The sequence below is a fragment of the Serratia sp. root2 genome (assembly GCF_031931805.1).
Taxonomy (GTDB): Bacteria; Pseudomonadota; Gammaproteobacteria; order Enterobacterales; family Enterobacteriaceae; genus Serratia; species Serratia inhibens.
Genome location: NZ_JAUJXB010000001.1, coordinates 284997 through 342667 on the forward strand (window position 1 = coordinate 284997; position 57671 = coordinate 342667).

At 56.4% G+C, this 57671-nt stretch carries 51 protein-coding genes, 1 tRNA gene and 1 pseudogene (2 of these 53 cut by a window edge); 32 read left to right on the plus strand and 21 right to left on the minus strand.

All coding sequences use genetic code 11. From position 1 onward, the window contains the following. Window positions 1-1228: the 3' portion of an amino acid permease gene (locus QZQ97_RS01310; protein ID WP_013813770.1), read on the plus strand. The gene continues 251 nt to the left of window position 1, outside the view; only the last 1228 of its 1479 coding nucleotides appear in the window; its start codon lies beyond the left edge, outside the window; its stop codon occupies window positions 1226-1228. Window positions 1229-1319: 91 nt separating this feature from the next. Here the strand turns inward: QZQ97_RS01310 and QZQ97_RS01315 are convergent, their stop codons facing one another. After that, on the minus strand, window positions 1320-2417 hold the full coding sequence (locus QZQ97_RS01315; protein ID WP_311991898.1) for a GGDEF domain-containing protein: 1098 nt from the start codon (window positions 2415-2417) through the stop codon (window positions 1320-1322). 357 nt (window positions 2418-2774) lie between these two features. Here QZQ97_RS01315 and QZQ97_RS01320 point away from each other — a divergent pair, with 357 nt between their 5' ends. Next, entirely contained in the window at window positions 2775-3857 is a 1083-nt protein-coding gene (locus QZQ97_RS01320; protein WP_006318069.1) for a FecCD family ABC transporter permease, read from the plus strand. Beyond that, entirely contained in the window at window positions 3854-4642 is a 789-nt protein-coding gene (locus QZQ97_RS01325) for an ABC transporter ATP-binding protein (protein ID WP_311991899.1), read from the plus strand. The genes QZQ97_RS01320 and QZQ97_RS01325 overlap by 4 nt, the downstream gene beginning before the upstream one ends. A 116-nt stretch (window positions 4643-4758) precedes the next feature. Here the strand turns inward: QZQ97_RS01325 and QZQ97_RS01330 are convergent, their stop codons facing one another. From QZQ97_RS01330 to puuR, 5 genes are all read right to left on the minus strand, one after another. Further along, complete coding sequence (locus QZQ97_RS01330) at window positions 4759-6750, minus strand: ligand-gated channel protein (RefSeq protein WP_311991900.1); 1992 nt, start codon at window positions 6748-6750, stop codon at window positions 4759-4761. Window positions 6751-7002: 252 nt separating this feature from the next. Beyond that, the gene (locus QZQ97_RS01335) at window positions 7003-7998 is read right to left on the minus strand and encodes an ABC transporter permease (RefSeq protein WP_311991901.1); all 996 of its coding nucleotides are present in this window, start codon (window positions 7996-7998) and stop codon (window positions 7003-7005) included. Beyond that, complete coding sequence (locus QZQ97_RS01340) at window positions 7995-9506, minus strand: sugar ABC transporter ATP-binding protein (protein WP_311991902.1); 1512 nt, start codon at window positions 9504-9506, stop codon at window positions 7995-7997. The genes QZQ97_RS01335 and QZQ97_RS01340 overlap by 4 nt, the downstream gene beginning before the upstream one ends. 135 nt (window positions 9507-9641) lie before the next feature. Beyond that, window positions 9642-10922 (minus strand): NAD(P)/FAD-dependent oxidoreductase, encoded by a 1281-nt coding sequence (locus QZQ97_RS01345; protein ID WP_311991903.1) that lies wholly within the window; start codon window positions 10920-10922, stop codon window positions 9642-9644. Between the two features lie 34 nt (window positions 10923-10956). Continuing rightward, a complete protein-coding gene (puuR, locus tag QZQ97_RS01350; protein WP_004946995.1) occupies window positions 10957-11514 on the minus strand; it encodes an HTH-type transcriptional regulator PuuR in 558 nt (185 codons plus the stop codon). 394 nt (window positions 11515-11908) lie between these two features. Here puuR and QZQ97_RS01355 point away from each other — a divergent pair, with 394 nt between their 5' ends. Both QZQ97_RS01355 and QZQ97_RS01360 read left to right on the plus strand, forming a co-directional pair. Further along, window positions 11909-13327, plus strand: coding sequence for a glutamine synthetase family protein (locus QZQ97_RS01355; protein ID WP_311991904.1), 1419 nt, complete (start codon window positions 11909-11911; stop codon window positions 13325-13327). Between the two features lie 533 nt (window positions 13328-13860). Then, window positions 13861-15228 carry an APC family permease gene (locus QZQ97_RS01360; RefSeq protein WP_311991905.1) on the plus strand — a complete coding sequence of 456 codons (1368 nt, stop codon included), beginning with the start codon at window positions 13861-13863 and terminating at the stop codon, window positions 15226-15228. A gap of 52 nt (window positions 15229-15280) precedes the next feature. On the opposite strand, the gene sbcB is transcribed toward QZQ97_RS01360, so the two are convergent. The 3 genes from sbcB to QZQ97_RS01375 form a co-directional block, all read right to left on the minus strand. Next, window positions 15281-16708 carry an exodeoxyribonuclease I gene (gene sbcB, locus QZQ97_RS01365; protein WP_311991906.1) on the minus strand — a complete coding sequence of 476 codons (1428 nt, stop codon included), beginning with the start codon at window positions 16706-16708 and terminating at the stop codon, window positions 15281-15283. A gap of 101 nt (window positions 16709-16809) precedes the next feature. After that, window positions 16810-16998, minus strand: a complete 189-nt coding sequence (locus QZQ97_RS01370) for a DNA polymerase III subunit theta (protein WP_311991907.1) — start codon at window positions 16996-16998, stop codon at window positions 16810-16812. Window positions 16999-17074: 76 nt separating this feature from the next. Next, window positions 17075-17284: a hypothetical protein gene (locus QZQ97_RS01375; protein WP_311991908.1), complete on the minus strand. Its 210-nt coding sequence runs from the start codon at window positions 17282-17284 to the stop codon at window positions 17075-17077. Window positions 17285-17541: 257 nt separating this feature from the next. Here QZQ97_RS01375 and QZQ97_RS01380 point away from each other — a divergent pair, with 257 nt between their 5' ends. Then, window positions 17542-18651: an SDR family oxidoreductase gene (locus tag QZQ97_RS01380; protein WP_311991909.1), complete on the plus strand. Its 1110-nt coding sequence runs from the start codon at window positions 17542-17544 to the stop codon at window positions 18649-18651. A gap of 58 nt (window positions 18652-18709) precedes the next feature. Here QZQ97_RS01380 and QZQ97_RS01385 read toward each other — a convergent pair whose 3' ends face one another. Continuing rightward, window positions 18710-19456, minus strand: coding sequence for a S24 family peptidase (locus tag QZQ97_RS01385; RefSeq protein WP_006326620.1), 747 nt, complete (start codon window positions 19454-19456; stop codon window positions 18710-18712). A gap of 221 nt (window positions 19457-19677) precedes the next feature. On the opposite strand from QZQ97_RS01385, the gene QZQ97_RS01390 reads away from it, so the two are divergent. The 3 genes from QZQ97_RS01390 (at window position 19678) to tmaR (ending at window position 22091) form a co-directional block, all read left to right on the plus strand. Next, window positions 19678-20445, plus strand: a complete 768-nt coding sequence (locus tag QZQ97_RS01390; protein WP_311991911.1) for an N-acetylmuramoyl-L-alanine amidase — start codon at window positions 19678-19680, stop codon at window positions 20443-20445. 99 nt (window positions 20446-20544) lie between these two features. Further along, the gene (locus QZQ97_RS01395) at window positions 20545-21612 is read left to right on the plus strand and encodes an FUSC family protein (RefSeq protein ID WP_311991912.1); all 1068 of its coding nucleotides are present in this window, start codon (window positions 20545-20547) and stop codon (window positions 21610-21612) included. Between the two features lie 161 nt (window positions 21613-21773). Next, window positions 21774-22091, plus strand: coding sequence for a PTS system regulator TmaR (gene tmaR / locus QZQ97_RS01400; RefSeq protein ID WP_006318052.1), 318 nt, complete (start codon window positions 21774-21776; stop codon window positions 22089-22091). A 97-nt stretch (window positions 22092-22188) separates the two neighbouring features. Here the strand turns inward: tmaR and QZQ97_RS01405 are convergent, their stop codons facing one another. Both QZQ97_RS01405 and QZQ97_RS01410 read right to left on the minus strand, forming a co-directional pair. Next, complete coding sequence (locus QZQ97_RS01405) at window positions 22189-22977, minus strand: ABC transporter substrate-binding protein (RefSeq protein ID WP_311991913.1); 789 nt, start codon at window positions 22975-22977, stop codon at window positions 22189-22191. A 38-nt stretch (window positions 22978-23015) separates the two neighbouring features. Next, window positions 23016-24185, minus strand: coding sequence for a M20 aminoacylase family protein (locus QZQ97_RS01410; RefSeq protein ID WP_311991914.1), 1170 nt, complete (start codon window positions 24183-24185; stop codon window positions 23016-23018). A 139-nt stretch (window positions 24186-24324) separates the two neighbouring features. On the opposite strand from QZQ97_RS01410, the gene QZQ97_RS01415 reads away from it, so the two are divergent. Next, on the plus strand, window positions 24325-25278 hold the full coding sequence (locus tag QZQ97_RS01415; protein WP_311991915.1) for a LysR family transcriptional regulator: 954 nt from the start codon (window positions 24325-24327) through the stop codon (window positions 25276-25278). 22 nt (window positions 25279-25300) lie between these two features. On the opposite strand, the gene QZQ97_RS01420 is transcribed toward QZQ97_RS01415, so the two are convergent. Continuing rightward, window positions 25301-26104, minus strand: coding sequence for an NADPH-dependent F420 reductase (locus QZQ97_RS01420; protein ID WP_311991916.1), 804 nt, complete (start codon window positions 26102-26104; stop codon window positions 25301-25303). Between the two features lie 52 nt (window positions 26105-26156). Here QZQ97_RS01420 and QZQ97_RS01425 point away from each other — a divergent pair, with 52 nt between their 5' ends. Continuing rightward, a complete protein-coding gene (locus QZQ97_RS01425; protein WP_311991917.1) occupies window positions 26157-26537 on the plus strand; it encodes a winged helix-turn-helix transcriptional regulator in 381 nt (126 codons plus the stop codon). 59 nt (window positions 26538-26596) lie between these two features. On the opposite strand, the gene QZQ97_RS01430 is transcribed toward QZQ97_RS01425, so the two are convergent. Further along, window positions 26597-27373, minus strand: a complete 777-nt coding sequence (locus QZQ97_RS01430; RefSeq protein ID WP_311991918.1) for a pyrroline-5-carboxylate reductase — start codon at window positions 27371-27373, stop codon at window positions 26597-26599. Between the two features lie 106 nt (window positions 27374-27479). Beyond that, on the minus strand, window positions 27480-28937 hold the full coding sequence (locus tag QZQ97_RS01435; RefSeq protein WP_311991919.1) for an efflux transporter outer membrane subunit: 1458 nt from the start codon (window positions 28935-28937) through the stop codon (window positions 27480-27482). A gap of 89 nt (window positions 28938-29026) precedes the next feature. Between QZQ97_RS01435 and QZQ97_RS01440 the strand changes: the two genes are divergently transcribed. From QZQ97_RS01440 to QZQ97_RS01480, 9 genes are all read left to right on the plus strand, one after another. Further along, entirely contained in the window at window positions 29027-29641 is a 615-nt protein-coding gene (locus QZQ97_RS01440) for a TetR/AcrR family transcriptional regulator (protein ID WP_004946948.1), read from the plus strand. 76 nt (window positions 29642-29717) lie between these two features. Further along, window positions 29718-30827 (plus strand): efflux RND transporter periplasmic adaptor subunit, encoded by a 1110-nt coding sequence (locus tag QZQ97_RS01445; protein WP_311991920.1) that lies wholly within the window; start codon window positions 29718-29720, stop codon window positions 30825-30827. Continuing rightward, window positions 30824-33919 (plus strand): efflux RND transporter permease subunit, encoded by a 3096-nt coding sequence (locus QZQ97_RS01450; RefSeq protein WP_311991921.1) that lies wholly within the window; start codon window positions 30824-30826, stop codon window positions 33917-33919. The genes QZQ97_RS01445 and QZQ97_RS01450 overlap by 4 nt, the downstream gene beginning before the upstream one ends. Before the next feature lie 155 nt (window positions 33920-34074). Continuing rightward, window positions 34075-35316 carry a multidrug effflux MFS transporter gene (locus tag QZQ97_RS01455; protein ID WP_311991922.1) on the plus strand — a complete coding sequence of 414 codons (1242 nt, stop codon included), beginning with the start codon at window positions 34075-34077 and terminating at the stop codon, window positions 35314-35316. Window positions 35317-35626: 310 nt separating this feature from the next. Then, window positions 35627-36721, plus strand: coding sequence for an ABC transporter ATP-binding protein (locus tag QZQ97_RS01460; protein WP_311991923.1), 1095 nt, complete (start codon window positions 35627-35629; stop codon window positions 36719-36721). A gap of 4 nt (window positions 36722-36725) precedes the next feature. Next, entirely contained in the window at window positions 36726-37376 is a 651-nt protein-coding gene (locus QZQ97_RS01465; protein ID WP_311991924.1) for an ABC transporter permease, read from the plus strand. Then, window positions 37373-38080: an ABC transporter permease gene (locus QZQ97_RS01470; protein WP_311991925.1), complete on the plus strand. Its 708-nt coding sequence runs from the start codon at window positions 37373-37375 to the stop codon at window positions 38078-38080. Before QZQ97_RS01465 ends, QZQ97_RS01470 begins: the two co-directional genes overlap by 4 nt. A 35-nt stretch (window positions 38081-38115) precedes the next feature. Beyond that, window positions 38116-39000: an ABC transporter substrate-binding protein gene (locus QZQ97_RS01475; protein ID WP_311991926.1), complete on the plus strand. Its 885-nt coding sequence runs from the start codon at window positions 38116-38118 to the stop codon at window positions 38998-39000. Further along, a complete protein-coding gene (locus tag QZQ97_RS01480) occupies window positions 38997-40541 on the plus strand; it encodes an HAL/PAL/TAL family ammonia-lyase (protein ID WP_311991927.1) in 1545 nt (514 codons plus the stop codon). Before QZQ97_RS01475 ends, QZQ97_RS01480 begins: the two co-directional genes overlap by 4 nt. A 321-nt stretch (window positions 40542-40862) precedes the next feature. Here QZQ97_RS01480 and QZQ97_RS01485 read toward each other — a convergent pair whose 3' ends face one another. After that, window positions 40863-41765: a LysR family transcriptional regulator gene (locus QZQ97_RS01485; RefSeq protein ID WP_311993855.1), complete on the minus strand. Its 903-nt coding sequence runs from the start codon at window positions 41763-41765 to the stop codon at window positions 40863-40865. Window positions 41766-42010: 245 nt separating this feature from the next. On the opposite strand from QZQ97_RS01485, the gene QZQ97_RS01490 reads away from it, so the two are divergent. Then, complete coding sequence (locus QZQ97_RS01490; RefSeq protein WP_311991928.1) at window positions 42011-43201, plus strand: MFS transporter; 1191 nt, start codon at window positions 42011-42013, stop codon at window positions 43199-43201. 114 nt (window positions 43202-43315) lie between these two features. Here QZQ97_RS01490 and QZQ97_RS01495 read toward each other — a convergent pair whose 3' ends face one another. Next, window positions 43316-43708, minus strand: coding sequence for a carboxymuconolactone decarboxylase family protein (locus QZQ97_RS01495; RefSeq protein WP_311991929.1), 393 nt, complete (start codon window positions 43706-43708; stop codon window positions 43316-43318). A 99-nt stretch (window positions 43709-43807) separates the two neighbouring features. Between QZQ97_RS01495 and QZQ97_RS01500 the strand changes: the two genes are divergently transcribed. Together QZQ97_RS01500 and QZQ97_RS01505 are read left to right on the plus strand one after the other, a co-directional pair. Beyond that, on the plus strand, window positions 43808-44716 hold the full coding sequence (locus QZQ97_RS01500; RefSeq protein WP_311991930.1) for a LysR family transcriptional regulator: 909 nt from the start codon (window positions 43808-43810) through the stop codon (window positions 44714-44716). 838 nt (window positions 44717-45554) lie between these two features. Then, on the plus strand, window positions 45555-45905 hold the full coding sequence (locus tag QZQ97_RS01505) for a hypothetical protein (RefSeq protein ID WP_020453904.1): 351 nt from the start codon (window positions 45555-45557) through the stop codon (window positions 45903-45905). A gap of 323 nt (window positions 45906-46228) precedes the next feature. On the opposite strand, the gene QZQ97_RS01510 is transcribed toward QZQ97_RS01505, so the two are convergent. Beyond that, window positions 46229-46450 (minus strand): CPBP family intramembrane glutamic endopeptidase, encoded by a 222-nt coding sequence (locus tag QZQ97_RS01510; RefSeq protein WP_311993856.1) that lies wholly within the window; start codon window positions 46448-46450, stop codon window positions 46229-46231. A gap of 56 nt (window positions 46451-46506) precedes the next feature. On the opposite strand from QZQ97_RS01510, the gene QZQ97_RS01515 reads away from it, so the two are divergent. After that, on the plus strand, window positions 46507-46818 hold the full coding sequence (locus tag QZQ97_RS01515; RefSeq protein WP_311991931.1) for a hypothetical protein: 312 nt from the start codon (window positions 46507-46509) through the stop codon (window positions 46816-46818). A 252-nt stretch (window positions 46819-47070) separates the two neighbouring features. Continuing rightward, window positions 47071-47301 (plus strand): annotated as a pseudogene (locus QZQ97_RS01520) (zincin-like metallopeptidase domain-containing protein); the annotation flags it as partial. A gap of 65 nt (window positions 47302-47366) precedes the next feature. On the opposite strand, the gene QZQ97_RS01525 reads toward QZQ97_RS01520, so the two are convergent. Continuing rightward, window positions 47367-47442, minus strand: a tRNA-Asn gene (locus QZQ97_RS01525). 487 nt (window positions 47443-47929) lie between these two features. Here QZQ97_RS01525 and QZQ97_RS01530 point away from each other — a divergent pair. The 5 genes from QZQ97_RS01530 to QZQ97_RS01550 all read left to right on the plus strand — a co-directional run bounded on the left by QZQ97_RS01530 (window position 47930) and on the right by QZQ97_RS01550 (window position 53005). Further along, window positions 47930-49048, plus strand: a complete 1119-nt coding sequence (locus QZQ97_RS01530) for a branched-chain amino acid ABC transporter substrate-binding protein (protein WP_311991932.1) — start codon at window positions 47930-47932, stop codon at window positions 49046-49048. A 160-nt stretch (window positions 49049-49208) separates the two neighbouring features. Next, on the plus strand, window positions 49209-50123 hold the full coding sequence (locus tag QZQ97_RS01535) for an ABC transporter permease subunit (protein WP_004946913.1): 915 nt from the start codon (window positions 49209-49211) through the stop codon (window positions 50121-50123). A 10-nt stretch (window positions 50124-50133) separates the two neighbouring features. Beyond that, entirely contained in the window at window positions 50134-51420 is a 1287-nt protein-coding gene (gene livM / locus QZQ97_RS01540; RefSeq protein ID WP_311991933.1) for a high-affinity branched-chain amino acid ABC transporter permease LivM, read from the plus strand. Beyond that, window positions 51417-52292 (plus strand): ABC transporter ATP-binding protein, encoded by an 876-nt coding sequence (locus QZQ97_RS01545; RefSeq protein WP_311991934.1) that lies wholly within the window; start codon window positions 51417-51419, stop codon window positions 52290-52292. Before livM ends, QZQ97_RS01545 begins: the two co-directional genes overlap by 4 nt. After that, window positions 52289-53005: an ABC transporter ATP-binding protein gene (locus QZQ97_RS01550; protein WP_311991935.1), complete on the plus strand. Its 717-nt coding sequence runs from the start codon at window positions 52289-52291 to the stop codon at window positions 53003-53005. Before QZQ97_RS01545 ends, QZQ97_RS01550 begins: the two co-directional genes overlap by 4 nt. Window positions 53006-53043: 38 nt before the next feature. On the opposite strand, the gene QZQ97_RS01555 is transcribed toward QZQ97_RS01550, so the two are convergent. Continuing rightward, entirely contained in the window at window positions 53044-53730 is a 687-nt protein-coding gene (locus QZQ97_RS01555) for an aspartyl/asparaginyl beta-hydroxylase domain-containing protein (protein ID WP_311991936.1), read from the minus strand. 316 nt (window positions 53731-54046) lie between these two features. On the opposite strand from QZQ97_RS01555, the gene QZQ97_RS01560 reads away from it, so the two are divergent. Further along, window positions 54047-55234, plus strand: coding sequence for a sugar transporter (locus QZQ97_RS01560; protein WP_311991937.1), 1188 nt, complete (start codon window positions 54047-54049; stop codon window positions 55232-55234). Between the two features lie 9 nt (window positions 55235-55243). Here QZQ97_RS01560 and QZQ97_RS01565 read toward each other — a convergent pair whose 3' ends face one another. After that, window positions 55244-56779: an MFS transporter gene (locus tag QZQ97_RS01565; RefSeq protein WP_311991938.1), complete on the minus strand. Its 1536-nt coding sequence runs from the start codon at window positions 56777-56779 to the stop codon at window positions 55244-55246. Window positions 56780-56932: 153 nt separating this feature from the next. Between QZQ97_RS01565 and QZQ97_RS01570 the strand changes: the two genes are divergently transcribed. Next, on the plus strand, window positions 56933-57671 hold the 5' portion of the coding sequence (locus QZQ97_RS01570; protein ID WP_311991939.1) for a LysR family transcriptional regulator. Its footprint extends 188 nt past the window's final position; 739 of the gene's 927 nt are visible here — the first part of the coding sequence; its start codon is at window positions 56933-56935; the stop codon falls past the right edge of the window.

Below are 57671 nucleotides of genomic sequence, written 5' to 3' on the forward strand. Positions count from 1 at the left end.
GTTCTCCACCTACGGCGCCAAATACGTAGAAGAAGGTTTTGGTTTCGCGCTGGGCTGGAACTATTGGTACAACTGGGCGGTGACTATCGCCGTTGACCTGGTTGCCTCGCAACTGGTAATGACCTACTGGTTCCCGGATGCGCCGGGCTGGATCTGGAGCGCGCTGTTCCTCGGCCTGATGTTCCTGTTGAACTACATTTCGGTCAAAGGATTCGGCGAAGCGGAATACTGGTTCTCCCTGATCAAAGTCACCACCGTCATTATCTTTATCGGCATTGGCGTGCTGATGATCTTCGGCATCCTCAAAGGTGGCGAACACGCGGGTTGGCAGAACTGGACCATCGGTGATGCGCCGTTTGCCGGCGGTTTCTCGGCGATGATAGGCGTGGCGATGATCGTCGGCTTCTCGTTCCAGGGGACCGAGCTTATCGGCATCGCGGCCGGCGAATCGGAAAACCCGGGTAAAAACATCCCGCGCGCAGTGCGCCAGGTGTTCTGGCGTATTCTGCTGTTCTATATCTTCGCGATCCTGATTATCAGCCTGATCATTCCTTATACCGATCCAAGCCTGCTGCGTAACGATGTGAAAGACATCAGCGTCAGCCCGTTCACGCTGGTATTCCAGCATGCCGGCCTGTTGTCGGCGGCGGCGGTAATGAACGCGGTGATCCTGACGGCGGTGTTGTCCGCCGGTAACTCCGGAATGTACGCGTCCACCCGCATGTTGTTTACTCTGGCATCGGAAGGCAAAGCGCCGCGCATTTTCGCCAAACTGTCGAAGGGTGGGGTACCGCGCAATGCGCTGTACGCGACCACCGTGGTGGCGGGCCTGTGCTTCCTGAGTTCGATGTTCGGTAACCAATCGGTTTATCTGTGGCTGCTGAACACCTCGGGCATGACCGGCTTTATCGCCTGGTTGGGGATTGCCATCAGCCACTACCGGTTCCGCCGCGGCTATATGATTCAGGGGCGCGACCTCAACGATCTGCCTTACCGTTCCGGCTTCTTCCCACTGGGCCCGATCTTTGCGTTTGTCCTGTGCCTGATCATTACGCTGGGGCAGAACTACCAGGCGTTCCTGCAAGATCGGATCGACTGGTACGGCGTGACCGCCACCTATATCGGCCTTCCGTTGTTCCTGGTGATCTGGTTCGGCTACAAGCTGACGCGTGGCACCCGTGTCGTGAAGTACAGCGAGATGGAATTCCCGAAAATGGACGTGAAGTAACGCCTGCCGATACCTTGCGAATGTCCGGCTGCAGTCAACATGCTGCAACCGGACAGGCTGTGGGGATGAAACGCGGCGCATTCTTGCCGCGTTATTCTTTCGTATTTATCGCCAGCGCTTGTTGGGCCGCGACCATCAGGCTGTCTACCGTTTGAAAATCCTGGGTTAATGCCAGCGCCCCGGCGTTCAATTGCAGCGCCACCTCACCGAATACGCCAAAGACATACGGCGCCTCCAGCGGCGGCATGATGCGCGCCAGAAACTCCCCTTCGGAACCGTAAGGCAAATCGTGCACCAGGATCAGAAACTGGCCGCCGGTGTAACGGCAGACAAAATCGCTTGGACGGATCAGCATTTTCAGGCGCTCGCCGATGGTACGCAGCACGTCATCGCCGATCAGCACGCCGTGGCTTTGATACAGCGCCGCCAGCGGGGTGAATTCAAGAATAAACAGGTGCGAAAGCGGGTGTACCGTCGCCGAGGGCCGGCAAATCTCTTGCATCACGGTTTCGCCGCCTGTGCGGTTGAGAAAACCGGTCAGATGATCGCGATGAGCCGCCTTTTGTTTTTCTCCCGCCAGCGTGACGTATTGCACCAATTGGCGATGGTAGAACGTGATCAGCCCATACGCCAGCAGCAGCCACAGCGGGATGATATTTGCCAGTAAAAACAGATTTTGCACGCGCGACAGCGGCGCGGCCAGCAGGAAGGGCAGCGTCAGCAGCATGATTTCCAGCAGGGCGAAGCGCGGTGCCGCGGCGTGGCGCTGCATCAGCCAGAAGGCCAGCGCAGTAATCAGCAGACCGGCGAACAGGATCAACACCATTCGGCCAGAGAGCATGGCCAGCAGCGCAATAGCGCCGACCAGCCCAGACCACAGCAGCACCGTTACCAGCATGGCGTTGGGCCAGACGGGCGGCGTGACGCGAGCCAGCCACCAACGCATGCCGGTCAGCGCCAACAGCAACCCCAGAAGAGCGATGCCGATCGCCATATTGCTCAACCAGGCGTAGGCCAGCAGCAGCACTGCCACACCGGCGGCGTTCAGCCAAGGGGTTCGGGGAGAAGGAACAAGCGTAAGCCGGAGATGACGTTGAAACTGGGCGTCATCAGCCTGTTGTGGACCTTGCACCAGCCAGTGGAGCAGGGCGGGTCTTTTAGGCGTTAACGTGGATGGTCGACTTCTCATGGCTGCCTCTTCAATAAGAGCCTAAACAGTAGGCCCCAAATATCCGGCCACGCGTGGTTGGCGCGCCGTTTGCCGGTCAGGATTTGGATTCTAGGTGGTTTTGTCGCAATTTGTCACAGTGCTGCATGGAGCGACGAAACTTTCGGAATTATTAACCCTGTTCGGCAGACGGAGGTTATGAGGCGTGTTTGGCGAATAACCTTTAAAAATAAAGTGTTACATCTCAACATGGCAGGTAATAGCTATTGATATGATTGATAAGTATTATCGTTTGCTTTATTGTTGGCGGCTGCTTGCCAGGGTAGCGCGGCCGTTTGCATGCCGCTATGATCATCGTCGTAACAGGTATCCGAAATAATGAGCGTATCCACCGATCCTATGTCTGACGCCAAGGGGCAACCCGACGTCAACGTCATGGGGCGTTATCAACATATTCTTCGCCACCGTTTATTGATGATGGGGGTGTTGGCACTGGCGATTATTGGTTCGCTGCTGCTGGATTTTACCATGGGGCCATCCGGGCTCTCTCTGTCCTCCCTGTGGCAAACGCTGATTGACCCTGCGGCGGCAGATGCCGGAACGCGGGTGATCGTGTGGGATATCCGTCTGCCTTACGCGCTGATGGCGGTGGTGGTGGGGTTTGCGCTTGGTTTGGCCGGCGCAGAAATGCAGACCATCCTGAATAACCCGCTTGCCAGCCCGTTCACCCTCGGCGTTTCTTCCGCAGCGGCTTTCGGCGCGGCGTTGGCCATCGTGCTGGGCATTGGCGTACCGGGTATCCCGGACCAGTGGTTTATTTCCGCCAACGCCTTTATTTTCGCCCTGTTTGCCGCACTGATGCTCGACGGCATCACGCGCTGGACACGGGTTGCCACCTCCGGCGTCGTGCTGTTCGGCATTGCACTGGTGTTCACCTTTAATGCGCTGGTTTCAATGATGCAGTTTATCGCCAGCGAAGACACGTTACAGGGGCTGGTGTTCTGGACCATGGGCAGCCTGGCGCGCGCTTCATGGGACAAGTTGGGCATCCTGCTCGGCGTGTTCGCCGTGCTGTTGCCGCTGTCGATGATGAGCTCCTGGAAGTTGACCGCGCTGCGGTTGGGTGAGGATCGGGCGGTGAGCTTCGGTATCGACGTGCGTCGTCTGCGCCTGACGACCCTGTTGCGTATCAGTATTCTTTCCGCGCTGGCGGTGGCGTTTGTCGGCCCTATCGGTTTTATCGGTCTGGTGGCGCCGCACATCGCCCGCATGATTTTCGGTGAGGATCACCGCTTCTATCTGCCGGCCAGCGCCTTGATTGGCGCGCTGGTGCTGTCGATGGCTTCAGTCGCCTCGAAAAACCTGATCCCGGGCATTATCATTCCGGTCGGCATAGTGACGTCACTGGTAGGCGTGCCGTTCTTCCTGAGCATTATTCTGCGTCATCGGGGGAATGTATGAGTCAGGGCCTGCGAATTGAACATTTTTCCGCCGGTTATCCGAAACGCCAGGTTATCCGCGATCTTGCCGTGCCGATGTTGCCGCGCGGGCAAATCACCGTGCTGCTGGGGCCGAACGGCAGCGGTAAATCGACGTTGCTGCGCTCGCTGGCCGGGCTGAACCCGGCGCAGGGGCAACTGTGGCTGGATGACATCGATTTGATGCAGATGCCCTTTGCCCGTCGTGCGGAAAAGGTGGTGTATCTGCCACAGTCGCTACCTGCGGGGGTGCATTTGCACGTGCTGGAGTCGATCATCGTCGCGCAACGCGCTTCGGGCGGTCGCAGCAACGCCGGCAGCGAGGCGGAAGTTATGGCCCTGCTGGCGCAGCTCGGCATCGCCCATTTGGCGTTGAGCTATCTCGATCAACTTTCCGGCGGCCAGAAACAGCTGGTGGGGTTGGCGCAATCGCTGATCCGCCAGCCTTCGCTGTTGCTGCTGGACGAACCGCTGAGTGCGCTCGATCTCAACTACCAGTTCCACGTGATGGATTTGGTGCGTAAAGAGACGCGTAAACGCAATATCATCACGGTGGTGGTGGTGCATGACATCAATATTGCTCTGCGGCATGGCGACCACGTGCTGATGTTGCAGGACGGCGAATTGATTGCCGACGGTACGCCGGAAGAGGTGATCACGCCGCAGAGCCTGGCACGGGTCTATGGCGTGCGTGGGCGCATCGAGCGCTGTTCGCAGGGAACGCCGCAGGTGCTGATCGACGGTTTGGTTACCCAGCCGGCGATCTGACAGATTACTGCATTTTGAAAGTAAGGCATTTTGAAAACAAAAAGGCCCGGTGTCATACAGATACCGGGCCTTTCTGTTTTAGCGTTTTGAGCGCGCAGTGCGCGCCCCTGTTGGCATCAGAAGTTGTACGTCATGCCGACGGTGTAGCGGCGGCCGTCCAGCGTGGTGTTGTAGTTGTCGTAATCGACGGTTTTGTCGAGAATGTTGTAAATCCCGCCGGTGACCGTCAGGTCTTTATTCGCCTGGTAGCTGAGGCCTGCGTCAACAAAGGTATACGAAGGCGTACTCTTGGCCATTGAGGTGCGGCTCAGGTATTCCGATGTCTTGCTGCGGAAGTTGACGCGTGACCACAGGCTGACGTCATGGGTAGCCTGCCAGTCCAGTACGGTATTGAGCATGTGCTTCGGCATCTGGTTCAGCGGCTTGCCCTGGTTATCGCCGCTTTTCTGTTCGGATGAAGTAAAGGTGTAGTTGGTGTTCCACTTCCAGTCTTTGCTGATCTGCCAGCCGAAAGTGGCTTCTACACCGCGCATATTGGCTTTATCGACGTTGATGCGATCGCTGATAAAGTAATAGGCCGTGTTGCCAATCATGCATTGCGCGTCGCCATCCCCGCTGTCGCAGCGGCGCACTTCGGTGATCTTGTCTTTGAAATCGGTGTTGAACAAGGTCACGCCGGCGTTCAGGTTTTTCTGGTTATCCCACATCACGCCGATCTCTTCGCTCAGGCTCTTCTCCGGCTGCAGATCCGGATTGCCTATGATGATCGATTTGCGCCCGCCACCGGTAATTTGCCCCCAGTTGGCGGAAGATTGGCGCAGATCCGGCGAGCGGTAGCCGGCGGATACGCCGCCTTTCAGCGTCCACTGTTCGGTCAGGTGCCAGACGCCGTACATGCGTGGCGTCCAGTGATTGCCGTAGTTCTGATCCTGGTCCATACGGATGCCGCTGGTCAGGCTGAAATCATTGGTCAGCGCCCATTCGTCTTCGGCAAACAGCGCCCAGCTCCAGCGGGTCAATTTGTTCAAACCGTCGGCCGCATCCAACTGGTTGCCCAGGTCGTTCAGTTTTTCGTAACGGTACTGGCCCCCCAGGCTCAGCATATGAGCACCGAGGTCAAACTGGGTCTGGGTATTGAAGATGGTGTTATACATCTTCATGTCACGGCCCGCATTATTCGTCTCTTCGCGCTGAATATAGCTGGTGGTATTGCCGAAATCGTAATAACCGTTGTGCGTCACGGCGTAGTTGGTGCGGGTGTAGAGGCTATCGCTGGCGCTGTTTTGCGTGCATTTGCCGTTGCGGCAGTTCTCGGTCGCCATGGATTTGCCCGGCGTGCTGTTGCGGTCTTGCAAGGAGCGGCCGATTTCGAAATCAAAATCATTCTGCTCGTTCGGCGTCAGGCTGAACACGGCGGTGCCGCTGCGCATGCGTTGCTCACCATAGCCGTTAAGGATTTGGTCCTCGGCGCGGCGCGACAGCAGGCCGTTGACCCGCAGGCCGAGCAGGCCTTCAATCAGCGGGCCGGAGGCATAGGCGTTGGTCTGGAAAATATCGCCGGAATCGCTGCGTTCCTGGAAGGTGGCGTCGCCGTGCAGCGAGCCTTTCCACTCGGTTCTGGAGGTTTTGCGGGTGATGACGTTGATGACGCCGCCCATGGCGTCGGAGCCGTACAGCGAAGACATCGGCCCACGCACCACTTCTATGCGTTCAATTGCTTCCAGCGGCGGCAACCAGCCTTGTTCGATGCCTGAGTTGTCGCTGTTCGGGCGGGTGCCGCGGGTGTCTACGCGTTTGCCATCCACCAGAATCAGGGTGTATTTGGAGGACATGCCCCGGATGCTGATATCGCTGCTGCTGGCACCGCCGGTGACCACCACGCCCGGCACGTCTTTCAGGGCGTCGGTGATGTCTCGATAGGCTTTATCTTCGATCTGCTGGCGTGGGATCACTGAAATAGAGGCGGCGGAATCCTGAATTTTTTGCTGGAAACCGGAGGCGGTCACCACCATGGTGTCCTGGATATCCTCTTGCGCCGCCAGTGCGCCGGTGCTGGCGAGTGAGGCGATAATCAGTGCGGTGAGCTTGTTATAGCGTGGTTTGTCCATGGGCAACCTTTCCTGGTCTGCTGTAAATCGACAAGGCGTCGATTTAACGGGTTGAAGAATAGGTAGAAACGGTTCCCTGTCGTAGCAGGGGACATCATTTCGGCAGTATTTCGTCAGGCCATTGTAAGGATTTAAAACTGAATGTAAACGCAAATGATAATTCGTATCATTTGTATGCTTAAAAAGAGGTAGAGAGAGGTAACCGGATGAATTAAAGGGAAAACCGGCGCGGCAGGGCGCGCCGGGGGAAAGTCAGCGTTTCTGGATGTAGGTGATAGCCAGCGCCAGAGCTAGTACCAGCCCTTTGATAATATCCATCGCATAGTAGGGGACTGAAAGCATCACCAGCCCATTTTGTAAGACGCCGAGGATCACCGCACCGACCAGCGTGCCGAGCGCGTTGGGTTTGCCGGAGCCGGCCAGAGAGAAACCGATGTAGGCGGCGGCGACGGCATCCATCAGATAACCGCCGCCGGCGTTAACCTGTGAAGAGCCGATACGTGACGCCAGCAATATGCCGCCAAGCGAGGCCAGCAGCGAGGAAATCACATACGCGGCGACCTTGTAACGTACCGTGCGGATCCCCGAAAGGCGCGCCGCCTCCGGGTTGCCGCCGATGGCGTACATGCGGCGGCCGTGTTTGGTCAGCGACAGGAACAATTGCACCACAATCGTGACCGCCAGCATAATCAGCACAATCACCGGCACCTGGCCCAGTGCGGAGAAAATGTCCGGGATGATCCCCTCGGCCATATCGCCATTCGGCAACAGCATATTTTGGGTGATCGACCCGCCGTAGCTGTAAGTCATGGCAACGCCCTGGATCACAAACAGGCTGGCCAGCGTCGCCAGCATGTCAGGGATCTTCAGTACTACAATCAGGAAGGCGTTGAACAGGCCAACCAGCGTACAAATCAGCAGCGTCAGTACAATCGCGCCGGTGGTGCCGAAGCCGTACCAAACGAACAGCGAAACCACCAGCGCGTTAGCCAGTGAGGCGGTGGAGCCGACGGAAAGATCGAAACCGCCCACCGACAGCGAGATAGACACCCCGATGGCGATGACCGTAACGATGGCGATGGAACGTAGAATGTTGATGATATTGTTGGGATCGAGGAAGTTGTCCGACGCCAGCCCGAACAGGGCGATCAGCGCGACAACGGTGAGTAACATCCCCCATTTGTAGAGAAACTCAAACAGCTGATGACGCCAGGGCTGTGCATTGGGCAGGGATAATTCTTTACTCACGCAGGGGTTCCTCCGGTGGAATACAATAATAGGGTTTCTTCATCAATATCGGCGGCGTTCAGCTCCGCCACCACTCGCCCGTCCCACAGGACGCAGATGCGATCGCACAGGCCGAGCAGCTCCGAGAATTCGCCGGAGGCGTAGATAATGCCTTTACCGTCGCGCGCCAGGCCATCGATCAGGGTGAACAGTTCCTGTTTGGCCTTGATGTCCACGCCTTTGGTCGGCTCATCGAAAATCAGCACGTCGGCATCGCCGCGCAGCCATTTGCCGATGGCCACCTTTTGCTGGTTGCCGCCGGAAAGCCTTTTTAGCCGCTGCTGCGGGCCGGAGGCGCGAATGTTCAGACGCTGCATGATATCGCGCGCCCAGCGCAGTTCCTGTCGGCGGCTGAACAGGCTCCAGCGCGAAAAACTGTCGTCGGCGCTGACGCTCAGGTTCATCGGGATGGCTTCGTCAATAAATATGCCTTCTTTGCGGCGCTCTTCCGGCACCAGCGCCAGCCCCTGTTCAACGGACAGATGCGGCGCACGCGGTGCCCAGGGCTTACCGCGCAGTTCGCCGCGTTCCACCCGGGCCGGTGAGGCTCCGAACAGCGCCTTGCACAGTTCGGTTTTGCCCGCGCCGGCCAGCCCGGCGATACCCAAAATCTCACCCTGATGCAGCCGCAGGGAGACGTCGCGCAGTTTGTGACGATCGTGCAGGCCTTCTACCTGCAGCAACGGGCGTGAGCCGTGCGGTGGCCGCGGCGGCGGGAAGATATCGTCCAGCCGGTGGCCAAGCATTTTCTCGACAATCTGCTCGCCGACCAGCCCCTGCATGGCATCTTCGCTGACGTGGCGGCCATCGCGCAGCACCGTCAGTCGATCGCAAATTTCACTCAATTCGTGAATGCGGTGGGAGATAAACACAATGCCGATGCCTTCGGACTGCAAGCGGCGAACTACGCGAAACAGGCGCTCGCTTTCAGCGCGATCGAGCGGGGCGGTGGGTTCATCGAGTACCAGGAAACGGCAGCGATGCGACAGCGCGCGAGCCAGCAGCACCTGTTGTTTCTCCGCCAGCGTGCATTCTGCCAGGCGTTGGCGCAGATTGAGGGGTAAATCCAGTTGCTGAAGCAATTGCGCGGCCTGGCGGTACATCTGCGCCCAGTTGAGCAGATGGCCCGGTTCGTTCAGCCAGTCCAGCATGATGTTTTCCGCCACCGACAGCGTGGGGATCAACGCCACGTCCACCTCCTGCTGCACCACATGAATGCCGTGTCGGCGGGCCTGCAGCGGCGAATGAATATCGACTTTTTGGCCGTCGATAAAAATCTCGCCGCGGTAATGATCATGTGCGCCGGAGAGGATCGCCATCAGCGTTGATTTTCCCGCGCCGTTGGCACCGACCAGTGCATGCGTGGAGCCGCCCTGCAGGGTGAAATCGACGTTTTGCAGCGCGTTGAAACCGGTAAAGGCGATCGAGATATTGCGCATCTCGAGGCGTGAGGGCGTTGCGGTTGGCATAGTGTGATTAAAAGACGTTTAGGTGTTTAGATGGCTAAAGTACTTCTTTTGTAACACAGATTGCGATTTTGGCAACAAACTAAATGGCATAACTGAGACGAAAAAATTCCTGGCGGGCCAAAGGGCGGAATGCCTTTAGAAACCTAACCGATCGCGCAAAGCGTAGTACGCCGCGCCAAGGGCGGTGAAGGGAACGCGGAACTGACGTCCGCCGAAAAAGGGCAGGTGCGGCAGCCGGGCGAAGGCGTCAAAACGCTCGGCATCGCCGCGCAGCACTTCGGCGATCAGCTTGCCCGCCAGATGGGTGCAGGTGACGCCATGGCCGCTGTCGCCCTGCATGTAATAGACGTTATTCTCCAGCCGGCCGAACTGCGGCATGCGCGACAGCGTCAGCAGGAAATTGCCGCTCCAGCGGTAATCGATATGCACCTGTTTCAATTGCGGAAAGGTTTTTAATAGCTTGGGCAGGATCAAGGGATCGATATCGGCCGGATCGCGCGCGCCGTAAACCACGCCACCGCCGTACAGCAGCCGGTTATCGGCGGTCAGGCGAAAGTAATCGAGCAGGTAATTGCAGTCTTCGACGCAAAAATTATTGGGCAGCAACGACAGCGCCATGTCTTTTGACAGCGGTTCGGTGGTGAGAATTTGCGAGCCGCACGGCATGCTCAGCCGGCTGAGACGCGGCTCCAGTTTGTCGCCCAGATAGGCATTACCGGCAATAATCACGAAACCGGCGGTAACCGAACCCTGTGCCGTGTGTACTCGGGCCGGTTGGCGATAGTCAATGCGCGTGGCCGCCGACTGTTCGTACAATCGCCCGCCGTGACGGCGTATCGCGTCGGCTTCGCCCAATGCCAGATTGAGCGGGTGCAAGTGGCCCCCGTTACGGTCCAACAAACCGCCCAGGTAGCGATCGCTGGCTATCTCGCGTCGGATGGCCTGTTGGTCCAGCAGTTCCAGCTGTGCATTGCCATAGCGCCGCCAGTTGGCTTGCTGGTGCTCCAACGTACGCAGTTGTTTAGGGTTCAGCGCGGCGAAGATGCCGCCGGGACGGTAGTCGCAGGCGATGGCGTATTGTTCGATGCGGCTGCGGATAATCTCTGCGCCTTCGAACATCATGCCGCCAAGCATGGCGGCGGTATCGGCGCCGTAACGCGCCTCGATCACATCGATATCGCGACTGTAGGAGTTGACCACCTGGCCGCCGTTGCGGCCGCTGGCGCCCCAACCGACGCGAGCGGCCTCCAGCACCACCACATCAAAACCGGCCTCAACCAGATGCAACGCCGACGACAGGCCGGTAAAACCGCCGCCAACGATGCAGACGTCGCAGCGGATATCTTCGTTCAGCGCCGGGTAGGGCGCGAACGGATTGGCGGTGGCGGCATAATAGCTGGCAACATGTTCCGTCATAACTTATCCGTCATAACTTCTCCGCCAAAATCGGTCAGAAGGTGGTGGGCGTATGCGCGCTGACGATTCGGCAGACGCGCGCCGACGTATTGCTGAAGCTGTGGGGAATGCCGGTGTTGATGGCGTAACTCTGGCCGGCGGTCAGGCAGTAAGTCTGACCATTGATGGTCAGCATTATTTCGCCTTCCAGCAGCGTGCCGATCTCCTCGCCCTGATGTTTGATCTTCTCACCGGTGGTGGTGCCGGGTTGATAGGTTTCCAGCATCATTGCCAGATTGCGCGCCGGATTACCGTTGTGCACCAGCTTCATCGACACGCCCTGGCTACCGATTTCGATCAGATCCTCCGCCTCGATCACCACTTTGGGCTCGTCGGCGGCTTCCGGTTCGGCAAAAAAGGCGGACAGCGACAGCCCATACACCTTCAGCAGCTTTTGCAGCGTACTGATGGCCGGACTGACCTTGTCCTGTTCGATGGTGCTGATTGCGCTGTGGGTTAACCCGGACAGTTCGGCGACCCGGCGCTGCGACAAACCCAATTGCAGACGGATCTGTGACAGGCGCTTACCCGGCGCCAAGCTGACTTCGCTCATAGCGGTACTTCCTTCTGGTAGGGGCGACAGGCAGAAATGGACGGTAGAGTCGGGCGCCTGTCTGGGGGATATCGGCACAGCATGATATCGGTAGTTAAGGTGGCTTTGGAAAATATATTGCCCATCGTCTCCCCCGTTCTGGCGGACGAAATTCTGTATGTTAAAAGGCAGCTAACGCCTTTTCGGTCAATATTTTATCAATTTAGCAGCCGGTGGCGAATAATCAAACGGGATTGTAACATTTGCAAACCATTTGTGTTAAGGCTATGTTTCATATTATGGATGTTATTTTGAGCGCCAGTCAGGGCGCAGTCTACAGAGAAATCAGACCATGTGTTGAACCGATCGGCAGGCGGATGCGCAAGCGTCCTTAGAGCATAATGGCGGGTGATGTATGCAAACCAATATCGCAGCAGTTGAAAATTTTGCACAGCATAATGAAGAGAGGCGAAGTAGCGCGTTCCAACGTGAGGTTGCTCACTATCTGGAACGCCACCCCTCAACGCAGTATATCGATATTCTTCTCACAGACCTGAATGGTTCCTTCCGCGGTAAACGTATTCCCGTCTCCGGACTGAAAAAATTGGAAAAAGGCTGTTATTTCCCCGCCTCGGTATTTGCTATGGATATTTTGGGCAATGTGGTGGAAGAGGCGGGCCTGGGTCAGGAACTGGGTGAGCCGGATCGCGTGTGCATGCCGGTAGCCGGATCGCTGACTCCGTCGGCGGCGGACCCGGACAATATCGGTCAGGTATTGCTGACCATGTTGGATGAAGATGGTACTCCCTTTGACGTTGAACCCCGTAATGTCCTGAATCGAGTGTGGCAGGCGTTGCGCCAGCGCGGCATGTTCCCGGTGGTAGCGGTAGAGTTGGAGTTCTATCTCATTGATCGACAGCGAGACTCTGAAGGTTATTTGCAGCCCCCTTGTTCGCCCGGCACCCAGGAGCGAAACATGCAAAGCCAGGTCTACTCGCTGGATAACCTGAATCATTTCGCGGAGGTGCTGAACGATATCGACACCCTGGCGCAGATGCAGGGGTTGCCGGCGGACGGCGCGGTGGCGGAGGCGTCACCCGGCCAGTTCGAGGTGAACCTGAACCATACCGATAACGTGCTGCTGGCCTGCGATCACGCGTTGTCGTTGAAACGCCTGGTGCGGCTGGTGGCGGAAAATCATCATCTGCACGCGACCTTTATGGCGAAACCCTATGAGGAATACGCCGGTAGCGGCATGCACGTGCATATCAGCATGCTGGACGGCGACGGCAAGAATCTGTTCACGGATGAGGATGGCGAAGACTCGCCGCTGTTGCACCGTGCGCTGGCGGGAATGATCACCCTAATGCCGGCCTCCATGGCGTTGCTGGCACCCAATATTAACGCTTTCCGCCGTTTCCAACCGGGGATGTATGTACCTACGCAGGCTTCCTGGGGGCACAATAACCGCACCGTCGCGCTGCGCATTCCCTGCAGCGAGCCGGAGAATCATCGGGTGGAATACCGCGTCGCCGGTGCCGATGCCAATCCCTATCTGGTGGTGGCGGCGATCCTGGCCGGGATTTTGTATGGGTTGGACAACGAACTGCCGCTGCCTGAGCCGGTGACCGGCAACGGGCTGGAGCAGGAAGGGCTGCCGTTCCCGATCCGCCAAAGCGATGCGTTGTATGAATTTGAACATCAGCATGAGCTGACGCAGTATCTGGGCGAGCGCTTTGCGCAGGTTTACCATGCTTGCAAGATGGATGAGCTGATGCAGTTTGAGCGGCTGGTGACGGAAACCGAGATTGACTGGATGTTGAAAAACGCCTGAGGCTGGGTAAACTGAATGTTAATCTTCTGCCGATAAGCGGATTGATAGCGGAATAATTCGCCTTGCAGGCGGGTTTTCCGCATGATCGCCAAAAGAATTTGTTTAAGAAGGTTTCAGGATCTTGTCATCCGGCTGCTTTCTGGTGCAAAATATAGTTAATGCAGATAGCCGACGTTTTAAAGCGTCGGTTATTTTTTTTGCATTTGTGTTCTAACAACTGTGCGTTTCATACACCAAGCGAGGCCGGACACCGATCCGGATAGATAAATAGTTTCGTGCGCGATCAAACAAAACTTTATGGTCGTGACTCATGAGGATAAGAAAGATGGGGCAATTTTTCACTTTAGCGCCGGTGCCCGCCGGTTTCCGCTGCGGTCGCAGCGATTATGGAGCAGTCAAGGCCACCTTGACCCGTTATCCAGCTTCCAATCCCCTTCTTTTTGAATTCAGTCGCACGTTGCGAAGTTTCCCCGCAACCTTAAGTCTTGGCGTGTCTACGCTCCGCAAGGCAGAAGGTAAGGGGGGGCTGCGTCATGTCCGATAACATCATCAGCGCTGCTCCAGCCCAACGCGCGCAACTGCGTAAAACCCTGACTTTAGTTCCGGTAGTGATGATGGGGCTGGCTTACCTGCAGCCAATGACCATCTTCGATACCTTCGGCATCGTATCCGGCCTGACCGATGGTCACGTCGCCACTGCGTACGCCTTTGCTCTTCTGGCGGTCCTGTTTACCGCATTGAGCTACGGCAAACTGGTGCGGAAATTCCCGTCTGCCGGTTCTGCCTATACCTATGCCCAAAAAGCCATCAGCCCGCACGTCGGCTTTATGGTGGGTTGGTCGTCGTTGCTGGACTACCTGTTCATGCCGATGATCAACATTCTGCTGGCCAAAATTTACCTGGAAGCCATCTTCCCGGGCGTGCCTTCATGGATTTTCGTGGCGGCGCTGGTCGCGCTGATGACCCTTTTCAACCTGCGCGGCATTAAGCTGGTAGCGAACCTGAACTCCATCATCGTGGTCGTGCAGGTGGCGATCATGATCGTGTTCCTTTGCCTGGTGGTGAACGGTATTTCCCACGGTGAAGGCGCGGGCACGTTGATCAGCAGCCGTCCGTTCTGGTCTGAGAATGCGCACGTGGTGCCGATGATTACCGGTGCGACCATTCTGTGCTTCTCGTTCCTCGGGTTTGACGGCATCAGCTCGCTGTCTGAAGAAACCAAAGACGCAGAGAAAGTGATCCCGAAAGCCATCTTCCTGACGGCGTTGATCGGCGGCATCATCTTCATTGTGGTGTCTTACTTCGTGCAGCTGTATTTCCCGGATATCTCGCGTTTCAAAGATCCTGACGCGTCGCAGCCGGAAATCATGCTGTACGTGGCCGGCAAGTTCTTCCAGTCCGTGATCCTGGTGTTCTCCTGCGTGACCGTACTGGCTTCAGGCATGGCGTCGCACGCCGGTGTTTCACGCCTGATGTATGTGATGGGCCGCGACGGCGTATTCCCGGAGCGTTTCTTCGGTTATGTACACCCGAAATGGCGTACCCCGGCGCTGAACGTGTTGCTGGTTGGCGCGATAGCGCTGTCTGCAGTGTCATTTGACCTGGTGACGGCGACGGCGCTGATTAACTTCGGTGCGCTGGTGGCGTTCACCTTTGTGAACCTGTCGGTGATTTCGCAGTTCTATATCCGCGACAAATTGAACCGTACCGTCAAAGACACCATCAACTACCTGATTCTGCCGGTATTGGGTGCGCTGACCGTAGGGGCGTTATGGCTCAATCTGGAAACCAGCTCTATGACGCTGGGGCTGGTATGGGCGGCGATTGGTCTGATTTATCTAGCTTTCGTGACCCGCAGCTTCCGTCTGCCGGTGCCGCAGGCCAGTGAAGACGTGGCATAAACCCTAATCGGACATCATTAAAAAGGGCGCATTGCGCCCTTTGTTGTTTTTATTAGCCCACCAACTCTTTGCCGTATTCAAACAGCGCTTTCAGCAGCGCGGTCTTTTCTTTATCGCCCTCGTGCAAGTTATACAGCGACTCCAGTTGCAGCACATAGCTCTGCACCCGTTCGGCGCTCAGCATTTCCTGGCGGTGTTGCAACCAGCGGCGCTGCTCGGCGTCATCCAGCGTATTCGGGTAGTTGCGGGCGCGGAAGCGGAATAGCAGTTCTTTCATGCGTCCATCGCTGAAGGTCAGATCCAGCGCCGGCAGATTCTGGGGTTTGGTTTGCTGAATGATCTTCATCGCCGCCTTGTCGGCATCGCTGAAGAAACCGTCGTACAGCCTGGCGTCCACATCGTCGACGGCTTTAAAAGGCTCCGCATCGGCGAACAACGCGACCACTTTCTCGCGGACTTGCGGATTCTGGCGCAGCAATTGCAAATTTTGCAGGCAGGCCTGGCGGTCGATACCCAGCCGCTCGGCGTTTTCCGGCAGCAGCGTCTTGGCAGGTGCCAGCACCGGGCATTTATTGATATGCACCAGCTTGAGCGGCACCGGGGATTGCCCGGCCGCCAGATCCTCACGGCGGGTATACAAGCGTTCACGCAGTTCGTCGGCACTCAGCGTCAGCAACGGGGTCATATCCCCGGCCAAATCGCACATGATCACCGCGTTCTTGTTGTCCGGGTGCCAGGCCAGCGGCGATACCCAACTGGTATTGCCGCGCGCTGCGCCGAACATACCGGAAACATGTACCAGCGGCGTCATTTCAGCGATATCGATCAAGGCATTCAGCTTGTGCTTGTTGCGGTGTTGCAGCAGGAAGTCAAACAGCCGCGGTTGCGCCTGCTTCACGAGCTTGGCCATGGCGATGGTGGCGTAAACGTCCGACATGGCATCATGGGCATGTTCGTGCTCGACGCCGTTGGCGCGAGTCAGATGTTCCAGGCGGAAGCTGGGGAACCCGTCTTCGTTCTCCGGCCAAACGATACCTTCCGGACGCAGCGCATAGCAGGCTCGCATCACGTCAAGCAAATCCCAACGAGAGTTGCCGTTTTGCCAACTGTAGGCGTAAGGATCATAGAAGCTGCGATAGAAAATATTACGGCTGACTTCGTCATCGAAACGGATATTGTTGTAACCCAGAATACAGGTGCCCGGCACGCTGAACGCCTGATGGATTTGGCGCGCGAAGTCGGCTTCGTTAACCCCTTTGGCCAGCGCCACCTGTGGTGTGATGCCGGTGATCATCACCGCTTCAGGATCGGGCAGGTAGTCGTCGGCCGGTTTGCAGTAGATGACCAACGGCTCTTCGATGATATTGAAATCCATATCGGTACGCACGCCGGCAAATTGCGCCGGGCGGTCCATCGATGGGCTTTTGCCGAAGGTCTCGTAATCGTGGATGTAGAATGTGGCCGGTGCCTTGCTGCTCAAAATCGCATCTCTCACTTGGCGTAGGGAATATGGCCCCTATTGTAACGGCGGGAGGCACGATGCCAAGCGGTCGTTACCGTTAATCGCCCAAATGCGAAGGATTACGCGTTGCGGTAGTAGCTCAGACGCTGATGAAAGTAGGGGCGTAGGTGTTCGGGGACCTGCTCTTCGGCGCTGATTGCGTTGGAAGCAATGCCATAACGCTCGTTATAAATGACGCTGAGCGCGAGTAAATCGGCTTCAATTTTTTCGCGTTCCGCCTGCGGTAAGCTATCCAGCTTTCGACCCATATTCTTCTCCCTGTGAACCAAAGGGCATCATAGGATTGTTAGCTGCGCTTGTCCCTACCCCATTCAGGGGGGAATCTCACAAGGCCGGCGAACGCGCCTGAAGGCTGTGGTCAGACGCCGCATTGGCATGATAGCGATGAGTGGCTTGCGCCGTGAGCGCCTCCAGACTTTGCTGGTGGGGGCGTTCGAAGACTCGATTGACTGAAAAAATACTGCCGATCACCATCAGCCAGAAAACGCTGCACAGGACCAGAATGCTCAACCAGGCTTTTTGGTTATAGCTCATAGAAACTCCTGACGATAAAAGAGGATGACATTGACCGGTAAATTAAATCAGAGCTTGTATCAATGGTCGATAAACGACGGCGTTTAATACGCCCATTTTTTATTGAATGTGTTACCAAATACCGCAGTGGTGTTTCAGAATATTCCTTAAGATAATATTAAGGAAAGATAAATAAGTACCACTGAGTTCCATTTAATATTTGTTTAATTATCCCCGCATACAATCAGCAACATTCAATGCCAATGTGGGTACATATTATGAAAACGCTACTGTTGACCGGCGCTACCGGCTTTCTGGGTGGTGCAGTTCTTGAAAAATTACTGAATGAAAATCAGGATATTAACTATCTTTTTCTCGTGCGTGCTGAAAGTGCTCAGCAGGGATTGGACCGTATTCGGACGAATATGGAAAAATTCAATATTGATGCCGATTTATTTTCTAAAATTACGATAGAAAATATATTGTTGGGCGATTTAAGTGAGCCAGAAGATTTTTTAACGGACACACGCATTAATAAAGTAACGCACGTTATCAATTGCGCTGCCGTAGCCTCGTTTGGCAACAATCCGCTTATCTGGAAGGTTAACGTTGAAGGAACGCTGGCCTTTGCCGAGAGAATGGCGCAAGTGGAAGGATTAAAACGTTTTCTGCATGTGGGCACCGCAATGTCTTGTGCGCCGGAGCCGGGTTCACTGGTGGCGGAAAGCGCGGAGTTTGAAGAAACCGCCGAACATCTGGTGGAATATACTCGCTCGAAATCCACCATTGAACAGTTGATGCGTCAACGTTGTCCGCAACTGCCGCTGGTGATCGCCCGTCCTTCCATTGTGGTAGGGCATACCCGTCTTGGCTGCCAACCTTCCAGCAGTATTTTTTGGGTGTTCAGCATGGCGCTGATGTTGCGCCAATTTATGTGTTCGTTGCAGGACAATATTGATGTGATCCCGGTGGATTACTGTGCCGATGCGATGGTGATGCTGCTGAACAGAGAAACGCTGGATAACGACGTTTATCACATCTCTGCCGGTGAAGAGTGCAGCGTCAGTTTTGCAGATATCGATCGCGCTATGGCCGTTGCGCTGGAGAAAGCGCCGGTCGGCGATGCCTATGCCCAGGTCAATTACGACGTTCTGGTGAAGATGCGCAGGCAGTTGAAGGATATTTTCGGGCCATGCAACGAGCGGCTAATGTTGAAGGCGATGCGTCTGTACGGATCGTTTGCCATGCTCAACGTTCGTTTCAGCAACGACAAAATCCTCAAACTGGGTATGCCCAAACCGCCACGCTTTACCGATTACATCGGTAACTGCGTACAGTCGACCCGCGGTTTGTCCATTCAGCAGCAAATGGTGGTGGATTTCAAATAATGCCAGGGCGGGCTACTCGCCTGGCTATCCGGTGAAATCCACGGGGATATCCTTGCCCTTACCAGGATGAAGACGACCAGAAAACGCGGCCCAGCACCACCAGTTGGTCTTTGCGCTGCGCATAACTCAGGTGCTCATCCTGGTATTCTTCCCGGTTCAGGGAACGAATGGTCACACCGCCGTCAGGCTGCTCGATCAAGACCTTCACCCGCAGCAGGTTACCGTGGCGGATAGCGTAGGTTTTCCCTTCGCGGATGCGGGTGTCGTCCGTGTTGATACCTACCACGTCGCCGTCCTGCAGGCGTGGCTCCATGCTGGAGCCGGAGATACGGATGATCCGTGCGGCATTCACCGCCACCCCCATTTTGTGCAGATAATAGCGGCGGAAGATCAGCGAGAACTCTTCACGGTCGACGATTTCATAGCAGCCATCACCGGCTGAGAAATCGATATCCAGCAGGGGAATTTCCACAAACTCTTCCTTGTCTTGTTCGGTATCTTCCCACACCACCGGCTTCAGACGGGCGGGTTGAAAATCCGACTCTGCCGCCACGTTATCGAAAGGACGCACCAGCTGTTTTTCATGGAAAACGTCGAACCAACCCTTGGGCAGGTTCAGTTTGGCTTCGATCCGCCTGGCGAGATTGTCGCCCAGGTTACGGGAGGACTTTTCACCGGTGATTTGGCTGAGCGTCGGCGCGGAGGATTCAACCAGTATCGCAAACTCATTCTGGTTAACGCCCTGCCGGGCGTAGCGGGCCATCAGGTCGCGCAAATTATTGCGTCTTATTTCTTTGGTTTCCATCGTCGGATGATCGCACTCTTTAGCAAAAAGGTAAATATCCGTTTTGCTAAAAATAGCTTGCGTTATATTTAGCAATTAGCTAAATATGAACGGGTGGACGGGGTTCACACAGGCAGTATAGGGGCGCAGCAGGCAGCGATCGCATTAGTTGGGCGAATATGTTCGGCCCCTATATGACGATAAGTTGATAATGAAGACCAACAGAGAAGAAGGAATCTACGATGTTCAGTATTGATTACAATAGCTACCGTTCGGTGGCCGGTTTTGGCCACCGCGTGCGTTTTCTGGTGTTGCATTACACGGCACAGAATTTTGCCGATTCGGTGCAATCGCTGACCGGTAAATCGGTCAGCGCCCATTACCTGGTGCCGGATCCGGAAGATCAAACCTATCAGGCAGCCGGCTTTAGCGGCGTGCGCATTTTCAACCTGGTCGATGAAGATGAACGGGCCTGGCATGCCGGAGTCAGCAAATGGGGCAACCGCAATAATCTCAACGATACGGCGATTGGCATTGAGATCGTGAATCTGGCGAGCGGCGATGGCGAAGACATTACTTTCCCGCCGTTTAACCCGCAGCAGATCGCGGCGGTAACGCAGCTGGCGCAAAATATTCTGCAGCGCTATCCGGATATCACGCCGATCAACGTGGTGGCGCATTCGGACATAGCGCCGGGCCGCAAGAGCGATCCCGGCCCGCAATTCCCGTGGCATCAGCTGTATCAGGCCGGCGTTGGCGCCTGGTATGACGAAACGGTTAAACAGCGCCACCAGCGTGAGTATCACTGCCAGGGCGCTCCCGCCCAGCGAGAACTGCTGGCGTTGTTCGCCAAATACGGTTACGACACCTCAGCGGCGACCAACGCCGAAGGCTATCGCCAATTGGTGCGCGCCTTCCAGCTGCATTTCCGCCCGCAGCAGTATGACGGCGTAATGGATGTGGAAACTGCCGCCATTTTGCGCGCGCTGGTGGATAAATATGCCGCTTAAGGTTTGCCTGCGGGTGAGGGACGCCTCATCCGCCTTTTCTCCACCCGCTTTCCTCCGCTAAACTAAGCGTCTTCCTCGTCATCGGTAACGGGATGCATTGTGCGCCTCGACAGAAAAATATCGTCTTTTGAACGGCTGACCTACCGGCATTACCGCGTTGTGCATGGTTTGCGCATCGGGCTGGCATTTATCCTGACCTTCCTGCTGATCCGCCTGCTGGAGGTGCCGGAAGGCACCTGGCCGCTCATTACCCTGGTGGTGGTGATGGGGCCGATTTCGTTTTGGGGCAACGTGTTGCAGCGGGCGCTGCAACGCATCGCAGGCACGGTATTTGGCGCGGTTTCCGGCCTGATTGCCCTGTATCTTGAACTCTACTCGCTGCCGCTAATGCTGGCGTGGTGTGGGGTGGTGATGTTTTTTTGCGGTTATCTGACGCTCGGCAAGCGGCCGTATATGGCCTTGCTGGTGGGCATCACGTTGGCGGTAGTCTGTGGCGCGGGCGCCGGCGATATGCATACCGCGCTGTGGCGCAGCGGCGACGTGATTTTTGGCTCGTTGTTGGCGCTGTTGTTCAGCAGCATTTATCCGCAGCGCGCTTATATCCTGTGGCGAATGCAACTGGCGGATTGCCTGCAGAACGCCGGCAAAATCTACGGCGCTTATCTCTCGCCGAACATGATTGAGCGGCCACGGCTGGAACCGCAGCTGAAAGATCTGCTGAACCAGGTGGTCAGGTTGCGTGGCTTGATCGCCCCCAGCAGCAAAGAAACCCGCATCCCCACAACGGTATTTGAAGCGGTGCAGACGCTGAGCCGCAATCTGGTGTGTACGCTTGAGTTGCTGGCGGACGCTTACTGGGCCTCGCGCGAAACCCATTTTATTATGCTGAATGCCAAAACGCTGCGCAGCGCGCAGCTGTTGACGCTGCGTTCGCTTGAGTCGCTGGCGGAAATGATGCGCAACGGGCCGCAGGATCATCAGCAGGCAGCGGTGGGGCAATTAAGCGAGATTGCCGCTGAACTGAAATCCCTGATGCAGGAGGCCAGCGTTGCCCAGCACGGTGAAGCGCCCATTTACGGCTATGTATGGCTGAGCATGGAACTGACGCAGCAGTTGGAAGAACTGGGCGATCTGCTCAAGGTGTGCACTGTCGCCGGGCATGAATAGGTGGCCAGATCATGAAGCGGGCGCTTCGGGTTTTTGTCAGGCCGCTAAAGTGGGTAAGATAAGGCAATGAGAGTTGTGCCGGACCGCCACAAACCTGTATCTTGGTGTCATTGTGGCCGTAAGCAAATGAATCTGTGTATTACTAAAGCAAGGGTATGAAGATGGATAATGCAAATAAGCCGAGTTTCCAGGACGTTCTGGAGTTTGTGCGTATGTTCCGCCGTAAAAATAAGCTGCAGCGCGAAATTATCGACAACGAGAAGAAAGTCCGTGATAACCAGAAGCGTGTGCTGCTGCTCGACAACCTGAGTGAGTACATCAAGCCTGGCATGAGCATTGAAGACGTTCAGGGCATCATTGCCAACATGCGCAGCGACTATGAAGATCGCGTTGATGACTACATCATCAAAAATGCCGATCTGTCTAAAGAGCGCCGCGATTTGTCCAAAAAGCTGAAGGCTATGGGCGAAGTGAAGTAACCGGTTTTATCGGGCCAGGCATTCGCCTGGCCTTTTTAGTTTCCCCGTCAGTCTCTGTTATTGCGCCGAACCCTGCACCCAGCGCCATTTCTGCGCGTTATTGGCCCGCGCCGTAGACGTCAAAATCAAAATATTTATCATTCACTTTCTTGTAGGTGCCGTTGGCAATGATCGTTTGCAGCGCAGAATTGAACGCGTCGCGCAGTGCGGTATCCTCTTTGCGCAGCCCAATACCGTCGCCGATGCCAAAATACTTGCTGTCATTGAGTTCGGCGCCGACAAACGCAAAGTCTTTCCCCGCCGGAGTATGGAAGAACTCGCCGGCGCTGACGCTGGCCAGCAGCGAAGCATCCAAACGGCCATTGATCAGATCTTCATTGGCTTCCTGCTGGCTCTGATAGGACACCACGTTGACGCCGGCCGTTCGCCACAGGGCCGTGGCGTAGGCTTCCTGGCTGGAACCCTGCTGCACGCCAACCGACTTGCCTTTGAGTGAAGCCGCGGTGGGCTGCAGATCGCTGCCTTTACGGGCCACCAGACGCGCCGGAGCGTTGGAAACCTTGTTTGAAAACGCAATCTGCGTCTGGCGTTGCGGCGTGATGGTCATCGACGAGGCTATGGCGTCAAACTTTTTCGCCAGCAACCCGGGGATCATCCCGTCCCAACTGCTCTCGACCCAAACGCATTTGGCCTGCATCTGATCGCACATTGCCTGCGCGATATCGACGCCGAAACCGGTCAGCGCACCCTGCGGGGTTTTATATTCCAGCGGGGGATAGGTCGGATCTACGCCCAACTTAATCACTTTGCCGCTAAACTCCCCGCCAAAGGCCGCAAAACTTAACGCCAGTGGCAAGACTAAAACCAGACTCATTGTTGTCTTCATTTCATTTTCCTCAGCGTTGTGGCGGTTAAGCCAGGACATTAAGCCAAAAAGCGCTCAACCAGCTTGACCCAGTAAGTGGCGCCGATGGGCAGGCACTCATCGTTAAAATCGTAACCGGCGTTATGCAGGGCATTTCCGGGCGTACTTTCCCCGTTGCCGATTGAGATATAGCTGCCGGGGCATTTTTCCAACATAAAGGCAAAATCTTCGCTGGCGGTAAACGGCCGCAGTGACGGGATAAGCTGGGGCTCGCCCGCCCAGTCCAGTGCCACGCGGCGCGCCAGTTCGGTTTCCTCCACATGATTCACCAACACCGGATAGCCATGCTGGTAGTCAATGTCGGCTGTGGCGCCAAAGCTGGCGGCCTGCGCCGTGACCAATGCGGTAATGCGGCTTTCCAACCGTTGGCGTACTCCGGCATCCAGCGCGCGCACGCTTAGCGTCATTTGGGCGCTGGCCGGGATCACATTGGCGGCCTTGCCGGCGTGGATCGCGCCAACCGTGACGATCGCCGTCTCCTGCGGGTCGATATTGCGCGAGACGATGGTTTGCAGGCTCATCACTATGGCGGCGCACACGACCACCGGATCGACCGTGTGTTGCGGCACTGCGCCGTGACCGCCCTGGCCGTGGAGGGTAATGGTGACCGTATCGGCCGAGCACATGAAGGGGCCGCTGGCAAAACCCAGTTGACCGACCGGGAAACCGGGAACGTTATGCATGGCGAACACGGCATCACAAGGGAAGCGCTCGAACAGCCCGTCTTCAATCATCACGCGTGCGCCGCCGCCGCCTTCTTCCGCCGGTTGGAAAATCAGGTGCAGGGTGCCGGTAAACGAAGGATGCTGTGCCAGATAGCGCGCGGCCGCCAGCAGCATGGTGGTATGGCCGTCATGCCCGCAGGCGTGCATCACGCCGCTGTGGGTGCTGGCATAGGGCAGCCCGGTGCTTTCTTCAATGGGAAGTGCGTCCATGTCGGCACGCAAGCCGAGCGATTTCCCCGAGCCGCGTTGCAATGTGGCGACAACGCCGGTTTGTCCTATGTGGCGCGTAACCCGATACCCCCATTCGGTCAGCAGCTTCGCCACCAGATCGCTGGTGGCGAATTCATTGAATCCCAATTCGGGGTGAGCGTGGATATGGCGGCGAATGGCGACCATTTCGTGCTTAACAGCAGCTATTTCAGGTAAAACAAGCGGGTTTGGCATCGCCGTCTCCAGAGTGAGTTTCCGATTTTCGGCGGGTCGACAGCCGTAAAGCAGGGTGTCTTCGAGACTAGCAAACAACCTTTTTGCCGGGGAGCCGCCGTTCGGTTATGCTGACAATCTTTGGTTGTCAGGGGGCGTGATGAAACTGCATCAGCTACAAGCAATGGTCGCCAGCGCCGACAGCGGCAGCATTCGCGGCGCCGCACGGCAACTGGGGCTTTCACAGGCCGCGGTCACGCGGGCCTTGCGCGAACTGGAACAGGAGCAGGAACTGCCGTTGCTGATCCGCACGCCGGCCGGGTTAGGCTTTACTCCTTACGGCAAAACGTTGTTGGCCCACGCCCGGCTGGTGCTTAATCAGCTTGAACAGGCAAACATGGAGATGGCGGGCCTGCGCGGGCTGGCGGAAGATCAGGTAAAAGCGGCGATAACGCCCTGGCTGATGCTGACGGTGTTGCCGCCGGCGGTAGTGGCTTTTCGCAAAAAGATGCCCAAGGTCAAGCTGGAGTTGTTTGAAAGCCTGATGGCTAACGCGCAATCGCAACTGCGAGAGGGCACGATGGATTTCGCCATCACGCCGTTGCCGGCCTCTATGGCGCCGCAGGAGTTTCATTGCGAACCGTTGCTGGACTATGAAACGGCGGTGATGGTGCGGCAAGGGCACCCGTTGAGCCAGAGCACCTCGATCCACCAACTGCTGGAACAGGACTGGGTGCTGAATTACACGCCGGAAAACTACGACGATCTGGTCCGCCAACTGTTCAGCCGCCATGGCGCCCAGCTTGATCCCCATCGCATCATCCACGCCCATTCCCTTGGCATGCTACAGGCAATGGTGGAGTCGGCGGACATGTGCACCTGGTGCCCGGCGCCGCTGGTCGGGCTGCCGCAGCTTACCGGGCGCTTGATGCCGTTGACGCTGCGGGAAAGCTGCGATCCGGTGCGGCTGAATATCGTCACCCGCCGCAACAGCATCCTGAGCGCGGCGGCGAATGCTCTGATTGATTCTTTGGTGCGCCAATTGCGTCTGCATACCCGCTCGGCGCGGCAGGAAGACCGCCGGATTTTCGAACGGGTGCGGATCCTGATTTAGGTTTGCCTACCCGTATTTGTCATTAGATAAGCGCATAGAGCGAGCGGTTCATGGTCACGATATCTTGATGAGTCGGGTTGGCCCCCAGTTTTCCGAACAGTTCAGGCAGCCGATCGCGCTTTTGCGCCGCTTCACCCTTTACGGCTGCGGCCAGGCCTTTCTTCATTTTCTCCACACCGTAATCGCAGCAGTAGGCCGGTGTCGACGGCTGCTGCCGCCAGGACGCTTCAAGAGAACCCGCATCGACCGGATCGAACCCGATGTCGTTCACCAACGTCATAACACTCTGTTTTAACGTGACGTCATCGCCCGCGACGGCAATTGCCAAACGCGATGGTGAGCCTTTTGACGTTCCGAGCTCCGCAAGCGAATAGGCAAGAATATTGTTGAATGCCTTGATCACTGGGCGTCCAAGTTGTTGCGATACCCATAGGCTTTCAGTCATGCCGTTATCGATTTCCGGAATATGGGGGTCACGCAAGCCGGGATAATAGTTGCTGGTATCAATCAGCGGTACCCTATCGGATACCCCATCAAAGAGATCCTTTGGCAGCGATGTCAGTGCAGGCAGCGGGATCGACACAATAATCGCATCCGCTCCCTTCACCGCACCATAGACATCCGCCGCAGTGACCCCAATTTCATCGGCAAAGTTCTGGACGCCCTGAATGCCTTTGGAGTTCGCTACGCGTACGTGATGGCCCGCAGCTTTAAGCTTGCGAGCCAGCGTACCGCCGATATTGCCCGTGCCGATGATGCCAATTTCCATGTTTTTTGCCTCTCCAGAATTAGGGGATTGAGCCTGTGGCCACTTTATGGTGTACATGCTAATCTTGCAAGAACACACCAAAAAGTAAGTAACACCCAAAAAGGTAAGCATGAAGAAAGAACGCGTCTGGAACTGTGAGGATCCCCAACGCCGGCTGGCCTGGGCAGCGGCGACCACCGAGGCCCTGCGGGTGCTGGAAGGCAAGTGGAAAATCATCATCATCTGCCAACTGTTTGCGGCCAAAGGCCCGCTACGTTTTTCTGACCTGGAGAGGTTGGTGGAAGGCGTCAATCAAAAGATGCTGATTCAGCAGCTTAGGCAGTTGGAAACCGACAGCATCGTCACACGGACAGTGTATCCGCAAGTGCCGCCCAAGGTTGAATATGCTCTGAGCGCTACGGGTATTGCGCTGGGGCCTGCGATGGAAGCGCTCATCGACTGGGCTGAGGAGAAGCAGCGGATCATCGATGAAGGATCACAGGCAATGTGATGGACTTTTGACGTTTAAAGGGGAATTCATTTCCCCAATCGTAAAAAGGACGTTTCGCTCTATCGGGGCTGCGTGGTTTTCTGCACGATCGATAACACCCTTTCTGACGCAGCGCGCCAGGGATTAAGCGCCTGCATTTGGGCAAGCACTTCCAGTCCCTGGAGGGTTAAGTGCTCAAAATAGGCCATATCATTTCCCCATTCGCCCAGGGCGATAGAGGAGTTATGGCCCGCATACTCCGCGCAATCTTTCAACCCGCCGAGTACCAGACGACGGGCAACCTCCGCTGCCATGCCTTTCTCGGCAAGCCAGCATTGCAAACCCTCGGCGAAGAAGTAGAACCACCCATTCATGCAAAGGCTTACCGTCGCCAAATCAAAGTCCGATTCGTTGGGCAGCACGGTCAGTTGGCCTAATCGGGAAAACAGGTCCTGGATCTCTTCGTCGGCAGCCGTCAGGATCACGCTCGATTTGTTGATTTCAGCGGCGAAAGTCAGCATCAATCTGACGCAGTCAGCGTGTCTGAACAGATCTCGCAGGCTCTGAGAACCCATCCCCGGAACCAGAGAAACCAGCGTTTGCGAGCTGCGCAGTTGCACCTGATTTGCGATTTCATTCAGAGCATGTCGGCCCACGCCGGTAATAATAACGTCAACCTCGTCGACGACATCCTGGTAATTATCCAGAGTCCAGCAGGGAAGCTCTCTCTCCAGCCTGCGCGCCCGTTCATTGTTGCCAGCGACAAGAAATACCTGTGCCTCAGGAACGGCGAGAAACATTCTCCTGACCAGTTTTTCGGTCAACTCATCAACGTCCAGAATCCCCATCCTTTTCATTAACAACGCTCCGGTGATTAGTCTCTGTTTTGTAGCCGCATTTGCGGTGCGGAGAAGTCACTACAGTGCAATTACCGCACTTGTTGCGGACGAGGATTCTTAGCATTCATTGTGTTATTGCACCGGCTTCCGGAGGTTGCCAACCGCCCCCGAGCGCCCTGAACGTAGCGACTGCCGCGCGCGCCGATTCCGTTTGGGCCTGCGCCCTGGCGTCGGAGGCCTGCAGCAGGGTTTCATCGTTGTGCAGGACGTCAATCAGGCTGGCTGTCCCTTGCCGATAGGCGACAAAAGACGATTGCCTGGCGCTGGCCAGGGCCGTTTCACCCCCGGTCAGTATTGCTGCCTGTGTTTCACGATTGATCAGTGCGGAGAAGGCGTTTTCGACGTCTTCGGTGGCACGTAACACCGACAGGCGGTAAGCGGCGAGCGCTTCGGCCTCCTGGCCTTTGGCCTGATCGATCTGCGCATTAATGCGGCCGAAATCGAAGAGCCGCCAACGCAGCCCCAGTACGCCTGCCGACTGGCTGGCGCCGCTGGAAAACAGGTTGCCGCTTGAAACGACCGTTGCGCTACTGAGCAATGCACTGAGTGAAAACTTCGGATAATACTCGCTGATGGCGACGCCGATGCGGGCATTTGAGGCGGCGAGATGGCGTTCCGCCACGATAATGTCGGGTCTGCGGCGCAGCAGGTCGGCAGGTGTGCCCGTTGAGGTGATCTGCGGGGCCTGCGGAATGGCGCCCGGCGTAGTCAACTGAGCGCGATGAGTGCCGGGCGGGGTTCCGAGCATGACGTCCAGCGCGTTCATGGCTGCGTCGAGCCCGGTCTGGAGAACCGGCACCGTTGCCTGAACCTGCGCAAGGGCTCCTTCGGTCTGGCGGACCTGGTACTCAGCGGCCAGCCCCTTGCTGTGAAGGAGCTGCACTTTTTCCAGTAGTTCTTGTTGCGTACTGACTTGCTTGTTTGCGATGGCCAGCCGGGTTTGCAACCCGCGCAGGGTGATATAGATATCGGCGGTTTGGGCCGCGACGGCAAGGCGGGTTGCGGCAACACCTGCCTCGGAGGCCTGATAATCGGCCAGTGCAGCTTCGCGACCGCGTCGCAGTCCCCCGAAAACATCAATCTCCCAGCTTGCGTTCAGATCGGTTTCATAGCTATTGCCATAGCGATTATAATCCGGGGTTGAGCTGAGCACCTGGCCAAGCGGAGTCTCGACCGACTGATGGGCGCGCGCGGCCTGTCCGCTGATGTTACCCGACGGCAACAGTGCAGCCGTCGCCGCACCAAGCCCGGCGCGGGCCTGTGCCATCCGCGCGGTTGCCTGAGCGAGATCGAGATTTTGCGCGAGTGCGCTTGAAACGAACTGACTCAACAGGGGATCATCGAAGCCTTCCCACCAGACGGCAAAACTGGCGGGCCGGGCTGCGCTTCTCTGTTGGACGGCGGATTGAGCCTGATAACGATCCGAAAGGGGTACGTCCGGGCGGTGATAATCGGGTCCAACCGCGCAACCCGCCAGTAAGCCGGCGCTCACAATCAGAGCAAGAGTACGGAGGGGGAACATGGGGAATCCTTGAATCGAAGCAGAATGGTGACTACATTACCAAATGGTCACTTGTTGTCAATCAGTGCTCATCGAGCTAAGCTAGAAAAATGACTAAACACATGAATGCACTTTCCCCGCGTGGGCCATTGGATCACAGCGTTCGCGATCAGATCGTGGAAGCTGCCACAGAGCACTTCGGGCACTTTGGGTATGAGAAAACTACCGTGTCCGACTTGGCCAAGGCGATTGGTTTTTCCAAGGCTTACATCTATAAATTTTTCGATTCCAAACAGGCAATTGGTGAGGTGATCTGCGTCAATCGGCTGGCCATGATCATGGAGATTGTCAATTCGGCGCTCGCAGATGCGCCGACGGCCTCGGAAAAATTAAGGCGTCTTTTCAAAGCGTTGACGGAAGCAGGCAGCGACCTGTTTTTTCACGATCGCAAGCTTTACGACATCGCTGCCGTCGCCGCCCGCGAACGCTGGCCTTCGGTGGTGGCGTATGAAGAACGTTTGTGCCAGGTGATCCAGCACATCCTGCTCGAGGGCAGGCAGTCGGGGGAGTTCGAGCGCAAAACGCCGCTGGATGAAGCGACACTGGCGATTTCCCTGGTCCTGCGGCCCTACATCTGCCCTGTCCAACTGCAAAATAACCTGGAGAATGCGCCGGTGGCGGCGGTACTTCTGTCGGCATTGATACTGCGCAGCATGGCGCCTTAAAATTTGTGACCATTGACATTATTGGTCACTGGTTGGAGAATGCGGTTACCGTCCTGTTCATTAATTAAGGGAACCCATGCTCCGGCTAAAATCCGCCCCCTTTGCTGTTTGCCTGTTATCTTTCGCCCTGGTGGCGTGCGGCGACGCTGCCAGCGTCGACGATCCGCGTAGCCAACCTCCTCTGGTGAGGGCGGCTACCGTGGTGAGTGCTGTCGATGCCTCTCGCGCCTTTACCGGCGTTGTGGTTGCCCGAACTCAAAGCGATCTGGGCTTTAGAGTGCAAGGCAAAATCCTGGAACGTCTGGTGGATACCGGCCAGACGGTGAAACGCGGCCAGCCATTGATGCGTTTGGATCCCGTCGATCTTGGCCTGCAGGCGCAAGCCCAACAGCAGGCGGTCGCCGCCGCGCGGGCGCGCGCCAGACAGGCTACCGATGACGAAGCGCGTTATCGCGGTCTGGTTGCCTCAGGGGCCATATCTGCTTCGGCCTACGATCAGATAAAGGCTGCTGCCGATACGGCCAAAGCGGAACTAAAAGCTGCGCAGGCGCAGGCCGACGTAGCGCGCAATGCGACGGGTTACGCCGTCTTGCTGGCTGACGCAGACGGCGTGGTGGTGGACACCCTGGCCGAGCCAGGCCAGGTCGTCAGTGCCGGGCAGGCCGTGGTCAGGCTGGCCAGAGCCGGACAGCGCGAGGCCATCGTGCAGTTACCTGAGACGCTTAGGCCCGTTGTCGGAAGCGAGGCGCAGGCGACGCTATACGGCGCCGGAAAGCAGTTGTCTTCTGCAAAACTCCGCCTGCTTTCCGATGCGGCTGACCCTTTGACCCGCACTTTTGAGGCCAGATATGTGCTTGAGGAGGCGCTGGCGAGCGCACCGCTCGGATCCACCGTTACGCTCCATATTGCGGACGATAAATTACCGGGCCAGGTACTGCAGTTACCTTTGGCCGCTATCTACGATTCGGGCAAAGGGCCGGGTGTTTGGGGTATTTCAGGCAAGCCGGCCAAAGTGTTATGGCAGCCCGTTCAGGTGCTTGGCCTGAGTGACGATACCGCAAAGGTAACGGGTAACCTCAAACCGGGGGCGCTGGTGGTAGCCCTGGGGGCGCATCTGCTGCATGAGGGTGAAACTGTCCGACTGGCTCAACAGAGCGATGCCGGCGTCGCCGGGAGCCGGCCATGAGCGAAGGGCGATTCAACCTTTCGGCGCTCGCCGTTCGCGAGCGCTCAATCACGTTGTTCCTTATCATCCTGATTACCGTGGCCGGCATTCTTTCGTTCTTCGAGCTGGGGCGTGCGGAAGATCCGCCCTTTACGGTCAAGCAGATGACGATTGTTACTGCCTGGCCTGGCGCGACCGCACAGGAAATGCAGGATCAGGTGGCCGAGCCGCTGGAAAAACGCCTGCAGGAACTCAAGTGGTATGATCGCAGCGAGACCTACACGCGCCCCGGGCTGGCTTTCACCATGCTGTCATTACAGGACGGCACACCGCCTTCGCAGGTGCAGGAGGAATTTTATCAGGCGCGCAAGAAGCTCGGCGATGAGGCCAAAAACCTGCCGACTGGCGTCATAGGGCCGATGGCCAATGACGAATTCGCCGACGTGACCTTTGCACTCTTTGCGTTGAAGGCGAAAGGGGAACCGCAGCGCCTGCTGGTCCGCGATGCCGAACAGTTGCGTCAGCGGCTGCTGCATGTGCCGGGCGTGAAAAAGGTCAATATTATCGGTGAACAGCCTGAACGCATCTTTGTCTCTTTCTCGCATGAGCGGCTGGCTACGCTGGGCATTTCTCCGCAAGATATCTTCTCCGCGTTGAACACGCAGAACGTCCTGACGCCTGCCGGTTCGATTGATACCAGCGGGCCGCAGGTCTTTATCCGTCTGGATGGCGCCTTTGACAAACTGGAGAAAATCCGCAAAACGCCGATCGTCGTTCAGGGCAGGACACTGCAGCTTTCGGACGTCGCGACGGTCGAACGTGGCTATGAAGATCCCGCGACCTTCCTGGTCCGCAACCAGGGAGAGCCTGCGCTGTTGCTGGGCATCGTGATGCGTGAGGGTTGGAACGGTCTGGATCTGGGTAAGGCGCTGGATGCCGAGACAGCCAAAATCAATGAGGGCATGCCTCTGGGTATGACGTTGGCGAAAGTCACCGATCAGTCAGTCAACATCGGTACGTCGGTCAATGAGTTCATGACCAAATTCTTCGTCGCGTTGCTCGTGGTGATGGCAGTGTGTTTTGTGAGTATGGGCTGGCGCGTGGGCGTGGTGGTTGCGGCGGCGGTGCCCTTGACGCTGGCTATCGTCTTCGTGGTGATGGAGGCCACCGGCAAGAACTTTGACCGCATCACTCTCGGCTCGCTGATCCTGGCCCTCGGGTTGCTGGTGGATGACGCCATCATCGCCATCGAAATGATGGTGGTGAAAATGGAAGAGGGCTACGACCGCGTCAAAGCCTCGGCCTATGCCTGGAGCCACACGGCGGCTCCGATGCTGGCCGGTACGCTGGTGACGGCCGTCGGCTTTATGCCCAACGGTTTCGCTCAGTCTACCGCCGGTGAGTACACCAGCAACATGTTCTGGATCGTGGGCATCGCCCTGATTGCTTCCTGGGTGGTGGCGGTGGTGTTTACGCCTTACCTGGGCGTGAAAATGCTGCCGAAAATCAAAACGGTTGAGGGTGGGCACGCGGCTATCTACAACACCCGTCATTACAACCGCTTTCGCCGATTGCTGGCAGGCGTCATCGCCCGTAAGTGGATGGTGGCGGGCACGGTTATTGCCGTCTTCGCTGTCGCGATCCTGGGGATGGGGCTGGTGAAAAAACAATTTTTCCCGACCTCCGATCGCCCTGAAGTCCTGGTCGAAGTGCAAATGCCCTATGGGACTTCCATTGAGCAGACCAGCGCCGCAACGGCGAAAGTCGAAGCCTGGCTGAAAAAGCAGAAAGAGGCAAAAATCGTTACCTCATATATTGGGCAGGGTTCACCCCGTTTTTTCCTGGCCATGGCGCCCGAACTGCCCGACCCGTCGTTTGCGAAAATTGTTGTGCTGACCGACAACCCGGAAGCGCGTGAGGCGCTCAAATTCCGACTTCGTGAAGCCGCTGCTGAAGGCCTGGCACCCGAAGCGCGTGTCCGGATCACGCAACTGGTATTTGGCCCGTATTCGCCATTTCCCGTTGCCTATCGCGTGATGGGGCCGGACCCGGCCCCGGCCCAACTGCGCGAGATTGCCGGCAAGGTCGAGAAGGTGATGCAGGCTAGCCCTATGATGCGGACCGTCAACACCGACTGGGGGACGCGTGTGCCGACGCTGCATTTTACGCTCGACCAGGACCGTCTGCAGGCGGTAGGGTTGACATCGAATGCCGTCGCTCAGCAACTGCAGTTCCTGCTCTCGGGCGTACCGATCACCTCTGTGCGTGAAGACATCCGTTCGGTGCAGGTTATGGGGCGCGCGGCGGGGAATATTCGACTCGATCCTGAAAAAATAGCGGGCTTTACTTTGGTGGGCTCTGCCGGCCAGCGTATTCCTTTGTCCCAGATAGGGGAGGTCGGTGTGCAAATGGAAGACCCTATTCTGCGCCGCCGCGATCGTACCCCGACAATCACCGTGCGCGGTGATATTGCCGAAAACCTGCAACCGCCGGATGTTTCGACGGCGATCCTGAAACAGTTGCAACCCGTCATCGACACACTGCCGGCCGGGTACCGCATCGAACAGGCGGGTTCGATTGAAGAATCGGGCAAAGCGACCAAGGCGATGGCACCGCTGTTCCCCATCATGATTGCCATGACGCTGTTGATCATCATCCTGCAGGTGCGTTCGATGTCGGCGATGGTGATGGTCTTCCTCACCGCGCCGCTGGGGCTGATTGGGGTGGTGCCGACGCTGCTGCTCTTCAACCAGCCGTTTGGCATCAATGCGCTTGTGGGATTGATCGCGCTGTCGGGCATCCTGATGCGTAACACCTTGATCCTGATAGGCCAGATCCATCACAACGAGCAGGAAGGGCTGGACCCCTTCCATGCGGTGGTCGAGGCAACGATTCAGCGAGCCCGACCGGTGTTGCTCACGGCGATGGCGGCCATTCTGGCGTTTATCCCGCTCACCCACTCGGTGTTCTGGGGCACCCTGGCTTACACCCTGATTGGCGGGACCTTTGGCGGAACCATAGTAACGCTGGTGTTCCTGCCGGCGATGTATGCCATCTGGTTCAAAATACGCCCGGACAATACGCCGCCTACCGACAAGCCGGCATTGGCGTAAGTCATAACGGGGGGAGCGCGATCCCCGATTAACCTACCGACACGTCATGGTCGCAGGACCCTGACGTGTCGGTAGACGTTTACTGCAAAACGAAAGGGTCCGATGATGAAGGGTGAGGGGGGTTATGTGCCGGCAACTCTCGGCGAGGCATTACCATGAGTACAGAAAACACGCCCACTGAAATAATGAGGGCGACTATTTCTTCGGCCGAAGGCCCGCAACTAACAGGTAAAATCGTCGCGTTACTGGCCGGCCTTTCTGCCATCAGCATACTGTCCACCAACATTATCCTTCCCGCGTTTCCGGATATCGGCGAGCAGCTTGGGGTGTCAGCGCGTGAGCTTGGCCTGACGCTCTCCAGCTTTTTCATCACCTTCGCGCTGGCTCAGTTGGTCGTCGGCCCGCTGGCTGACCGATACGGACGCAAGAAGCTGGTGTTGGGGGGACTCTCAATATTCATCGTGGGTACGGTGGTAGGCGGTCTCGCCGGTTCACTTGAAACGCTGATTGTCGGGCGCATCATCCAGGCGCTGGGCGTATGCGCTGCAGCGGTTTTAGCCCGCGCCATTGCGCGTGACTTGTTTGAAGGAGAAACGCTGGCGCGCGCGTTGTCGCTGACCATGATCGCAGCGGCTGCCGCACCGGGCTTCTCGCCGTTGGTGGGGAGCGTGTTGACTACGGCATTGGGCTGGCGAGCGATCTTCATACTGGTGGGCATTGCCGCCTTCGCTGTCGCCGTATTTTACGTCAACGTGCTGGGGGAAACGCATCCTGCCGAACGGCGCGCTCCACATTCCATTCTGAGCGTGTTGGTTGCGTACGCTAAGCTGGCAGCGAATGGGACGTTTATCCTTCCCGCACTGTCGATGAGCCTGTTGATGAGCGGATTGTTTGCGTCTTTCGGTGCCGCGCCCGCCATTTTGATGAACGGGATAGGCTTGTCGTCGCTACAGGCCGGGCTGTATTTTGCCGCCACCGTGTTCGTGGTCTTTGCCGCAGGGATGGCGGCACCGCGCCTGGCGCACCGCTATGGCGCGCAAATCATTACCTCGGGAGGTATTCTCACCGCATTATTGGGGGGGAGCCTGCTGCTGATTGGGCCGGAAACGCCAGGCTTGGCTTGGTATACCTTGTCCATGAGTCTGTACCTCTGGGGTATGGGGTTGGCCAATCCATTGGGAACGGCGATCACCATGGGGCCCTTCGGGAAACAGGCCGGCCTGGCATCCGCATTACTGGGTTTTCTTACCATGGGGGCAGCTGCAATCACAACCTGGCTCGGCTCGGTGCTGACGTTCCCCGCCGTCACCACGCTGGGGGGCATACAGGCAACGGCCTGTCTGATCGCACTGTTATTGTTTCTGCTGCGGGGAAAATTAACGGCATCGTCTTCGTAAAAACCAGTCATTTCCGGCAAGCCTGCATCGACAAGGATCCTCAACGGTAATCCGGGTGCAGTGCTTCTCTCTACCCCTGCAAGCACCTGAATGGTGCGGGTGGTTTTTTTTGGGGCAAGAGATGCCCTCTTTTGTTCATTTTTTCCTCTCGGCACAGCCCCATCCCCCTAAAACCGCCGGTATCACCCTGCTTTGGTAAGTTGGCATCCTGCTTGCTAGCTTGTACATACAGGTTAGTACATATCAGGTCTGCGAATAGATGAAAGGCAGGCGACGGTTAACAACAGTCCGTAATGGGGCAGGAAACGTAATGATTTCATTTGAGAGCATAAGCAAATTTTACCCCGATGGTACGGTGGCCGTAGACAGGCTGTCGTTCAGTGCGCCGACGGGCAAAATCACCATGCTGGTCGGGCCTTCGGGCTGCGGAAAAACCACGTCACTGCGCATGATCAACCGGTTAATCGAGCCTTCTTCGGGGAGTATTTTGCTCAACGGACAACCGACGGCAGGGATGGACCTGGTCAAACTGCGCCGCAAAATTGGCTATGTGATCCAGAATGCCGGTCTGTTTCCGCATAAAACGGTGCAGGACAACATCGCCGTCACCGCGCTGCTTAACGGGGCAACACGCACGGCGGCGCGTAAAAAGTCATTGGAACTTCTGGAACTGGTCGGGCTGTCGCTGGCGATGGCGGAACGTTATCCGTGGCAGTTGTCCGGCGGCCAGCAGCAGCGGGTCGGCGTCGCCCGCGCACTGGCTTCCGACCCTGAATTCATGCTGATGGATGAACCTTTCAGCGCCGTCGATCCGGTGGTTCGCGAACAGTTGCAGGAGGAGTTTTTACGTTTACAGCGTGAAATCGGCAAGACGATCATCATGGTTACCCATGATATTGACGAAGCGATGAAATTAGGCGATCAGGTGGCGGTTTTTCGTCCCGGAGGGCGTCTGGCGCAAATCGCCTCGCCGGTCAAATTATTGAATGAACCTGAAGATGCTTTCGTCGCCGATTTTATCGGCCGCGATCGCGGATACCGTAAGCTTTCTTTTGACATGATCCCTGAAGATATTGCGTTGGCTAAAGAGAAAGTCATTGCGCCGGGAATGTCGGTCAGCGAAGCCCGCTTGGTGGCAGGGCATGACTCCTGGGTACTGGTGGTGGAAAATGATTGCCCGGTCGGCTGGTATGATGTGCAGCAAAACAAAACCACTGTAGAGGCAGAGGACATTAATCTTGGCAGCACCTTTGCGCCAAAAAGCGGCACGCTGCGGCAGTTAATGGATTCTGTATTAAGTTCCCCCTGTCAGCGCGGCATTGTTGTCGATGAACAACAACGCTTTATCGGTACGGCGAATATCGAACAGGTATTTTCGCTTTCTCACTCCCGTGCCGAGAGGTAATGCCATGCGCTTTGACTGGTTGTTTCAGCAGCGGGAAAATATAGTGACGTTACTCGGCTGGCACGTTTATCTGTCCATCATTCCTGTCTTGATCGGGCTGGCACTGGCCATTCCGGTGGGCGGTTTACTTCACCGCTGCGGGAAGTTTAAGGACGGTATTCTTAATCTGCTGGGGCTGCTTTATACCATTCCCTCGCTGGCCCTGTTTGTCTTGTTACCGGGGCTGCTCGGCACCAAAATTCTGGACGCCGTCAATGTCGTTGTGGCGTTGACGCTGTATGCCTTCGCGCTGTTGATTCGCACGGTTTGCGACGGGCTGGATTCTGTCCCGCAAGACACGCATCAGGCCGCCGTGGCTATGGGGTATCGACCGCTACAGCGATTTGTGAGTGTCGAACTGCCGCTGGCGGTACCGGTGATCGCCGCCGGCATGCGCGTGGTGGTGGTGTCGAATGTCAGTATTGTTTCCATCTCGGCGCTGGTCGGGATGCCGCAACTGGGGGCGTTGTTTACTCAGGGTTTTCAACTGCATTTTCTGACGCCGATTATCGCCGGTATTTTCCTGTGCATCGTGTTGGCGCTGCTGCTGGATAACCTGGTGCTGCGCACCGGCAATAAAATCACCGCCTGGCAACCGAAAAGGAATGCGAAATGATTAACTGGTTGCTCGACCCTGGTCATTGGCTCAATGACGACGGACTGCTGATGTTGATTTTCCAGCATCTGGTTTACAGCATCGAAGCCTTGTTTGTTGCGGTGATTATCGCGTTTCCTGTGGGGTGTTATGTCGGGCATACCGGCAAAGGCGCGACGTTATTAATCGGCAGCGCGAATGCCATGCGTGCGCTGCCTTCCTTCGGGTTGATCATCTTGCTGGTCATTCTTTTCGGGCCGGTATTTGAATCCGATCTGGCCTTTATTGTGCCTTGCCTGATCGTGCTGATTATCCTGGCACTGCCGCCGATCATGATGGGCGTTTATTCCGGTATTCGGGCAATTAATCCGGCAATTATTGATGCAGCCATTGGCATGGGGTATTCGCCGTGGAAATTACTGCTCACCGTTGAAATCCCCTGTGCGCTGGCGCTGATATTATCCGGCATCCGGAGCTCGGCATTACAAATCGTTTCGACCGCCACCATTGCGGCTTATGTTTCTCTCGGCGGGTTAGGGCGTCTTATTATTGATGGCCGCGCGCAGAACGATTATCCGCAGATGGTTGCGGGGGCATTTATGGTGGGAATATTAGCGTTGCTGGTCGATGTGTTTTTCTCTTTTTTAATTCGTTTCACGGTATCACCAGGAATACGGCAGCGTGAACGCCGCCGTAAAAAAACACTGCCTTTATCGAATAGCTGAATCATCTACTCACTCATTTCCGGAGTCTGATAAAAATGAAATTGAAAAATCTGCTTGCCGTTGCCCTGTTTTCTGCCGCCGTGGTTCATGTACCTGTGGCCCTCTCTGCTGATGCCGGTGGAACCATTATCATCGGTTCCGCAGACTTCCCGGAAAGCCAACTGCTTGCCACTATTTACGAGCAGGCGCTGGCCGCTAAAAACGTCAAAGTGGAAACCAAACTCAATATCGGCAGCCGTGAGGTGTACATGCCTGCGTTGCTCGACGGTTCCATCAACCTGATCCCGGAATACAGCGGTGCCACGCTGAGTTATCTCGACGAAAAAACACAGGCTCACTCTTCCGAAGATGTGGCGGCGGCGCTGGCCAAAGCGTTGCCGGAAAAAATCAAGATGCTGGATATTTCAGCCGCGCAGGACCGCGATGTGCTGGCAGTAACGGAAAAAACCGCGAAAAAATACAACCTGAAAGACATCAGCGATCTGGCCCCGGTCGCCAAAACGCTGGTGCTGGGCGGCCCGGCAGAATGGAAAACCCGCCGTGAGGGTGTGAAAGGGTTGAGCGAAGTGTACGGGTTAACCTTCAAAAACTTTAAGGTGCTTGACGTTGCCGGCCCGCTGACGCTGTCTGCGCTGACCAACAATCAGATCCAGGTGGCGGATATGACTTCAACCGATCCGGCCATTAAAACCAAAAACCTGGTGGCGCTGGAAGATTCCAAACACTTGTTCCCGGCGCAAAATATCGTGCCGTTGATTGCGAAAGACAAAGCTAGCGATGTGGTCGAAACCACGCTCAAAGCCGTGTCCGCACAACTGACGACCAGCGATTTGATCGTGATGAACGGCAAACTGGCGAATTTCGAAAGCGTCGATGCGGTAGCGAAAGAATGGCTGACTCAGCACGGTCTGAATAAATGAGGGCGCAACCGGTCACCTTGGGCACGGCTGAAACGTCGATCCGCGACATCGTCGATATTGCTTACGGCGCACAGGTGCTGCTCTCACCGCCAGCGTTAGGCGGCATGGAGATTGTGCACGAGAAAATCAGACAGGCGATAGCCGAAAATAAAGTGATTTATGGGTTGACCACCGGCGTGGGCGATCTGGTCACGCAGCGGTTATCGCCGGAGCAAATCTCGGATGTGCAGCTCAATATGCTGAAAAGTCATGCTTGCGGGGTGGGGCCAGAACTGGCACAGCATGAAGTGCGCGCGATGATGGCGGTGATGATCAAATCCCTGTTACAGGGTTTCAGCGGCGTCAGCCCGGCATTGGTGCTGACGATGGCGGATATGCTCAACAAGGGCGTGATCCCGTGGTCGCCCGGTAAGGGGTCGGTCGGGTATCTGATTGCCACGGCACACATCGGACTGTCGGTGTTTGGTTATGGAAAATCGTACTACCAGGGCGAACTGTTGCCTGCCCGCGAAGCACTGAAGCGGGCGGGCGTTGCCCTGCGCATTCCCGGCCCGCGCGAAGGTCATGCTCTGGTCAGCGGCACCTACGAAATTACGGCGCTCGGGTGTCTGGCAGCGGAAGCTTTCCGGGAGCTCATCCCGGTGGCGGACGCCGCCGGAGGCATGAGCCTTGAGGTGCTCAAAGGGAATATCCGTGGTTATGACGCTCGCTTGCATGCCCTGAGGCCGCATGACGGGCAGCAGGAAACTGCGCGGATTTTACGTTGCCTGCTGCGTGACAGCGAGATCCTGGACAGATACCGCGATTTCCGCGTTCAGGATGCCCTGAGCCTGCGCTGTATCCCGCAAATGCATGGCGCGGTGCGGGATGTGCTGAGTTATTGCCAGAAAACCCTGACCACCGAAGTCAATTCTGTCACTGACAATCCGGTGTTTATGGTTGAAGACGGGGAACTGAATGTGCTGCCGGGCGGCAACGGGCATGGCGCTCCGGTTGCGTTGTGTCTCGATGCGCTGGCGATCGCCATTGCCCAGCTCAGTACCGGTTCGCAGGCGCGTTCCGACCGACTGACCAACAGCCATCTCAGCGGCTTGCCGGCCTTTTTGGTGGCGGACGGCGGGGCGCATTCAGGAATGATGATCCCGCCTTACGCCGCGGCCGCGCTGGCAGGGGAAAACCGAGCATTGGCGGCACCGGCCAGTGTGCATACCGTGTCCACCTGCGCGGGACAGGAAGATCACATTTCTATGGGCGTCACGGCGGCGCGTAATGCCATTGATGCCGTCGAAAATGCCATCGATATCGTGGCGATAGAAATATTGTGCGCCACGCAGGCGGTGGAGTTTCACCGGCCGTTGCGGGCGTCCACGGGCACCGAAAGGGTGCTTTCGTTGGTGCGTCAGCAGGTGGCGTTCAGACAAAGCGATGAGGAAATGTATCCGGATATGCTGGCCATCCGGCTGTTGGTGAAACACGGAGATATTTACCGCGCGCTTGAACCGCTTATCTTTCCCGAGCCCGTTCACGGAGGTTTGGCATGAGTACGCCAACCCCTTCACTGCCACTGAAAGGGGCAAGGTGTTTGAACCTCTCCCGTGTGCGTAGAAGTCCTGGGTAGAATCGTGATGCGGGTGTTCTTGCCGGCGGTGTGTGCCACCTGATTCAAGATATTCGATGGCCGAACGGGGGGCTTTCTTACCGAGTTATGCATGAGAACCGCGCACGTTCTGCACCAGAATATTAAAGATGCGGACGAGAGATGACCAATAACCGGCTATTACCGCATCCTGCATTCATCGTCCGCGACAGTTTTGCTGCATCCTGTGGATTGCTTTGAGCCAACTCGATAGGCACATGCGCAGTCAGGCGTCATCCCAGGGCGCTCGCCGCCACCGTTCAAGCAAGAAATCACTGAAGGCGGTGAGTCTGTGCGGTACAGGTTCTCTTCGCGCCCGGACGAGGCTTATTTTCGATGCTACGCCCTCCCAGTCGGCCAGCACGCGTAGCAGATGGCCGCTGCGTAATTCTTCGTGGACGTCCCAGGTTTCACGCAGGGAAATGCCCAACCCGGCAAGGCACCATTCATGTAATACGTCGCCATTATCGCTGCTTAGCGTGCCATCGATAACGATCGCCTGTTCAAGGCCATTTTTTTGTATCCGCCAGGTGTTTTGCAATAACCCTGGGTAGGCAAACACCAGGCAATTATGGTTTTTCAGCGCTTCGGGGGTTTGAGGGTTGCCATGCGCTTTGATATAGGCGGGGGACGCGACCAGGATACGGCGGTTATCGGCCACCCGGCGAGCAAGCAGCCTCGAATCGGCCAATTCCCCCATGCGTATCGCCAGATCCAAATCACCGCTATACAGATCCTGAATTTGATCAGACAAGCGTAAATCAAACCCCACTCTGGGATGCAAACGGCTGAAGTCCGTGATCGCCGCCGCGACAAATTTCCGCCCGAAGGGTGCAGGGGCGGTCAGACGTATATTACCGGTCAGTTCCTGACTCCCGCCCCGGGCCAATTCTTTAACTTCATCAAGCACGGATAAGGCTACACGGACCCTTTCTGCAATGGCGCGACCCTCGTCCGTAATGCGTAAGTTACGCGTATTTCTTTCAAACAGGGTGGTTCCAAGCGCGCCTTCCAGCCTCGCAATCTGTTTGCTGACAGCTTTCGGGGAAATTTGCAGGTCCCGTGCCGCAGCGGAAAAGCTATGGCGGTCGACCACATGCAAAAAGACGGCGAGATCGTCATTGCGCAATGGATTTGGCCTTTTTTGGGGAAAGTGTTTGTCGATTTTAGACACTTTGAAGTGCAAATCAAATCATCCAGGATGGCATTTGATGAGGTTCACCCGGTCTGTGTGATTCAAGGTGATAGCCGGGGCCACGCGCATTTATTTCAAAGGAATCAAGAAATGACAAAACGCATCTTGTTCGTATTGACCAGCCATGACAGAAAAGGGCCGACAGAAGTAACGGATGTCGATGGGTGGAGAAATAAAGCATGAGTGAACGTACGCCTTTCGTTATTTACGTGTTTGCGCTTTGTGCCTTCGCTTTGGGGTTTACCGAGTTCGTCACCATAGGTCTGGTGTCCAATATTTCTGAAGATCTTCATACCAGCGTCAGCCAGGTAGGGACGGCGGTGACGGCCTATGCTTTGGGGGCGGTGATTGGCGCTCCGGGTTTGACTGCACTTGCCACGCGTTGGCCAAGAAAGCGATTGTTACTGGTAGCTATGGCATTGTTTACCCTGGGCAATGCCATCGTGAGCCTGTCGGATTCGCTGACGCCGATGCTGGTCGCTCGCTTCGCTTCAGGATTGGGCCATGGCGTATTTCTCGCCGTAGCCTCCAGCGTAGCGACTCAGTTGGTCGGGCGTGATCGTGCTGGTGCCGCTGTCGCTGTGGTTTTTGGCGGCCTGACGCTGGCTTTGGCCCTTGGGGTGCCTTTGGGGACTTATCTCGGCAGTCTTTTCAATTGGCCGGTGATTTTCATGGCTGTTACCGTCAGCGGTGCGATGGGTTTTCTGGGCCTGCTGTTGCTCATGCCGACTGACCACAATGATGTTTCGATCCAGGCCAACGCCCTGGACGGTCTTAAGGCGATGTTTAATCCGCGTCTCCTGGCCGGCGCCGGTATTACCGTATTGGCCTACGCCGGTTCGTTCGCTCTTTATACCTATATCTCGCCCATTTTGTTGCACGTCACTCAGGTCCATGAAAGCACCGGCAGTTTATTGATGCTCGGATACGGCGTGATGGCGGCAATCGGGAACGTTTGGGGCGGGCGGCTGACCGACCGTAAAGGTGCGGATTATGCGGTGATGATCATATTGGTTGGGCTGGCCGTGGTATTGATTGCCATAGGGGCGTCGGCCGTATCGGTCATACTCATGGCGATACTTATCGGCTTGCTTGGCGCTTTGACCTACGCAGCGGTGCCTGCACTTCAGGCTCGGGTGATAGGCTTGTCCCATGAACATGCGCCACAGGCGCCCGCAGTGGCGGCGGGCCTGAATATCGCCGGGTTTAACGGCGGCATTGCTTTAGGTTCTATTCTGGGCGGGATTGCTTTGGACATCACGGGATTGGTGAGCACTGCATGGGTAGGGGCGTGCGTGGTAGTGCTGGGAACAGTTTGGATGCTGTTTCAAATGTTGGGGGCAAAAAACAAAAGAGCCGTTGTGCGGTGACGTCATCAGCAAACGGAACGGCTTTTTTTGATGCCTAAAGAAGGCGCCTTGCCGGCGCCGATGGGGAAAGATGGAGGGGGCTCCACATGCATACCTTGTTCAGGCCGGAGTTTATTATCCGCTATGCGCTGGGGCGTTCAGAATATCGCGCACATTAACCAACGCATTACGGACCGCAGCACCCCCGGCATAAAACAACAATTGCAGGATGGCCTCAATGATTTGTTCACGACTGGCCCCGGCATTCAGCGCCGCCTGGGTATGCGCGCGCAATTGCGGAACGGTATGGCCCAGGGTGACGCAGGAAGCGACCACGACCAACTCCCGGGTTATGGCGTCCAGACCAGGTCGTGAAAGGATGCCACCCATTGCCCATTCTATTGAAATATCTGTAAAGTCGGGGCATAGATCGGCCATATCCTGGCGTAATGCTTCCCCCGCACCATCGCCATACAACTTGGTAAACAACGCTAAACCCCGTTCGCGCAACTCTGGATTCGTCATCATTTTCATTCTCCTGTCTGAGTGAGGTTTAATTAAAACTCGCTAACAGGAGTTGATAAACAGCGTTATAGTTTAATCTTTAACAAGCAAAACTTGGTAATCATGGACAAACTGGAAAGCATGTCGGTGTTTGTGCGCGTGGTGGAGCGTGGCAGTTTTAGTGCGGTTGCCGAAGAAATGCGGCTGAGCGGAACTATGGTCGGGCTGCACATTAAAGCGCTGGAAAAACATCTCGGCATTCGCCTGCTGAACCGAACGACGCGCAGGCAGAGTCTGACTGACTTCGGAAGCGCTTATTATCAGAGTTGTCGGCGAATTTTAGCCGATATTGAGGATACGGAGTCGGTCGCGTTGGCATTGCACCAGAGCCCACGAGGAAGGCTGAAGGTGGGTTGTCCCGTTTCATTTGGGGTACATGCACTGTCCCCGGCCACCGCGCGGTTTCTCACCAGCTGGCCTGAGATGACGCTGGATCTGGTGCTGAGTGACAAGACGATGGACATGGCGGAGGAGGGGATCGACGTCATGATTAAAGTGGGCGAACTGGAACATGTGAATTCGTTGGTCGCCCGTCCGCTGGCTGCGTATCGATCGGTCATCTGTGCCTCTCCCGCCTATCTGGAGCGCGCGGGTACGCCTGTTCACCCTGAAGAGTTGATCGAGCATCGCTGCCTGGGGTTTGCCCACCCACTGGCGGGCAGTGAATGGTCACTGCAGCAAGGCGGTAAACTGATCAAAGTGCCGGTCAATATCGTTATGGCGGTCAATAATGGCGAAGCCCTGCGCAGCGCCGCGTTAAACGGGCTGGGAATTTTAATGCAACCGGAGGTGTTGCTGGCCGAGGATTTGCGCCAGGGCAGGCTGATACCTCTGCTGCCGGAGTATCAACCCTTGGCGAGACAGGTGCATATTCTTACGTTTGCTGACCGCCAGCAGTTGCCGAAAATCCGTCTATATGTCGATTTTCTGCTGCAGCATTTTAAGGAGACACTCGTTCTTCACAAGGGGTAGCGTTTATCGCTGAAGAGTAACGTCCAATCATACTGAGCATGATTTTAATTATCAAATAAACCAAGGTTTTTAAATTATAATGAGTATGCATTAAAACTAAATAATATAATTCTTTATGATTTCAAATTGAAAGCAATTTTGTATTGAAATGGCTATTCGTATACTGCGTTTCCATTTTTTAGTGAAAATGAGGAGCAGTTTGACATTTAATTATCAGGTGCTGAGTGAGTTCTTGTGGTTACGGTAGGGATAGCTAATGTCGTTAAACGACAGAAGGTGTTTTTTTAATTCGTGCATTACAAATAAATAGCGTGCTTTTAATATCTCTGCATGACTTGTGGCGACTCCATTGATCTGCCGGCTATCGCATTTTTCTCTTCCATTACCTTAACTGGCAAGAATGATGATGCGTTTCAGAGAAAGACATGCAATTTGTGCTTATAGTATAGTGGAACGAGGTGTGGTTGGGCAGAATGATAATTAAAATTCAGAGAGATTAGAATGGTTTCTACTTTAGCTAATTTAGGTAACAAATGTTTTCATTTTATTTTTTTGAATTTTTTGAAGAGTTATGTATCGTTTGTAACGTGAAAAGTGTAAACAATACAGGTGGTAGTTATGATTAATCATATCGTCCCAAACCGTAATCGAGTGAATGTTAACACCCGTAAACTATTTGTTTTTGAATTTATTGCCATTCTTTTGTGTGTCCCTTTAGGTTTTCTTTGTGCTAAAGTAGATTATCTTAGTAATATTTCGACTGAAATAATTATAATCTACGTCCCGTTGTCAATGTTGGTTTCTTATTATTTGTCACTATCCAAAGGAGCAAGGAAAGGTGAAAGTCATCGATGAGTCTTTATTATCCAGTATTTCTGGCGGTCAAGGTAATAACGGTGGTGATCGCTCTGATAATGGAGGAGGGTGTGCTTCACGAGTTGGTAATGATGCGCTTCATGGCGCCATAGCTGGTGGGTATGCAGGAGCGATTGGCGGGGGAGTTGCGGGATTGCCTGGTGGACCTGAAGGTGTCGCTGTTGGTGCCATGAGCGGCTTTGTTCGCGGTGCAATTCGTGGCGGAGCAATTGCGGGTGTTCGTTCATATACAGCTAATTGTGGTAATGATCGTGGTGGAGCATTAGGCGGCGACTCAAGCAGAAATAGTGTTAATGGACAATGTCATTGGTAAAAATAGTCCTTAGAAAAGCTATCTATTAGCAAGGGGGATCCCCCTTGCTTTATATTTATCTGTGAGCCTTCTGGAAACCTATGCCCTCAGGCCGGGGAGGAAAGGAGGCATTTTTCTGACTAAGTAAGCATGATTTTTGGTAAGACCAAAGATTGTGGGTGAGTACTGGTCAGGCAAGGTGAACATTAATCGTGACAAGTATGACCAGAATACGGCGCTACGACGAGGGCGGTGTATCTTGATTGCACCCATGCTCATTTGCAAAATCCGCCCAAATGTCCGCTTGATACATTTTCGTATTGAGATTACCGTTACGGTGCTAATTACATGAAAAAATAACCTAACCCCATAACACAACCATTCATCGTCATGTGTAAAAGTACCGGTGTCATCACCCCTTTTGATATTATCCGTGCTACAATCAAGATGATAGAAACAATAAATAGAATAATTAGCGTTCTAATATCTGTGTATTGCGTATGTAACATAGCAAACAGGAAAGAGGTAACTAACGATGCGATAATTGGGTTTGCTATTGTGTTGATTGAGTAATCAGAATAAGCAGTTTAACTTTAATCAGAAAAATATTGGAGAGTAAACGATGGCTTATTATATAGATAAAAAATATCAGGTTATAGGAATGGGCAACAAACCCTATGAAGTGAGGATTCAGATCCTTCAAAATACTTGGGATAAATGCGATTTAGATGTGCAAACTGGCGTGAATAACATTTTAGCATCGGAGCCTATTCCGCTGCTGAGTAGTTCCGGTAAAGGAAACGGTATTAAACAGGAGACAAAAGGGCTTGAATTTCATACCCAGACCCAAAAGCGGCTACAGTTCCCGGCCGGGAATATTAGGACGGATACAACCTTCATCTTTGATAGCTATGGTAAGGGATGGGGGCACTAAAAAGGTTCTTTCGCATTAAGCGGCCAATGAGGGGACAACTCGTCGAACGCCTCCAGCTTTGCAAGGTTATTCAGTCAATATCCCTGAGACTAACAATCACATAATAATTTATTGAATTTTATTACGGAATTATGTGGTGAGCATTGTGTTAGATCAGGCCTGAGATCAGATTGTCGGCTAATAATCAGTTATGTCGGAAGATCTCTAAAAGTGAATGGTGCGACTTACACGTGGGTAAAAACCGATTTTAGCCGTGAAATTACAGGCAAGTTTGGCCGTGAAGGGTATGCGTTTGAGGTGTTCATTGCCGAGTTGGGAAGCGCCTTCCTCATGGCGGATTTGGGCATCGTTGGAGAGGGGCAACATGAAAGTTATAGTGCTTCCTGGCTGAAAGCATTGAAGAACGACAAACGCTATATTTTCAACGTCGCCAACGCGGCGTCAAAAGCGCATCGTTATTTGATGGATAAGACCCCAGTCTGAGACAGAACAGGTGACATCGAAAGCAAAAAGCCCGCTTAAGTTTCCTTAAGCGGGCTTCTCTAATATGGCTCCTCTGACTGGACTCGAACCAGTGACATACGGATTAACAGTCCGCCGTTCTACCGACTGAACTACAGAGGAATCGTGTGAACGGGGCGAATAATAGCGGGGTGCCGTGGGTTTGTCAAAGCACTAAAGTGATGAAAAAGCGCGTTTGCTGTCAGAATGAGCATGTTGCGTCGTTTTTCAGCACTCATCCTGTCATTTGCGGGGTTCATCATCAGAAAATTCCTGCCATTGTCCCTGCACCGGCCATTGCACGCTTATGGTGCAAGCGTCTGAAAGGGCATTCTCGACGAGCCGGAATGGCAAAAAAATCCCTCTGCGCGGTTGACGCGCACGTCTCCGCACTGCCCCCTGATGCCAGCGATCGCCCCCATTTTTCCTCTGATATGTAGGATGAATAATCAGAAAATATGTATTGGCCGTCACAATGGCTGGATTTTTGCTTACCTAAATGCGGGTAATGCGACTGCGCTCTCGCGCAAATTATTTTCCCCGTCTACACATAAAGTGATTGCTCCGCGCCTCTGGGCGTTCTGCTAAAACAGTGCTGAGGAAAACAACAATGTCATCGAAATTCATTAAAAGTCCGCTCGCTGCTCTGCTTATCGGTTGTTTAGGTTCTGCTTTTTATGCTCAGGCCGATATCGTTATCGGCGTCGCCGGGCCGTTCTCCGGGCCGAATGCGACCTATGGCGATCAGTACTGGCGTGGTGCTTCGCAGGCGGCGGCGGATATCAACGCCGCCGGCGGGATTAAAGGGGAAAAAATCAAACTGGTGCAAGGGGATGACGCCTGCGAACCGAAACAGGCGGTGGCGGTCGCCAACCGGCTGGTGGATCAAGACAAGGTTGCGGCGGTGGTCGGCCACTTCTGTTCATCTTCCACCATGCCTGCCTCGGAGGTGTATGACGAGGCCGGCATCATCGCCATTACCCCCGGTTCCACCAACCCGCAAATTACCGAACGCGGCATGGCCAGCATGTTCCGCATGTGCGGCCGTGACGATCAGCAGGGGGTTATCGCCACCAACTACATGCTGAACACCCTGAAGGCCAAACGCATTGCGGTGATCCACGATAAAGACACCTACGGCCAGGGGCTGGCGGATGCCGCCAGGGCGGAGATGAACAAGCGCGGCGTGAAAGAAGTTCTGTATGAAGGGCTGTCGCGCGGCGAAAAAGACTTTAACGCGCTGGTGACCAAAATCGCTTCGGTCAAACCGGACGTGGTCTACTTCGGTGGTTGCCATCCGGAAGCCGGGCCGCTGGTGCGCCAGATGCGCGAGCAGGGCGTGACCGCCAAGTTCTTCTCCGGTGACTGCGTGGTAACCGAAGAGCTGGTGACCGCTGCCGGCGGGCCGCAGTACACCAACGGCGTGCTGATGACCTTCGGCAACGATCCGCGTCAAATCCCTGAAGGCAAAGACGTCATCGCCAAGTTCCGCGCCAGCGGTTTTGAGCCGGAAGGTTACACCCTCTACTCCTACGCTTCCATCCAGGCGATTGCCGCCGCCTTCAACGCGACCGGCGGCAAAGACAGCGCCAAGGCCAGCGAATGGCTGAAATCGCACGACGTGGATACCGTGATGGGCAAAAAGGCCTGGGATAAGAAGGGTGACCTGAAAGTATCGGATTACGTGGTCTATCAGTGGGACGATAAAGGGAAATATCACCAACTCTAATATCTCTTGTGTCTTTCAAGCGGCAGCGTTGTTGGCTGCAACTTGAAATCCATTGGAGAAATACGGGTTACGGGTCCGCGCATTGGGCGGATCCGTTCCGATACACTCTTTGGGCCGCGCCGGACTTCGTTTGCGGCCCCTCCAGGCGAGACTGCAAATTATGGATGTTTTCTTCCTGCAACAGCTGATTAACGGCCTGACGCTCGGTGCGGTTTATGGCCTGATCGCCATCGGTTACACCATGGTTTACGGCATCATCGGCATGATCAACTTCGCCCACGGCGAGGTGTATATGATCTCCGCCTATCTGTGCGCCATCGGGTTGGCGCTGCTGTCCTTCTTCGGTTTGCACTCGTTCCCGCTGCTGATCCTCGGCACGCTGGTGTTTACTATCGTGATCACCGGCGTGTACGGCTGGGTGATCGAGCGCATCGCCTACAAACCGTTGCGCAATTCCACCCGCCTGGCACCACTGATCTCCGCCATCGGCATGTCACTGATCCTGCAAAACTACGCGCAAATCAGCCAGGGGCCACGTCAGCAGGGGATCCCGACGCTGCTGGATGGCGTGTTTCGCATCGGTTTTGACGGCGGCGTGATCCAGATTACCTACACCAAGGTATTTATTCTGGTCGCGTCCCTGCTGGGCATGGCCATTCTTACCTACGTGATCCAGCACACCCGGCTGGGGCGCATCTGCCGCGCCACTCAGCAAGACCGCAAGATGGCGTCGATTCTCGGCATCAACACCGACCGGGTGATTTCCCTGGTGTTCGTGATTGGCGCCGCGATGGCCGGGCTGGCGGGGGTATTGATCACCATGAACTACGGCACCTTCGATTTCTACGTCGGCTTTATCATCGGCATCAAAGCCTTTACCGCTGCGGTGCTGGGCGGCATCGGCTCGTTGCCTGGCGCAATGCTGGGCGGCCTGCTGCTGGGCGTGGCGGAGGCGCAGTTCGCCGGCATGGTGAACTCGGATTACAAAGACGTATTCTCCTTCGGGCTGCTGGTGGTGATCCTGATTTTCCGCCCTCAGGGCCTGCTCGGACGGCCAATGGTCGCTAAGGTTTGAGGGGGAAACTATGTCGCAAACAGGAGTTCACCAAGGGCTGAACGTAAAACGCAGCCTGCTGGATGCCGTGCTGGCGGGGCTGATCGCCCTGATCGTGTTCGGGCCGATCGTTGGCATCGTGCTGAACGGCTACAGCTTTAACTTCGAGCCGCGCCGGCTGGTGTGGATTATTGCCGCGGTGATGGCCGGGCGACTGCTGTTGAGCCTGTTCCTGCAAACTGCGCCGGGGCGTAAGGTGCTGGCGAGGTTCGACGGCGGCAACGACGGGGTGTATGTCCGGCCGATAGGGGCCAAAACCAGTCTGCGCTGGATAATCCCGCTGATGGCGGTGATTGCGTTACTGTTCCCGTTCGTCGCCACCAAATATCTGCTGACGGTGGCGATACTGGGGCTGATTTACGTATTGCTGGGGCTGGGGCTGAACATCGTGGTGGGGCTGGCCGGGCTGCTGGATCTGGGCTATGTGGCGTTTTACGCCATCGGCGCTTACGGGTTGGCGCTGGGCTACCAGTATCTTGGGCTGGGTTTTTGGGCGATGTTGCCGCTGGGGGCGCTGATGGCGGCGCTGGCAGGGGCGTTACTGGGGTTCCCGGTGTTGCGCATGCACGGCGACTACCTGGCGATCGTCACGCTGGGGTTCGGCGAAATTATCCGGCTGGTGCTGAATAACTGGATGTCGTTGACCGGCGGCCCGAACGGCGTTTCGGTGCCGGCCCCGACCCTGTTCGGCCTGGAGTTTGGCCGACGGGCGAAGGACGGCGGCGTGCCGATCCACGAATTCCTCGGTATTACCTACAACCCCAATCTGAAGTTTATCTTTATCTATGCGGTGCTGTTCCTGGTGGTGTTGCTGGTGCTGTACATCAAACACCGGCTGACGCGCATGCCGATTGGCCGCGCCTGGGAGGCGTTGCGCGAGGATGAAATCGCCTGCCGTTCGCTTGGCCTGAACCACGTGCTGGTGAAGCTGTCGGCCTTTATGATGGGCGCCTCCACCGCCGGTCTGGCCGGGGTGTTTTTCGCCACCTACCAGGGGTTCGTCAATCCCACGTCGTTCACTTTCTTTGAGTCGGCGTTGATCCTGGCGATCGTGGTGCTGGGCGGCATGGGGTCAACCATTGGCGTGGTGCTGGCGGCGTTTGTGCTCACGGTGGCGCCGGAACTGCTACGCAGCTTTGCAGAATACCGGGTGCTGCTGTTCGGCGTGCTGATGGTGGCGATGATGATCTGGCGGCCGCGCGGGCTGGTACGTATCAGCCGCACCAGCTTTGCGCCGCGCAAGGGGGTGGCGCCATGAGCGACGCTATCCTGAGGGTTGAGCATCTGATGATGCATTTTGGCGGCATCAAGGCGCTCAACGACGTGAATCTGTCGGTTGAGCGCGGCTCCATCACGGCGCTGATTGGCCCTAACGGCGCCGGAAAAACCACGGTGTTCAACTGCCTGACCGGTTTCTACCGCGCCACCGGCGGCGCGATCCTGCTCAATACCCATAAGCGGCCGACCGACGTGATTCGGGTATTGGGGCAGAAATTCCGCGCCGGCGACTGGGTTAACCCAAAGCGGCTCGGTTCGCGCGTCTACTATAAAATGTTCGGTGGCACCCATCTGGTCAATCGCGCCGGGCTGGCGCGTACCTTCCAGAACATCCGGCTGTTCCGCGAGATGTCGGTGGTGGAGAATCTGCTGGTGGCCCAGCACATGCTGAGCAACCGCAATTTGATCGCCGGCGTGCTCAATACGCCAGGTTATCGCCGGGCGGAAAACGACGCACTGAACCGCGCCTTTTACTGGCTGGAGGTGGTGGAACTGACGGATTGCGCCAACCGGCTGGCGGGGGAGATGTCCTACGGCCAGCAGCGGCGGCTGGAGATCGCCCGCGCCATGTGCACCACGCCGGAGATGATTTGTCTCGACGAGCCGGCCGCCGGGCTGAACCCGGTGGAGACGGCGACGCTGAGCCGCATTATTCGTTTTCTGCGCCAGCATCACGGCATGACGGTGCTGTTGATCGAACACGATATGGGCATGGTGATGGAGATCTCCGATCGGGTGATTGTGCTAGATCACGGCGATGTGATCGCCGAAGGCACGCCGAAAGAAATCCAGCATAACGACAAGGTGATCGCCGCTTACCTCGGCGCGGATGAAGAGGAGCTGGCGGGATGAGCAATCCGATGTTGGAATTTCGCGACGTAGACGTGTTTTATGGCCCGATCCAGGCATTGCGGCAGGTGTCGTTGCAGGTGAACGAAGGCGAGACGGTTGCGCTGATCGGCGCCAACGGCGCGGGGAAATCCACGCTGCTGATGTCAATCTTCGGCCAGCCGCGCATCAGCGGCGGGCAAATCCTGTTTCACGGCGAGGATATCAGCCGGCGTTCCACCCATTATGTGGCCAGCAGCGGTATCGCCCAGGCACCCGAGGGGCGACGCATTTTCCCGGACATGAGCGTGGAGGAAAACCTGCTGATGGGCACCATCACCATCGGCAACCGCTATGTGGATGAAGATTTGCAGCGCATGTTCGAGCTGTTCCCGCGCCTGAAGGAGCGGCGTAACCAGCGTGCGATGACCATGTCCGGCGGCGAGCAGCAAATGTTGGCCATCGCCCGCGCGCTGATGAGCCGGCCGAAGTTGCTGCTGCTGGACGAGCCGAGCCTGGGCCTGGCGCCGATTATCGTCAAGCAGATCTTCAGTATTCTGCGCGAGCTGACCCGTGGCGGCATGACGCTGTTTCTGGTGGAACAAAATGCCAACCATGCACTGAAACTGTCCGATCGCGGCTATGTGATGGTCAACGGCCAAATTCGCCTGACCGGCAGCGGTGCGGAGTTGTTAAGCAATCAGGAGGTGAGGAAAGCCTATCTGGGCGGGGTTTGAACCGCTGAGCCGGGGCAAGGAGGCACCCGGCCACAGGTTCAAAACTGACGCTGGATCCAGCGCACGTTCAGCCGCACCAGCGCGATGATGCCGCTGGACAACATGCGCAGGCCGGCGGGCAAATCGCGGCGGCGAATATCCAGCAGCAGCACGGTGCGCACTTCCTCGCTGTCATTCCACACTTCGTGTTCGAAGGTGTCATCCCACAGCATAAATTCGCCTTCGTTCAACCGATATTCGCGCCCATCGACTTTCAGCACCGCTGCGGGAACGCCGTCGGCGCGTTTGGGCATCGACAGCACCAGATAACCGCGCAGAATGCCGCGAAACGGGCCACGGTGCGCCGGTACCTGTTTGCCTGGCGCCAGGAAGGACAGCGAGGCGGAAAGGACGTCCGGCGAGGTGGCTATCAATTCGGCAAGCGCCGGGCAGCGTGCAAGATTGCGCGCTATCGGCTGACCATAGGCCTGCATGATAAACATCCGCCAGTCGCGCGCGTCGTTGGCAGAGATCGACGCCTGTTCGCTCATGATCTCGTGAAAACGCGGGATATTGCGCAGATCCTGGGCAACGCTCAGTGCCTCGTCACGTATCTGCGGCCAGGCTGCGGTAAAACGCTGTGCGTCGGGGAACAAGCGATCGCTGTCGAGCACCGGCGCGCCGGAGATGCGGCGATCGTAAATACCGCGTAACCGCAGCACTGCCCAATCATAGATAAATGACATGGTGTCCTCGTTAAATAAGGTGCGACTGCCGGGCGATCAAATACTGCGAGAAAAAAAGGTATGGGTTCAACAGATTAGCACAGCATTTCGTCATGCGGGAGTGGCAGTGGCCGGTGATGAGACAGGCAGGCGGAAGCGGGGGATCGGCCCGGCAGATTTACCGGCAACAGACGTTCCTGTTCGGCAGCAAGCCAGGTGCCGGCCGGAGCATGCTGTCGAAAAATACAGCACAATAAAAATGTGACGCATATCGCATTTTAAACTGCGGTTGGTTAAAATATCGCTACTGCTCGCCTCTGTCCGGACCCCGTTAAATATGGAACAAACCCACGTCTCGCGCTCGACCGCCTGGTTGCGCGTGGTTGTCCTGGCCATTTCGGCCTTTATCTTCAATACCACCGAGTTTATTCCGGTCGGGCTATTGAGCGATATCGCCCAAAGTTTCTCGATGCAAACCGAGCAGGTCGGGCTGATCATCACGATTTACGCCTGGATCGTCGCCGCCGCCTCATTGGTGTGCATGCTGCTGACCAGCAAGATCGAGCGCCGCAAATTGCTGATCGGGGTGTTTGTTCTGTTTATCGCCAGCCATGTGTTGACCGCCGTGGCGTGGAACTTCACCACGTTGGTGATTTCCCGCGCCGGGGTTGCGCTGGCCCACTCGGTATTCTGGTCGATCACCGCCTCGCTGGCGATTCGAGTAGCCCCGGCGGGCAAGAAAGCGCACGCGTTGAGCATGCTGGCGGGCGGCACCGCGCTGGCGATGGTGCTTGGCCTGCCGCTGGGGCGTATCGTCGGCCAGTTGCTGGGTTGGCGTATGACCTTTATCGGCATTGCGGTCTGCGCCACCTTCGCGCTGGCGCTGCTGTGGCGCCTGCTGCCGGTACTGAAAAGCGAGCATTCCGGCTCCCTGGCCAGCGTGCCGGTCCTGTTCAAGCGCCCGGCGCTGGTCCGCCTGTATATGCTGACCATTATCGTGGTGACGGCGCATTTTACCGCCTACAGCTATATCGAACCCTTTATCCAGACCGTGGCCGGGCTGTCGGAAAACTTCACCACCCTGATGCTGTTGCTGTTCGGGGCCGCCGGCATTTTCGGCAGCCTGTTGTTCAGCCGCTTCAGCGAACGTTTTCCGTCGGGCTTTTTCATCGGCGCCATCGCATTGTTGATGTTGAGCCTGTCGCTGCTGCTGCCGGCCTCCGGTGACGAAACCCACCTGACGCTGTTGTTTGCGGTATGGGGCGTGGCGATTATGGCGATTGGCCTGTCGATGCAGGCCAAGGTGTTGAACCTGGCGCCGGATGCCACCGACGTCGCGATGTCTATCTACTCCGGTTTGTACAATTTCGGTATCGGCGCCGGTGCGCTGCTGGGCAATCAGGTCAGCCTGCATTTGGGCATGGGCAATATCGGCTTTGTCGGCGCACCGTTGGCGCTGATTGCTTTGGGCTGGTGCCTGTTCAGCTTCTATCGCAGCGAGCGTTTATTGCAGCACCGGGCCTGACGGTTGCGTTTACCTTTCTTGTGCCGCGCCGTCATGCGCATGCAAACGGCCCAATAACATAAACACCAGTAACGCGGTGCCGGCTGCGCCAACGGCCAGCAAATAAAGCAGGGTGCGGAACGCCTGATCATAGATATGCAGCGTTAGCTGGCGTTGGCCGGGCAGCAATGCGGCGGCGTGGTTGAGATCGCCCAGCGCCGCGCGGTTGGCCGCCTCGGTGATGGAGTGCGTGCCGGCAGCCCCGGACAGTGCGTCAAGCAGGCCGCCCTGAATCAGCAAGGCGAGCACCGCACCGGCAATCGCGATGGCGATGCCATCGGCTGAGACACGTACCGCGTTGAAAATGCCGGTAGCCATGCCCGCCCGCTCTTTTTCCACCACGCTGACCGCCATCGCATCCATCAATCCCCAGGGCAGGCCGATACCGGTGCCGATCAACAGCATCGGCACTATCAGGCCGTTACCGCAATTTTCCGTTAACCCATGAGCGAGCCAGGCCAATCCTGCGGCTGTCAGCAGCAAGCCGATGCCGGAGAGCAGGCCAGAGGTAAAGCGCCGCGCCAACAGTGCTGCGATAAAGGGCACTATCAGCAAGGGCGCCGCCAGGGCAATCATGGTTTTGCCGGCCTCGAATGCACTCTGCCCGTCAATGCCGATAAAGCGCCCCGGCAGCATGACGATCAGTACCACAAAGAAGAATGCCGGTGAGGCGGCCAGTACCTGAACCCCAATAAAGCGGGGGCTGCGGAACAAGGTCAGGTCGAGCATCGGCCGCGCCACCCGTCTTTCAATCAGCACAAAACCAATAAACACCCCCAGGGATAATAATAATGAACCGGCTACCGACAGGCTGCGCCAGCCGTTTTCCGGCGCGAGCAGGATAGCGTAGGTGAATAATGTCAGCGCAGCGGTGAAACTGATCGCGCCGGGCCAGTCCAGCCCCGTCGCATGAGGGTTGCGGGACTCGATGGCCGCGAACAGCACCAGCGCAAACCCCACAACGGCAATCAACGCGGTGGCGATAAACACCCATTGCCAGCCTGCCGTAACCACCAGCCAGCCGGATGCCAGCGGCCCGAAAGCCAGGCCAATGCCGAACGTGGTGCCCAGCAGGCTGAATACCCGGGTGCGAACCGGCCCGTGGAAGGTCTGCGCCAACGATGACATGGCACCGGCGAAAGCGGCCGCACCGGCCAGACCTTGCGCCAGCCGCAGGATATCTATCCCCACTACCGAGGCAGAATAAGGGATCGTCAGGGTCAGAAGGGTGAACGCACCCAGCCCGAGCAGCCAGACGCGCTTGCGCCCATAAATGTCGGTCAGGCTACCGGCGGCCATCATCGCGCTGCCATAGGTGAGGATATAACCGTTGACCACCCAGGTCAGTTGCACGGCGGTGCCGCCCAGCGACTGGCTGATGGAAGGCAGCACCACCGCCGGGCCGGTGAAGCTCAAAGGAATAAGAATGCCGGTCAGGCAGGCGGCCAACAATTGCAGCCATACCCGAATCTCAATGCGGTCTGCGGTGGAAGTTATCTGCGTCATGTTTTCATCTTGCACATAATGGAAAGGCCCATAAACGGGGCTGCGCAGCGTTATCGCTGCATAGCCACCAACATAATCCCTCCCGTACTGAAGAAAAATAGGCTAAATTTCCATAGATATCGGACAAAAACGTCCAAAATAACAGAGGGCATCATGGACAGTCTCAGCGGTATTCTGGCGTTCGTTCAGGTCGCGGAAACGCGCAGTTTCTCTGATGCCGGTCGGCAATTGGGCGTATCGTCCTCTGCCGTGGGCAAAAGCGTGGCGCGCATGGAGGAACGGTTGGAAGTGCGCTTGTTTCACCGCAGCACCCGCAGCGTGACGTTGACAGCCGAAGGCGCGTTGTTTCTGGAACGCTGCCGCCGCATTTTGGCGGAGATAGCCGCCGCCGAACTTGAACTGGCGGATACCCGGGCCGCGCCGCGCGGCAAACTGCGTATCAGCCTGCCACTGGTCAGCGGTTTGATGATGCCGGTGCTGACGGCTTTTATGCATCGCTATCCGGATATCGAACTGGACGTGGATTTTTCCGACCGTCTGGTCGACATCGTTGAAGAAGGGTTTGACGCGGTGGTGCGCACCGGCGAACCGGTCGATTCACGGCTGGTATCCCGCCGGTTGGGCGTTTTCGAACTGCTGTTGGTGGCATCGCCGGACTATTTAAAACGGCGCGGCGTGCCGGAGAAACCTGCGGATTTGCTCGGCCACGCCTGCCTGCAGCATAAATTCCCCACCACGGGGCGGTTTGAACCCTGGCCGCTGCGGCCATTGCCGGGCGAAGCCCTGCCGGAGTTGCCCGCCACGATGATCTGCAATACCACAGAGGCGCTGGTGCAGGTAGCCCGGGCCGGGCTGGGTATCGCTTGCCTGCCGGATTTTATGGTGCAGGAGT

Coding starts and splice junctions, on each gene's coding strand:
- QZQ97_RS01455 (WP_311991922.1), top strand. CDS start 34,075: ATGAGTACAGAAAACACGCCCACTGAAATAATGAGGGCGACTATTTCT.
- QZQ97_RS01470 (WP_311991925.1), top strand. CDS start 37,373: ATGATTAACTGGTTGCTCGACCCTGGTCATTGGCTCAATGACGACGGA.
- tmaR (WP_006318052.1), top strand. CDS start 21,774: ATGGATAATGCAAATAAGCCGAGTTTCCAGGACGTTCTGGAGTTTGTG.
- QZQ97_RS01450 (WP_311991921.1), top strand. CDS start 30,824: ATGAGCGAAGGGCGATTCAACCTTTCGGCGCTCGCCGTTCGCGAGCGC.
- QZQ97_RS01430 (WP_311991918.1), bottom strand. CDS start 27,373: ATGAAAAGGATGGGGATTCTGGACGTTGATGAGTTGACCGAAAAACTG.
- QZQ97_RS01415 (WP_311991915.1), top strand. CDS start 24,325: ATGAAACTGCATCAGCTACAAGCAATGGTCGCCAGCGCCGACAGCGGC.
- QZQ97_RS01460 (WP_311991923.1), top strand. CDS start 35,627: ATGATTTCATTTGAGAGCATAAGCAAATTTTACCCCGATGGTACGGTG.
- QZQ97_RS01355 (WP_311991904.1), top strand. CDS start 11,909: ATGCAAACCAATATCGCAGCAGTTGAAAATTTTGCACAGCATAATGAA.
- QZQ97_RS01500 (WP_311991930.1), top strand. CDS start 43,808: ATGGACAAACTGGAAAGCATGTCGGTGTTTGTGCGCGTGGTGGAGCGT.
- QZQ97_RS01420 (WP_311991916.1), bottom strand. CDS start 26,104: ATGTACACCATAAAGTGGCCACAGGCTCAATCCCCTAATTCTGGAGAG.
- QZQ97_RS01385 (WP_006326620.1), bottom strand. CDS start 19,456: ATGGAAACCAAAGAAATAAGACGCAATAATTTGCGCGACCTGATGGCC.
- QZQ97_RS01410 (WP_311991914.1), bottom strand. CDS start 24,185: ATGCCAAACCCGCTTGTTTTACCTGAAATAGCTGCTGTTAAGCACGAA.
- QZQ97_RS01445 (WP_311991920.1), top strand. CDS start 29,718: ATGCTCCGGCTAAAATCCGCCCCCTTTGCTGTTTGCCTGTTATCTTTC.
- QZQ97_RS01515 (WP_311991931.1), top strand. CDS start 46,507: ATGGCTTATTATATAGATAAAAAATATCAGGTTATAGGAATGGGCAAC.
- QZQ97_RS01545 (WP_311991934.1), top strand. CDS start 51,417: ATGAGCGACGCTATCCTGAGGGTTGAGCATCTGATGATGCATTTTGGC.
- QZQ97_RS01475 (WP_311991926.1), top strand. CDS start 38,116: ATGAAATTGAAAAATCTGCTTGCCGTTGCCCTGTTTTCTGCCGCCGTG.
- QZQ97_RS01440 (WP_004946948.1), top strand. CDS start 29,027: ATGACTAAACACATGAATGCACTTTCCCCGCGTGGGCCATTGGATCAC.
- QZQ97_RS01330 (WP_311991900.1), bottom strand. CDS start 6,750: ATGGACAAACCACGCTATAACAAGCTCACCGCACTGATTATCGCCTCA.
- QZQ97_RS01565 (WP_311991938.1), bottom strand. CDS start 56,779: ATGACGCAGATAACTTCCACCGCAGACCGCATTGAGATTCGGGTATGG.
- QZQ97_RS01375 (WP_311991908.1), bottom strand. CDS start 17,284: ATGAGCTATAACCAAAAAGCCTGGTTGAGCATTCTGGTCCTGTGCAGC.
- QZQ97_RS01325 (WP_311991899.1), top strand. CDS start 3,854: ATGAGTCAGGGCCTGCGAATTGAACATTTTTCCGCCGGTTATCCGAAA.
- QZQ97_RS01535 (WP_004946913.1), top strand. CDS start 49,209: ATGGATGTTTTCTTCCTGCAACAGCTGATTAACGGCCTGACGCTCGGT.
- QZQ97_RS01425 (WP_311991917.1), top strand. CDS start 26,157: ATGAAGAAAGAACGCGTCTGGAACTGTGAGGATCCCCAACGCCGGCTG.
- QZQ97_RS01435 (WP_311991919.1), bottom strand. CDS start 28,937: ATGTTCCCCCTCCGTACTCTTGCTCTGATTGTGAGCGCCGGCTTACTG.
- QZQ97_RS01390 (WP_311991911.1), top strand. CDS start 19,678: ATGTTCAGTATTGATTACAATAGCTACCGTTCGGTGGCCGGTTTTGGC.
- QZQ97_RS01370 (WP_311991907.1), bottom strand. CDS start 16,998: ATGGGTCGAAAGCTGGATAGCTTACCGCAGGCGGAACGCGAAAAAATT.
- QZQ97_RS01380 (WP_311991909.1), top strand. CDS start 17,542: ATGAAAACGCTACTGTTGACCGGCGCTACCGGCTTTCTGGGTGGTGCA.
- QZQ97_RS01530 (WP_311991932.1), top strand. CDS start 47,930: ATGTCATCGAAATTCATTAAAAGTCCGCTCGCTGCTCTGCTTATCGGT.
- puuR (WP_004946995.1), bottom strand. CDS start 11,514: ATGAGCGAAGTCAGCTTGGCGCCGGGTAAGCGCCTGTCACAGATCCGT.
- QZQ97_RS01480 (WP_311991927.1), top strand. CDS start 38,997: ATGAGGGCGCAACCGGTCACCTTGGGCACGGCTGAAACGTCGATCCGC.
- QZQ97_RS01315 (WP_311991898.1), bottom strand. CDS start 2,417: ATGAGAAGTCGACCATCCACGTTAACGCCTAAAAGACCCGCCCTGCTC.
- QZQ97_RS01360 (WP_311991905.1), top strand. CDS start 13,861: ATGTCCGATAACATCATCAGCGCTGCTCCAGCCCAACGCGCGCAACTG.
- livM (WP_311991933.1), top strand. CDS start 50,134: ATGTCGCAAACAGGAGTTCACCAAGGGCTGAACGTAAAACGCAGCCTG.
- QZQ97_RS01490 (WP_311991928.1), top strand. CDS start 42,011: ATGAGTGAACGTACGCCTTTCGTTATTTACGTGTTTGCGCTTTGTGCC.
- QZQ97_RS01465 (WP_311991924.1), top strand. CDS start 36,726: ATGCGCTTTGACTGGTTGTTTCAGCAGCGGGAAAATATAGTGACGTTA.
- QZQ97_RS01320 (WP_006318069.1), top strand. CDS start 2,775: ATGAGCGTATCCACCGATCCTATGTCTGACGCCAAGGGGCAACCCGAC.
- QZQ97_RS01555 (WP_311991936.1), bottom strand. CDS start 53,730: ATGTCATTTATCTATGATTGGGCAGTGCTGCGGTTACGCGGTATTTAC.
- QZQ97_RS01405 (WP_311991913.1), bottom strand. CDS start 22,977: ATGAAGACAACAATGAGTCTGGTTTTAGTCTTGCCACTGGCGTTAAGT.
- QZQ97_RS01345 (WP_311991903.1), bottom strand. CDS start 10,922: ATGACGGAACATGTTGCCAGCTATTATGCCGCCACCGCCAATCCGTTC.
- QZQ97_RS01560 (WP_311991937.1), top strand. CDS start 54,047: ATGGAACAAACCCACGTCTCGCGCTCGACCGCCTGGTTGCGCGTGGTT.
- QZQ97_RS01340 (WP_311991902.1), bottom strand. CDS start 9,506: ATGCCAACCGCAACGCCCTCACGCCTCGAGATGCGCAATATCTCGATC.
- QZQ97_RS01495 (WP_311991929.1), bottom strand. CDS start 43,708: ATGATGACGAATCCAGAGTTGCGCGAACGGGGTTTAGCGTTGTTTACC.
- QZQ97_RS01550 (WP_311991935.1), top strand. CDS start 52,289: ATGAGCAATCCGATGTTGGAATTTCGCGACGTAGACGTGTTTTATGGC.